The sequence below is a fragment of the Campylobacter anatolicus genome (assembly GCF_018145655.1).
In the GTDB taxonomy this organism is placed as follows: domain Bacteria; phylum Campylobacterota; class Campylobacteria; order Campylobacterales; family Campylobacteraceae; genus Campylobacter_A; species Campylobacter_A anatolicus.
Genome location: NZ_JAGSSY010000003.1, coordinates 57,672 through 115,342, shown reverse-complemented (window position 1 = coordinate 115,342; position 57,671 = coordinate 57,672). Strand labels below are relative to the sequence as shown.

Annotated in this window: 59 protein-coding genes and 2 tRNA genes (2 of these 61 cut by a window edge); 19 read left to right on the top strand and 42 right to left on the bottom strand. The window is 35.8% G+C overall.

What is annotated here, in order from left to right:
• From KDE13_RS05915 to murI, 3 genes are all read right to left on the bottom strand, one after another.
• Window positions 1-881, bottom strand: the 5' portion of a protein-coding gene (locus tag KDE13_RS05915) for a MacB family efflux pump subunit (protein ID WP_212143107.1). It extends 1,045 nt beyond the left edge of the window; only the first 881 of its 1,926 coding nucleotides appear in the window; its start codon is at window positions 879-881; its stop codon lies beyond the left edge, outside the window.
• Window positions 878-2,074, bottom strand: coding sequence for an efflux RND transporter periplasmic adaptor subunit (locus KDE13_RS05910; RefSeq protein ID WP_212143106.1), 1,197 nt, complete (start codon window positions 2,072-2,074; stop codon window positions 878-880). Before KDE13_RS05910 ends, KDE13_RS05915 begins: the two co-directional genes overlap by 4 nt.
• Before the next feature lie 64 nt (window positions 2,075-2,138).
• Complete coding sequence (gene murI / locus KDE13_RS05905; protein WP_212141176.1) at window positions 2,139-2,930, bottom strand: glutamate racemase; 792 nt, start codon at window positions 2,928-2,930, stop codon at window positions 2,139-2,141.
• Between the two features lie 91 nt (window positions 2,931-3,021).
• On the opposite strand from murI, the gene KDE13_RS05900 reads away from it, so the two are divergent.
• From KDE13_RS05900 to murG, 3 genes are all read left to right on the top strand, one after another.
• Window positions 3,022-4,083 (top strand): tyrosine-type recombinase/integrase, encoded by a 1,062-nt coding sequence (locus KDE13_RS05900; RefSeq protein WP_212141175.1) that lies wholly within the window; start codon window positions 3,022-3,024, stop codon window positions 4,081-4,083.
• Window positions 4,084-4,152: 69 nt separating this feature from the next.
• The gene (locus KDE13_RS05895; RefSeq protein WP_212141174.1) at window positions 4,153-5,313 is read left to right on the top strand and encodes an FtsW/RodA/SpoVE family cell cycle protein; all 1,161 of its coding nucleotides are present in this window, start codon (window positions 4,153-4,155) and stop codon (window positions 5,311-5,313) included.
• Entirely contained in the window at window positions 5,310-6,332 is a 1,023-nt protein-coding gene (gene murG, locus KDE13_RS05890) for an undecaprenyldiphospho-muramoylpentapeptide beta-N-acetylglucosaminyltransferase (protein WP_212143105.1), read from the top strand. The genes KDE13_RS05895 and murG overlap by 4 nt, the downstream gene beginning before the upstream one ends.
• On the opposite strand, the gene KDE13_RS05885 is transcribed toward murG, so the two are convergent.
• The 12 genes from KDE13_RS05885 to KDE13_RS05830 form a co-directional block, all read right to left on the bottom strand.
• On the bottom strand, window positions 6,324-7,064 hold the full coding sequence (locus KDE13_RS05885; protein ID WP_212141172.1) for a hypothetical protein: 741 nt from the start codon (window positions 7,062-7,064) through the stop codon (window positions 6,324-6,326). The genes murG and KDE13_RS05885 overlap by 9 nt on opposite strands.
• Window positions 7,065-7,148: 84 nt before the next feature.
• Complete coding sequence (locus tag KDE13_RS05880; protein WP_212141952.1) at window positions 7,149-7,730, bottom strand: NAD(P)H-dependent oxidoreductase; 582 nt, start codon at window positions 7,728-7,730, stop codon at window positions 7,149-7,151.
• Between the two features lie 49 nt (window positions 7,731-7,779).
• Window positions 7,780-8,484 carry a carboxy-S-adenosyl-L-methionine synthase CmoA gene (gene cmoA / locus KDE13_RS05875; protein ID WP_212141951.1) on the bottom strand — a complete coding sequence of 235 codons (705 nt, stop codon included), beginning with the start codon at window positions 8,482-8,484 and terminating at the stop codon, window positions 7,780-7,782.
• Complete coding sequence (locus KDE13_RS05870) at window positions 8,474-9,346, bottom strand: bifunctional riboflavin kinase/FAD synthetase (protein ID WP_212141950.1); 873 nt, start codon at window positions 9,344-9,346, stop codon at window positions 8,474-8,476. The genes cmoA and KDE13_RS05870 overlap by 11 nt, the downstream gene beginning before the upstream one ends.
• Window positions 9,312-10,019, bottom strand: coding sequence for a 23S rRNA (cytidine-2'-O)-methyltransferase TlyA (tlyA, locus tag KDE13_RS05865; RefSeq protein WP_212141949.1), 708 nt, complete (start codon window positions 10,017-10,019; stop codon window positions 9,312-9,314). Before tlyA ends, KDE13_RS05870 begins: the two co-directional genes overlap by 35 nt.
• On the bottom strand, window positions 10,009-11,970 hold the full coding sequence (ligA, locus tag KDE13_RS05860) for an NAD-dependent DNA ligase LigA (protein ID WP_212141167.1): 1,962 nt from the start codon (window positions 11,968-11,970) through the stop codon (window positions 10,009-10,011). The genes tlyA and ligA overlap by 11 nt, the downstream gene beginning before the upstream one ends.
• A gap of 10 nt (window positions 11,971-11,980) precedes the next feature.
• On the bottom strand, window positions 11,981-13,120 hold the full coding sequence (gene folP / locus KDE13_RS05855) for a dihydropteroate synthase (RefSeq protein ID WP_212141166.1): 1,140 nt from the start codon (window positions 13,118-13,120) through the stop codon (window positions 11,981-11,983).
• The gene (locus KDE13_RS05850; RefSeq protein WP_212143104.1) at window positions 13,117-13,737 is read right to left on the bottom strand and encodes a DNA polymerase III subunit delta'; all 621 of its coding nucleotides are present in this window, start codon (window positions 13,735-13,737) and stop codon (window positions 13,117-13,119) included. Before KDE13_RS05850 ends, folP begins: the two co-directional genes overlap by 4 nt.
• Window positions 13,738-14,280 (bottom strand): HobA family DNA replication regulator, encoded by a 543-nt coding sequence (locus tag KDE13_RS05845; RefSeq protein WP_212141164.1) that lies wholly within the window; start codon window positions 14,278-14,280, stop codon window positions 13,738-13,740.
• Complete coding sequence (locus KDE13_RS05840) at window positions 14,280-15,479, bottom strand: aspartate kinase (protein ID WP_212141163.1); 1,200 nt, start codon at window positions 15,477-15,479, stop codon at window positions 14,280-14,282. The genes KDE13_RS05845 and KDE13_RS05840 overlap by 1 nt, the downstream gene beginning before the upstream one ends.
• Window positions 15,479-15,949: an RNA pyrophosphohydrolase gene (locus KDE13_RS05835; protein WP_229203877.1), complete on the bottom strand. Its 471-nt coding sequence runs from the start codon at window positions 15,947-15,949 to the stop codon at window positions 15,479-15,481. Before KDE13_RS05835 ends, KDE13_RS05840 begins: the two co-directional genes overlap by 1 nt.
• A gap of 224 nt (window positions 15,950-16,173) precedes the next feature.
• Window positions 16,174-16,250, bottom strand: a tRNA-Arg gene (locus KDE13_RS05830).
• Between the two features lie 122 nt (window positions 16,251-16,372).
• On the opposite strand from KDE13_RS05830, the gene KDE13_RS05825 reads away from it, so the two are divergent.
• A complete protein-coding gene (locus KDE13_RS05825) occupies window positions 16,373-16,564 on the top strand; it encodes a hypothetical protein (RefSeq protein ID WP_212141161.1) in 192 nt (63 codons plus the stop codon).
• Between the two features lie 135 nt (window positions 16,565-16,699).
• On the top strand, window positions 16,700-17,854 hold the full coding sequence (gene tgt, locus KDE13_RS05820; protein ID WP_212143103.1) for a tRNA guanosine(34) transglycosylase Tgt: 1,155 nt from the start codon (window positions 16,700-16,702) through the stop codon (window positions 17,852-17,854).
• Between the two features lie 649 nt (window positions 17,855-18,503).
• Here tgt and lpxD read toward each other — a convergent pair.
• From lpxD to flgH, 4 genes are all read right to left on the bottom strand, one after another.
• Window positions 18,504-19,454, bottom strand: coding sequence for a UDP-3-O-(3-hydroxymyristoyl)glucosamine N-acyltransferase (gene lpxD, locus KDE13_RS05815; protein ID WP_212141159.1), 951 nt, complete (start codon window positions 19,452-19,454; stop codon window positions 18,504-18,506).
• 1 nt (window position 19,455) lies between these two features.
• Window positions 19,456-19,926 carry an acetolactate synthase small subunit gene (gene ilvN, locus KDE13_RS05810; RefSeq protein WP_212141158.1) on the bottom strand — a complete coding sequence of 157 codons (471 nt, stop codon included), beginning with the start codon at window positions 19,924-19,926 and terminating at the stop codon, window positions 19,456-19,458.
• The gene (locus KDE13_RS05805; protein ID WP_212143102.1) at window positions 19,923-21,617 is read right to left on the bottom strand and encodes an acetolactate synthase large subunit; all 1,695 of its coding nucleotides are present in this window, start codon (window positions 21,615-21,617) and stop codon (window positions 19,923-19,925) included. The genes ilvN and KDE13_RS05805 overlap by 4 nt, the downstream gene beginning before the upstream one ends.
• Before the next feature lie 168 nt (window positions 21,618-21,785).
• Window positions 21,786-22,490: a flagellar basal body L-ring protein FlgH gene (flgH, locus tag KDE13_RS05800; RefSeq protein WP_212141156.1), complete on the bottom strand. Its 705-nt coding sequence runs from the start codon at window positions 22,488-22,490 to the stop codon at window positions 21,786-21,788.
• 66 nt (window positions 22,491-22,556) lie between these two features.
• Between flgH and pta the strand changes: the two genes are divergently transcribed.
• Window positions 22,557-23,927 carry a phosphate acetyltransferase gene (gene pta, locus KDE13_RS05795; RefSeq protein ID WP_212143101.1) on the top strand — a complete coding sequence of 457 codons (1,371 nt, stop codon included), beginning with the start codon at window positions 22,557-22,559 and terminating at the stop codon, window positions 23,925-23,927.
• A 2-nt stretch (window positions 23,928-23,929) separates the two neighbouring features.
• A complete protein-coding gene (locus KDE13_RS05790) occupies window positions 23,930-25,123 on the top strand; it encodes an acetate kinase (RefSeq protein ID WP_212143100.1) in 1,194 nt (397 codons plus the stop codon).
• 555 nt (window positions 25,124-25,678) lie between these two features.
• Here the strand turns inward: KDE13_RS05790 and KDE13_RS05785 are convergent.
• The 7 genes from KDE13_RS05785 to KDE13_RS05755 all read right to left on the bottom strand — a co-directional run bounded on the left by KDE13_RS05785 (window position 25,679) and on the right by KDE13_RS05755 (window position 32,185).
• Complete coding sequence (locus KDE13_RS05785) at window positions 25,679-26,113, bottom strand: SEL1-like repeat protein (protein WP_212143099.1); 435 nt, start codon at window positions 26,111-26,113, stop codon at window positions 25,679-25,681.
• On the bottom strand, window positions 26,113-27,543 hold the full coding sequence (locus tag KDE13_RS05780; RefSeq protein WP_212143098.1) for a Mur ligase family protein: 1,431 nt from the start codon (window positions 27,541-27,543) through the stop codon (window positions 26,113-26,115). Before KDE13_RS05780 ends, KDE13_RS05785 begins: the two co-directional genes overlap by 1 nt.
• Window positions 27,540-28,349, bottom strand: a complete 810-nt coding sequence (locus KDE13_RS05775; protein ID WP_212143097.1) for an alpha/beta fold hydrolase — start codon at window positions 28,347-28,349, stop codon at window positions 27,540-27,542. The genes KDE13_RS05780 and KDE13_RS05775 overlap by 4 nt, the downstream gene beginning before the upstream one ends.
• A complete protein-coding gene (locus KDE13_RS05770) occupies window positions 28,339-28,569 on the bottom strand; it encodes a type II toxin-antitoxin system Phd/YefM family antitoxin (RefSeq protein ID WP_212141150.1) in 231 nt (76 codons plus the stop codon). The genes KDE13_RS05775 and KDE13_RS05770 overlap by 11 nt, the downstream gene beginning before the upstream one ends.
• Before the next feature lie 68 nt (window positions 28,570-28,637).
• Complete coding sequence (locus KDE13_RS05765; RefSeq protein WP_212141149.1) at window positions 28,638-29,684, bottom strand: D-alanine--D-alanine ligase; 1,047 nt, start codon at window positions 29,682-29,684, stop codon at window positions 28,638-28,640.
• 24 nt (window positions 29,685-29,708) lie between these two features.
• Window positions 29,709-30,263 carry a Holliday junction branch migration protein RuvA gene (ruvA, locus tag KDE13_RS05760; protein ID WP_212141148.1) on the bottom strand — a complete coding sequence of 185 codons (555 nt, stop codon included), beginning with the start codon at window positions 30,261-30,263 and terminating at the stop codon, window positions 29,709-29,711.
• Between the two features lie 14 nt (window positions 30,264-30,277).
• On the bottom strand, window positions 30,278-32,185 hold the full coding sequence (locus KDE13_RS05755; protein WP_212143096.1) for a flagellar assembly protein A: 1,908 nt from the start codon (window positions 32,183-32,185) through the stop codon (window positions 30,278-30,280).
• A gap of 143 nt (window positions 32,186-32,328) precedes the next feature.
• Between KDE13_RS05755 and murJ the strand changes: the two genes are divergently transcribed.
• From murJ to KDE13_RS05705, 10 genes are read left to right on the top strand one after another with little or no spacing between them, the layout of a single operon-like run.
• Entirely contained in the window at window positions 32,329-33,729 is a 1,401-nt protein-coding gene (gene murJ / locus KDE13_RS05750; RefSeq protein WP_212143095.1) for a murein biosynthesis integral membrane protein MurJ, read from the top strand.
• A complete protein-coding gene (gene cysS / locus KDE13_RS05745) occupies window positions 33,716-35,098 on the top strand; it encodes a cysteine--tRNA ligase (RefSeq protein ID WP_212143094.1) in 1,383 nt (460 codons plus the stop codon). Before murJ ends, cysS begins: the two co-directional genes overlap by 14 nt.
• Window positions 35,095-36,867 carry an ABC transporter ATP-binding protein gene (locus KDE13_RS05740; protein ID WP_212143199.1) on the top strand — a complete coding sequence of 591 codons (1,773 nt, stop codon included), beginning with the start codon at window positions 35,095-35,097 and terminating at the stop codon, window positions 36,865-36,867. Before cysS ends, KDE13_RS05740 begins: the two co-directional genes overlap by 4 nt.
• Before the next feature lie 53 nt (window positions 36,868-36,920).
• Window positions 36,921-37,991 carry a quinone-dependent dihydroorotate dehydrogenase gene (locus tag KDE13_RS05735; protein ID WP_212143093.1) on the top strand — a complete coding sequence of 357 codons (1,071 nt, stop codon included), beginning with the start codon at window positions 36,921-36,923 and terminating at the stop codon, window positions 37,989-37,991.
• A gap of 11 nt (window positions 37,992-38,002) precedes the next feature.
• Window positions 38,003-39,250 (top strand): M16 family metallopeptidase, encoded by a 1,248-nt coding sequence (locus KDE13_RS05730; protein WP_212141143.1) that lies wholly within the window; start codon window positions 38,003-38,005, stop codon window positions 39,248-39,250.
• Window positions 39,247-40,140, top strand: a complete 894-nt coding sequence (gene dapA, locus KDE13_RS05725) for a 4-hydroxy-tetrahydrodipicolinate synthase (protein ID WP_212143092.1) — start codon at window positions 39,247-39,249, stop codon at window positions 40,138-40,140. Before KDE13_RS05730 ends, dapA begins: the two co-directional genes overlap by 4 nt.
• Window positions 40,140-40,925 carry an enoyl-ACP reductase gene (locus KDE13_RS05720; RefSeq protein WP_212141141.1) on the top strand — a complete coding sequence of 262 codons (786 nt, stop codon included), beginning with the start codon at window positions 40,140-40,142 and terminating at the stop codon, window positions 40,923-40,925. The genes dapA and KDE13_RS05720 overlap by 1 nt, the downstream gene beginning before the upstream one ends.
• Window positions 40,925-41,464: a CDP-diacylglycerol--glycerol-3-phosphate 3-phosphatidyltransferase gene (gene pgsA / locus KDE13_RS05715; RefSeq protein WP_338083721.1), complete on the top strand. Its 540-nt coding sequence runs from the start codon at window positions 40,925-40,927 to the stop codon at window positions 41,462-41,464. Before KDE13_RS05720 ends, pgsA begins: the two co-directional genes overlap by 1 nt.
• Window positions 41,465-41,466: 2 nt before the next feature.
• A complete protein-coding gene (gene rseP / locus KDE13_RS05710) occupies window positions 41,467-42,579 on the top strand; it encodes an RIP metalloprotease RseP (protein ID WP_212143091.1) in 1,113 nt (370 codons plus the stop codon).
• A complete protein-coding gene (locus tag KDE13_RS05705; RefSeq protein WP_212143090.1) occupies window positions 42,576-43,211 on the top strand; it encodes a YggS family pyridoxal phosphate-dependent enzyme in 636 nt (211 codons plus the stop codon). The genes rseP and KDE13_RS05705 overlap by 4 nt, the downstream gene beginning before the upstream one ends.
• On the opposite strand, the gene KDE13_RS05700 is transcribed toward KDE13_RS05705, so the two are convergent.
• Both KDE13_RS05700 and KDE13_RS05695 read right to left on the bottom strand, forming a co-directional pair.
• A tRNA-Leu gene (locus tag KDE13_RS05700) sits at window positions 43,212-43,298 on the bottom strand.
• A gap of 40 nt (window positions 43,299-43,338) precedes the next feature.
• A complete protein-coding gene (locus tag KDE13_RS05695) occupies window positions 43,339-43,641 on the bottom strand; it encodes an HU family DNA-binding protein (protein ID WP_212141137.1) in 303 nt (100 codons plus the stop codon).
• An 831-nt stretch (window positions 43,642-44,472) separates the two neighbouring features.
• Here KDE13_RS05695 and KDE13_RS09765 point away from each other — a divergent pair.
• Entirely contained in the window at window positions 44,473-44,640 is a 168-nt protein-coding gene (locus KDE13_RS09765; protein WP_338083720.1) for a DUF3237 family protein, read from the top strand.
• Window positions 44,641-44,674: 34 nt separating this feature from the next.
• Window positions 44,675-44,824: a DUF3237 domain-containing protein gene (locus KDE13_RS09565; protein WP_229204375.1), complete on the top strand. Its 150-nt coding sequence runs from the start codon at window positions 44,675-44,677 to the stop codon at window positions 44,822-44,824.
• Between the two features lie 73 nt (window positions 44,825-44,897).
• On the opposite strand, the gene hypA is transcribed toward KDE13_RS09565, so the two are convergent.
• The 14 genes from hypA to KDE13_RS05620 form a co-directional block, all read right to left on the bottom strand.
• Complete coding sequence (hypA, locus tag KDE13_RS05685; protein ID WP_212143089.1) at window positions 44,898-45,239, bottom strand: hydrogenase maturation nickel metallochaperone HypA; 342 nt, start codon at window positions 45,237-45,239, stop codon at window positions 44,898-44,900.
• A gap of 22 nt (window positions 45,240-45,261) precedes the next feature.
• Window positions 45,262-46,242 carry a hydrogenase expression/formation protein HypE gene (gene hypE / locus KDE13_RS05680; protein ID WP_212143198.1) on the bottom strand — a complete coding sequence of 327 codons (981 nt, stop codon included), beginning with the start codon at window positions 46,240-46,242 and terminating at the stop codon, window positions 45,262-45,264.
• Between the two features lie 5 nt (window positions 46,243-46,247).
• On the bottom strand, window positions 46,248-47,345 hold the full coding sequence (hypD, locus tag KDE13_RS05675) for a hydrogenase formation protein HypD (RefSeq protein WP_212143088.1): 1,098 nt from the start codon (window positions 47,343-47,345) through the stop codon (window positions 46,248-46,250).
• Window positions 47,335-47,655, bottom strand: a complete 321-nt coding sequence (locus KDE13_RS05670) for a HypC/HybG/HupF family hydrogenase formation chaperone (protein ID WP_212143087.1) — start codon at window positions 47,653-47,655, stop codon at window positions 47,335-47,337. Before KDE13_RS05670 ends, hypD begins: the two co-directional genes overlap by 11 nt.
• On the bottom strand, window positions 47,655-48,464 hold the full coding sequence (gene hypB / locus KDE13_RS05665) for a hydrogenase nickel incorporation protein HypB (RefSeq protein ID WP_212143086.1): 810 nt from the start codon (window positions 48,462-48,464) through the stop codon (window positions 47,655-47,657). Before hypB ends, KDE13_RS05670 begins: the two co-directional genes overlap by 1 nt.
• A 230-nt stretch (window positions 48,465-48,694) precedes the next feature.
• Window positions 48,695-49,222 carry a GDYXXLXY domain-containing protein gene (locus KDE13_RS05660; protein WP_212143085.1) on the bottom strand — a complete coding sequence of 176 codons (528 nt, stop codon included), beginning with the start codon at window positions 49,220-49,222 and terminating at the stop codon, window positions 48,695-48,697.
• The gene (locus tag KDE13_RS05655) at window positions 49,219-50,463 is read right to left on the bottom strand and encodes a DUF2157 domain-containing protein (RefSeq protein WP_212143084.1); all 1,245 of its coding nucleotides are present in this window, start codon (window positions 50,461-50,463) and stop codon (window positions 49,219-49,221) included. Before KDE13_RS05655 ends, KDE13_RS05660 begins: the two co-directional genes overlap by 4 nt.
• Before the next feature lie 39 nt (window positions 50,464-50,502).
• Complete coding sequence (nhaA, locus tag KDE13_RS05650; protein WP_212141982.1) at window positions 50,503-51,687, bottom strand: Na+/H+ antiporter NhaA; 1,185 nt, start codon at window positions 51,685-51,687, stop codon at window positions 50,503-50,505.
• 51 nt (window positions 51,688-51,738) lie between these two features.
• The gene (gene nikR / locus KDE13_RS05645; RefSeq protein WP_212143083.1) at window positions 51,739-52,152 is read right to left on the bottom strand and encodes a nickel-responsive transcriptional regulator NikR; all 414 of its coding nucleotides are present in this window, start codon (window positions 52,150-52,152) and stop codon (window positions 51,739-51,741) included.
• Window positions 52,153-52,154: 2 nt separating this feature from the next.
• Window positions 52,155-54,482, bottom strand: coding sequence for a carbamoyltransferase HypF (gene hypF / locus KDE13_RS05640; protein WP_212143082.1), 2,328 nt, complete (start codon window positions 54,480-54,482; stop codon window positions 52,155-52,157).
• Window positions 54,466-56,082 carry a hypothetical protein gene (locus KDE13_RS05635; RefSeq protein ID WP_212143081.1) on the bottom strand — a complete coding sequence of 539 codons (1,617 nt, stop codon included), beginning with the start codon at window positions 56,080-56,082 and terminating at the stop codon, window positions 54,466-54,468. The genes hypF and KDE13_RS05635 overlap by 17 nt, the downstream gene beginning before the upstream one ends.
• Window positions 56,003-56,557, bottom strand: a complete 555-nt coding sequence (locus KDE13_RS05630) for a HyaD/HybD family hydrogenase maturation endopeptidase (protein ID WP_212143080.1) — start codon at window positions 56,555-56,557, stop codon at window positions 56,003-56,005. The genes KDE13_RS05635 and KDE13_RS05630 overlap by 80 nt, the downstream gene beginning before the upstream one ends.
• Window positions 56,557-57,237 (bottom strand): Ni/Fe-hydrogenase, b-type cytochrome subunit, encoded by a 681-nt coding sequence (gene cybH / locus KDE13_RS05625; RefSeq protein ID WP_212143079.1) that lies wholly within the window; start codon window positions 57,235-57,237, stop codon window positions 56,557-56,559. Before cybH ends, KDE13_RS05630 begins: the two co-directional genes overlap by 1 nt.
• 9 nt (window positions 57,238-57,246) lie before the next feature.
• On the bottom strand, window positions 57,247-57,671 hold the 3' portion of the coding sequence (locus KDE13_RS05620) for a nickel-dependent hydrogenase large subunit (protein WP_212141218.1). It continues 1,294 nt past the right edge of the window; the window shows 425 of its 1,719 coding nt (coding positions 1,295-1,719); its start codon lies beyond the right edge, outside the window; its stop codon occupies window positions 57,247-57,249.

The following is a 57,671-nucleotide window of genomic DNA, read 5'->3' as shown; positions in this document are numbered from 1 at the left end:
TGCTCTTGCGAACCTTGTCCAAGTGCTACGACACTGATAACAGATGTGATACCGATAATGATACCAAGCATCGTTAAAAGTGAACGAAGTTTATGGGATAGCATCGCACTTATAGACATTTTAAAGCTTTCTATTAGCTGATCTTTATAGTATATTAATGCACTTTTTTGCACTACCTTTTGCTTTTCTAATCTATAAATTTCACTGCTTTTTATCGTGTCACTTATGATATTACCATCTTTTATCTCGATAACACGATTTGCATACTCGGCGATCTTTGGATCGTGCGTTACTACAATAATAGTATGCCCTTGTTTATGAAGCGACACAAGTATATCCATTACCATAATGCCACTTTTACTATCAAGTGCACCCGTTGGTTCATCGGCCAATATAATCTCACCACCATTTATAAGAGCACGAGCGATACTTACACGTTGTTGCTGACCACCGCTTAGTTTATTTGGCAAACTTAAAGCCTTATCATCAAGATTAAGCGATGTTAAAATTTGATGAGCTTTTTGCTCTCTATCTTTTTTATTTATACCTGCATAGACGCTTGGTAGAGCTACATTTTCAAGAGCACTCATCGACATAAGTAAGTTGTATCTTTGAAATATAAAACCAAATTTTTCACGCCTAAGAGCTGCAAACTCATCAGAGCTTAAATTTGATATATCACGTCCATCAAGCTCATACCTACCATCACTTGGACTATCAAGACAACCTAAAATATTCATAAGTGTTGATTTCCCAGAGCCTGACTGACCGATGATGGCGATAAACTCGCCCTTTTTTATCTCTAAATTTATGCCATGCAAAATTTCAACATCGCTATCGCCGACTTTGAAATTTTTACGTATATCTTTTAGGTTTATCACCTTATGCCTCTACTCTCTTTTTGGACCATTCTGGCGATCTCGCTTGAACTACTTTGAGATGTGATAATATCATCATTTTCATTTATACCACTGATGATTTGGGTGTCTAGATTATCGCTTATACCTAGTATAACTTCTGTTTTAACCGCTTTATTACCATCTTTAAGCACATAGACATAGTTCTTGCCCTGCTCTTTTTTGATAGCTATAGTTGGAATTATGATGGCGTCTTTTACTTCGTTTATTAGAAGTGTATTTTGTGTCGTCATGCCTATACGAAGTAGTCCAGCACTATTGTCAACTATGCTTTGTGCGTAGTAATAAACAGCTGAGCTGCTGGAGCTTGAGCTACTTGGGCTATTACTTGATTTTGACAAATATGAACCATCGCTAAGCGTAGTAAGAGCTGGATCGATTGAGCTTATAGTAGTTTTAAATTTAGTTGTTGGTTCTGAGAGTATTGAGTATTCTACCGATGTGCCGACGCCAACTTTTGTTATATCGCCTTCAGCGATTTGCATTTTAAGTTTTACGCGACTTAAATCAGCGATATTTACGATAGTTGGAGTAGTTTGAGCTGAATTTACAGTCTGTCCTTCTTCTACTTGAACAGAAACTATAACGCCATCTTTTGGTGCGACGATACGGGTGTAGCCAAGGTCTATTTTAGCAGTGCTTAGCTCTATTTTAGCTTGATTTATCTTTGATGTTATCTCTTTTAGATTTGCCACACTTGAAGCATAGTTGTTTTTAGCGTCTTCATAGTCTGCTTTTGAAGTCGCATTTTTAGCTAAAAGTGCCTTCTCGCGTTCAAATTTTGTCTTGGCTATATCAAGTACTACCTTTGCACTCTCAAGCTGTGCTTCATAAATTTCAAGCTGTGCTTGTTTGTTATTAACCGTATTTTGCTGCGTTGAGCTATCGATCTCAGCGATGAGATCACCTTGCTTTACGCTATCACCAAGCTTTATATATAGCTTTTTTATCTGCCCACTTACTTGGGCACCAACATCAATAAGCTCTGTAGCAAAAATCTCGCCATTAGCTATGATCTTTTTACTGAAATCTCCTTTTTGAGCCTTTTTAGTAATAAACTCAATATGCTCAACCGGTTTAAAATAACTATCATATACAAAATAACCGGCAACTGCCAATACAGCTAAAAAACATATAAATTTTATAAACTTCTTCATTATCTCACTCTTATTGATTTTTGCAATTTTAATTTAAAAAGGTGAATGATATGTTAAATATGATTTAGCATATCTTAATCATCTCTTCAAGCCTAGCTAAATACCGTTTTATACGAGCCAATTCACTCTGCTTTTCTACCTTTTTACCTGAATAAAAGAATTCTATATTTTGACTATTTTGTATATCATTTTTTTCTAAATTTAAATGATTTGTCTCACTTATAAGACGATTTATTGTGCCGTCAATACCATCAAGCAAAGCAACTTTTAGTGGTAAAATTTGACGTAGAGTGTCCTTAAAATAGTTAAAATGAGTGCAGCCAAGCACAAGCGATGAGTATTGCGAAAAATCAAATTTTTCTAGTCTACTTTGCAGATAATCACACACTTTTCGCCCATTAAACTCCTCATTTTCGGCAAATTTTACAAGCTCCGGTAACGCGATAACATCTGTAAGGTGATCTGTGTCTATTCGACGCAAAAGTCCTTTTAACTTCTCGCCATTTGCCGTTACTGGAGTAGCGATAACAAGTGTTCTGGCATTTGAGTTTAGATCTATCGCACGTTTAACGGCTGGCTCCATACCGATAATAGGCAGATCAAATTTAGCACGCAGATCATTTATTGCTACGCTAGTTGCAGTATTGCAAGCAATGACAATAGCATCTACATCCTGCTGTATTAAAAAGTTCACTGCATCACTTGTAAATTTTAAAATTTCATCTCTACTTTTTAGCCCATAAGGGACATTTTCTACATCAGCATAATATAAAAACTCAATCTCTTTTAGCCTTTTTATAGTAGCGTGAAGCACACTAAGACCGCCGATACCAGAGTCAAAAAATGCTACTTTCATATAAATTTTCCTTTTTTAAAAACGTAATTATAACGCAATTAAGCGTATTTTGTATATAATTTTCAAAATTTAAATCTAACTAGGAAAGCTCTTGAAATACGCACTTGATTGTAAAGATAGTTTTGAAAAGTCTATGCTTTTTTGGCTATCTCGTTATATAAAATTTAAGCTTAGCTCACTCTCAAATAAAGAGCTACGAGATCCAAAATCTTTAACAAATGTAAATTTTGCACTCAACAAACAGATGGCAAATATCGATGAGCTTGATGGTTTAGTTAAAATGGCACGAAACGCTGGATTAACCGGCATAAATACCTACTTTAATCCGCTGAAAAAAATTTATGAAGCACTCTGTTTTTATGGGCTTGAAAGTTTAAAACAAATAGATGAAGAGCTTTTAAGTGAAGTTTTAGCAAGCGTTACAGGTGGACTGAGTGATGCGAGTAAAAAAAATTACCGAATTTCAGTGATAAATTTTTTCTCATTTTTAGATAGACAAAACGAAGAAAATGGTAACGCTCACGTCTTTGATATAGCTCTTAAAAACTGGGGTGGCATAAGCGGAGCAAGGGGACAGAAGCTACCTGAGTTTATGAGCGAGGATGAGGTCAAAAAATTTTTAATAGCTATCGATGAAGTAGATTTTAAAGCAAATACAAATCGAAACCGACTAATCATCAAAATTATCATTTTTACGGGTATGCGTGTCAGTGAAGCTCTAAATATAAAACGTAAAGATATAACAGAAGAAGGCGATCTATATGTTATCAGAATTCGTGGTAAAGGTAATAAATATCGTATCGTAATGATAAAAAAAGAACTCATTGTTAAGCTACTTGATACCATTGCGATAAACTATATCAACAAAGAAGGTTATCTTTTTATCAATAAAAAAGGCAATCGCTTAACCCAAGCTTATGTAAGCCGTATAGTTGAGCAAATTCTTTTTCGTGCAGGAATCCGCAAAGAGAAAAATGGAGCACATATGCTTCGCCATACTTTCGCAACGCTACTTTACAAAAAGCAAAAAGACCTGGTGCTAGTACAAGAAGCCTTAGGACACTCAAGTCTAAACACATCACGAATTTATACACACTTTGATAGCGACAAACTAAAACTAGCCGCCCAAGTAGCCCAAGATCTAAGCAAATAAAGGCAAAAAACAAGGAATTCATAAGTGAAATTTTATTATAATCGCCTTTTAAATTTAGAGGTGAATTTTTTGACAACTGATAAGATTATATTTTACATATGTGCGACGCTAATTACAATTAGCATTATCTTTTCATTGTCTTTACCAGTTTTTACAGTTTTGTATTTTGATTATAGCGAATACCACTTTTTTATCCGGCAATTCGCAGTCGGCTTTCTTGGGATATTTCTAATGTGGATAATCTCGCAGCTTAATCCAGACAAGGCATTAATATGGCTGGGGTTTGGGCTTTTTGGATTTTGCATAGTTGCTATGGGACTTATGTATGTGCTACCAAGCTCTATGGTTACAGATGCCGGTGGTGCTAAACGCTGGATAAGACTTCCTGGATTTTCACTAGCACCAGTTGAGTTTTTTAAGATCGGTTTTGTATATTTTTTAGCGTGGAGCTTTGCACGCAAGATTGACGAGAGTAAAAAAAGTCTTAAAGAAGAGCTCAAACTACTTTTGCCATATATGTTTGTCTTTCTCATCGTGGTTTACCTTATCGCTGTGCTTCAAAATGACTTAGGACAAGTTGTAGTTTTAGCACTTACACTCATTATGATGGCACTTTTTGCTGGGACAAGTATGAAAATTTTTAGTATAGGTTTTTTAGTGGCAACATTTTTGGCAGTCATCGCCATTATCAGCTCAGAACACCGGATTTTACGTATAAAGTCATGGTGGGGAACGATACAAGGTATGGTTTTGTCTATATTGCCAGAAAGTGTAGCTGACGTGCTTCGTGTAGCTGACGCACCAGAGCCATATCAAATTTCACATTCACTAAATGCTATAAAACACGGTGGATTTTTTGGTGAAGGGCTTGGAGCTGGTGTTTTTAAACTTGGATTTTTAAGCGAAGTGCATACAGATTTTGTATTGGCTGGTATCGCAGAAGAGATCGGTGTAGTTGGTATTTTATGCATAGTAACGTTGATACTTATGCTTCTTTATAGAATTTTTAGAGTTTCAGCGAGGAGTGAAAACAAGGTCTATCATCTATTCTCACTCGGTGTCGGGCTACTTATATCATTTTCATTTTTAATGAATAGCTACGGTATCACATCCATAACTCCCATAAAAGGTATCGCAGTGCCATTTCTAAGCTACGGTGGAAGCTCAATCTTAGCTCTTTGTATCGGCATTGGTATGGTTTTAATGGTTAGCAAAAAGGCAAAATTATGATAGTTGTTAGCGGTGGTGGAACTGGTGGACATCTAGCTATAGCTAGAAGTTTGACTGAAGAGTTAAACTCACGAGGCATAAAGCCCATATTTATCGGCTCAACGCAGGGACAAGATAAAGAGTGGTTTGAAAACTCAGAAATTTTTAGCAAAAAATTTTTCCTACAAAGTAGTGGCGTTGTAAATAAACGAGGGCTAGAAAAGGTAAAATCGCTTTTAAAAATTATAAGTTTATCTTTAAAATGTTGTAAAATTTTTAAACAAAATAACGTAACTAAGGTCATAAGTGTAGGTGGCTACTCTGCTGCACCTGCTGCATTTGCTGCCCTACTTTCTCGCACCCCACTTTTTATCCACGAGCAAAATGCCATTACTGGTAAGCTTAATCAAATTTTAAAACCATTTGCAAAAGGATTTTTTAGCTCTTATGATGAGTTTTTGCCATATGATTATCCAGTAAGTGAAAAATTTTTTAAGAGTGCTAGAGTACGAAATGAGCTTAAAACTATACTTTTTTTAGGCGGTTCACAAGGAGCAAAAGCTATAAACGAACTAGCTATAAATTTAGCTTTAAATCTCAAGCAAAAAGGGATAAAAATAATCCATCAATGTGGTAAAAATGCATTTAATGAATTAAAACAACGATATGCATTACTTGGCTTAGATGATAATGATGTCGAGCTTTTTGACTTTAGCAAAGAGATAGAACAAAAAATGAGTGTTGCAGATCTTTGTATCAGTCGTGCTGGGGCTAGCTCACTTTGGGAGCTTTGTGCAAATGCATTACCCACAATATTTGTGCCATTTCCATATGCAGCTGGTAATCACCAATATCACAATGCTAAATTTCTACTTAATAAAAACATCGCTAAAATTTGTCTACAAAATGGTGATAATATAGAAAAAGACGAGATATTTAGCTTAATATCAAATTTTGATATAGCTTCAAGTTCAAATATACTTAAAACTATCATAAGCCAAAACGGCACAAGCAATATAGTAGATAAAATTTTAAGCTAGTCTTTCACCTATCGCATTAGCCTTGATCTCGCGTAGCTCATAGATAAGATAGTGGTAGATAAGTTCATTTACTTTTAAGCTTTTTTTATTACTAAAAACCGGTATTATCATACTCATTATTTTATCTGTTATACCTGCGATCTCAACAAGCAAAAGCTCATCTTGACGACTTTTAGCAACTATTATACAGTTTGAAAAAAATGTAAATATCATTTTAAATTCCTTTAAAATAACATTTGCAACAATCTTAGAATCAAAATGTATAATCTTTTGCACTCTATTTTTTATAGCCACCAACTCGTTTAAAAGCGTTCTAATCTTAACTCTTTGACTAGAATTTGTAGAAAATATGCTATTTTTATCTTTTTTTGTTAAAAATTGATACTCAACCACGAGAATTTCTATGATATTTTCTATCATTTCTATGCTCTGGTGCAAATTTTTATTCGCCTCAAGACTAACGCCCTCTTTTTCTATTTTATGGTATATACTCATTTTTGTTTGATTTAGATATGAGCTGATATTTTCATAATACTCATCATTATTAAATGTATTTTTGAAAAAATCACCTTCACGTCTAGCTTTTTGTACCTTTTGGCGTAATATTTCAGCAGTTTTATTAAACTCTATTGGGTCCGTACTCGGCTTGATCTCATCTATATTTACATTATCATATATGCTAAGATCATCCTTTATGCGTTCGATTTGTTTTTTTAAAAGTTCATAATCCATCAAATATCTCTTTAATTTTCTAGTAATTATACTATAATTTAGTAAGTTTTAAAAATGAAGACTTAAAGACTAAACCTCTAAAAATTAATTAAAAATTTTAATTAAATGTGCTTTATAATCACAGATATATTTTTTAACTTGCGGATTTTTAATAACATCATTGCAGATAAATGTCGGTAATGCACTCATACCGATAAACTCGTGAGCTTTATGTAAGTGCATATAAACGCCATCCACACCAACACCGCCGAAAAACTCATTTTCCCAAGTAAATGCCTCAATCGGTGCATTCCAAGTAAGAGAGAACATATATTTTTTGCCTTTTAGCAAACCGCCCTTGCCATAATTGATCGCAGGATTTACATGGCTTCTGCCATCGCTTTTTATAAATTTAAGTCCACCAGCACTAAAAACATCATCAATGTATTTTTTAACTATCCAAGGCTCACCCATCCACCATCCTGGCATCTGCCATATCACAACGTCCGCAGATAGCCACTTTTCCACCTCTTTGTCATTATCATAACCCTTATCTATAATGGTTTCACTTACCTCTTTGTCAAGCCCTAAAAGTGTCTCTTTCGCAACTTCACAAAGCGTATCGCTAAGTTTACCTCCAGATGTCCAAAACGCTTTACCACCATTTATAAGTAAAATTTTATTCATTTTTACCCTTTATAAATTTCTCGTATTATACATTAAATGACGCAAAATTTTATTTAAACGCTACAAAGCTCATAAAATTTCCCCACTTAAACACGCTCTCCACTCGTCTAAATCCAGCCTCAAGGACTAAAGTGCGATTTTCATTTTCGGTATAAGGGATAAGGACATTTTCAAGTGCTTCACGTTTTTGAGCGATCTCGTAGCGTGTGTAGCCCTGCTCGGCTTTATAATTTTCATAAATTTCTATTATATCTTTAGCAAATTTTTTATCTTCATAAATTATCTTTTCGCTAAAAACAAATAATCCGTTTTCATTAAGTGCATTATAAATTTTATTTACTAGCTCGGCTCTACGTATAGGGCGGATAAACTGAAGAGTGTAGTTCATCATAACAGCATCAAAATCATGTAACTCGCACTCTAAAATATCACCAACTTTAAAATTTATCTTCGCTCCATATGCAGCGGATTTTTTACGTGCATTTTCGATCATCGCCTCTGAGCTATCCACGCCAAAAAGCTTAAGATCTCTACGTAGCCCAAAAAGTAAAAGTAAACTTGTAGCAGTGGAGCAACCAAGATCTATCACGCGTGCATTTTGATGTAAAAATTTTGCTAAAATTTGTGCTATAAGCTTACCGCTAACATCATAAAATGGCACGCTCCGCCCTATCATATCATCAAAGACACTAACAACGAAATCATCAAATTCAAAATGCTTTTTTATAGGCTCTTTAAAAATTTCATCTCTCATTTTTTGCACCATCTACAAAAAGCTGACAAACTAGTGTCTTACCTGCTACATCTTTTATATCTCGCTCTATCTGTATTTTAAGCTCAGCAAGACTGTTAAATTTTATATTATCACGCATTCTAGCGATAAAACATACTGCGATATGGCGTGGTGTGATCTTTATGTCCTCGTTTATTAGGTGTGTTTCAATGCTATATTTGCCATCTGTGCTAAGGCGATTGCCTATGAAACTAACGGATGCATAAGTTTTATAGCCAATGCGTGTTCGCGTAGCATAAACACCAGGTTTTGGCACTATATAACAATCAACTGCCAAATTTAACGTCGGTACGAGCTCTTTTGAACCAAGCCCTTGACCGCTAATAACATCGCCTTCCATTGAGTATTCGCGTCCTAAAAGTGCATTAGCCTCTTGCATTTCGCCATTTTTTATATATTCACGTATAGCAGAGCTATGCACTCCTTTACCGTTGAAACAAAACTCATCAACTACTACAATCTCTCCGTCAAATATCCGGGCTAAATCGTGCTTATCCCACGCCCTATTTCGCCCAAAACGAAAATCATATCCAACGACTATCTTTTTTAAATTTTTAAAATCCCGTTTAAGTAAGTCGATAAATTCCTCACCACTAAGTGATTTTATACTTTCAAAATCATACAAAAAACAGGGATAGTTTGAATACTCTGCACGTTTTAGCTTTGGTGTGATATTTGCCTTATTTTTATCTATCACAACCAGCCCACCGAACTCGCCAAGCCGTTTAAGTAGCTGTTTATGTCCACGATGAACACCGTCAAAATGCCCTATCGCAATGGCAGTTATATTATCCTTTGTTAAAAGCGTAAAAAAACTCGGCATTACCTTCTTTTCCTTTTATCTCACACTCCGCTTGTGCGATCCTAATCCATTTTAGTGAACTTACCGCAATCTCAAATCTACGTATAGCCGCGGCGATAGCATTTTTATCCGTTACAACGCCTTTTTTGCTACGTTTTGCATCTTTGCCAACCTCAAACTGTGGCTTAAAAAGTATGATAATAGTTGCGTTTTTATCGGCATTTGTATCTATTGCGTTTAAAATTTCAACTACCGATATAAAAGAGACATCGCAAGTTATAAGCTCAAATTTAAACTCATTTTCAAAGGCTCTAATATCGGTATTTTCGTAAATTTTTACTCGCTCATCAGCTCTTAGACTATCGTCAAGCTGATGCTCTCCGACGTCTACGCCGACTACACTTTTAACACCTTGTCGTAATAAAATTTGTATAAAACCACCAGTTGAGCTACCTATATCAAGAACCGTTTTGTCCTTAAGATCAAAATTAAAAGCATCTAAAAATGCCCTAAGTTTCAATGCTCCACGCCCAACAAACACCTCATCAAGCAGTGCTATCTCGCCACTCTCACACTCAAAGCTAGGCTTATTGCAAATTTGTGAGTTTAGCATAACTTTACTCGATTTTATCAGCTCACTAGCCTTATTTCTGCTGATATTTAACCGCTGTGCAACAAAGTTATCAAATCTCATCTTTACTATCTAACACCTTTAATCTCTCATACTCGCTCTCATCTATCACACGAACACCAAGCTCATTTGCTTTTTCTAGCTTACTTCCAGCCTCTGTGCCAGCTAAAACAAAGTCCGTCTTTTTAGAAACTGAGCCGACAACTTTGGCTCCATAGCTTTCAAGCTCAACTTTAATCTCATCTCGTGGGCGACTTAGAGTACCGGTGATAACAAAGCTCTTACCACTCAATGCATTTTGTATTGTTTGAATCTTTTTTGCCACTGGTTTTACGATAGCTAATAAATTTAAGATGCTATTACGATTAACATCTTTAAACTCAACAAAGCTTTTCACCATTTCTTCGCCGAATCCATCTAAACTTATAAGCTCGTTATAACTTACATCAAGCCACTCATCACCAAAATTTTCAGCTATTTTTTTAGCCGCTACTTCACCGATATGTTCACACCCTAGGCCAGTGATAAATCGTGATAGTTCACAACCTTTACTCATTTGTATTGCATTTAATAAATTTGAAATTTTTTTATCTTTAAAGCCTTCAAGTCCTAAAAAATCTTCAAATTTAAGCAAATAAATGTCTATAATACGAGTTATCAGCCTCTTTTCATAGAGTAAATTTATAATCGCATCACCCAAACCATCGATATTTAGGCACTTTTTAGATGCATAGTGAATGATAGATGCGACAACTCGTGCCTTACAGTCAAGATTTTGACATTTGATAAACACACCCTCATCAAGCAGATGTGAACCACACTCAGGGCAAAACTTCGGTCGCTCGATAATTTGCTCAGTGCCATCCCTGCGATCTTTAAATACATTTGTAATTTTTGGTATCACATCGCCTGAACGAATAACTGAAACGTAGTCGTTTTTCATCACACCAAGTCGTGCAATCTCATCAAAATTATGTAGTGTTGCGGAACGCACTCTAGCCCCATCTATCATAACTTCATCAAGTATGCCAACAGGCGTAACGACACCACTCCGTCCTACTTGTAAAGCAATATCTACCAAACGCGTAACTTTTTCGATCGCTGGAAATTTAAAAGCGACCATAAATTTAGGAAACTTAACTGTATATCCAAGCTCTTCACAGTCTTTTATATCATCAACGCGAATTACCATACCATCAAGCATAACCGCCTTGCTATCGCGTTTTAGTAAAAGCTCATTGTATGCATTTTCTATCTCATCTGCACTTATAACTTTGAAAAACTCATCACGCTTAAAACCAAGAGAACGTACAAAGCCCATTATCTCACTATGTCGTGTAAATTTTAGACTATGCTCACCCACCCCCCAAGGGATAAATAGTAGCTTTCGCTTTGATGTCACACTACTATCTAGCTGACGCAAGCTTCCGGCTGCGGCATTTCTAGGATTTGAAAGCACCACTTCGCCATTTTTAACTCGCTCTTCATTTATTGCGTCAAAGTCGCTCTTTTTTATCACGACCTCGCCACGGATCTCTATACGCTCGTTGTATGAAATTTTAAGTGGTATGGATTTTATCGTCTTAGCATTTATCGTTACATCTTCACCAACTAGTCCATCTCCACGCGTGATAGCTCGTACTAAAATGCCATTTTCATAGAGTAAATTTAAGCTAGCTCCATCAAATTTAGGTTCAACAACAAATTTTCGCCCCCATTTTTCACCGCGTTTTAGCCAAGCATTTAGCTCATCAATATTAAAAATATCCTCCATACTCCACATTTGCTTTATGTGCGAGGCCTTACTAAATCCATCACTCACAGCTCCGCCGATACGCAATGTAGGTGAAAATAGCGAGATCTCTTCTGGATATTTCTCTTCAAATTCTACCACCCAACGATACAGAGCATCATACTCTTCATCACTCGCAATAGGCGTATCATTTTCATAATACGCCTTCGCCCATTCGTTTAGCGTTTCTACTGCCTTTTCATACTCATATCGTTTAGTCATACCAGCTCTTTTACCACAAATTTGTATCTCTCATCGCACAATCAAGTGCAAACATCTGTGCGTGTTCGCTAACATCATGTGTTCTAATGATCTTAGCACCATTTTCAAAGGATTTTAAGTGCAGATACAAGCTACCTGGCAATCTCTCGCTTACTTCACTTGGTGCGTAAAAATTTATAACTGACTTACGACTAGCTCCTACTAAAAGAGGATAGCCAAAATGCAAAAAATGCTCCAAGTGTTTAATAAGCAACATATTATGCTTAGCAGTTTTACCAAAGCCAATCCCTACATCAAGCACAAGCTTTTTAGCTCCCAAGGCCGTTACCTGTTGAATCTTTTGATCGAAAAATTCATCCATCTCACCAATTAAATCATCATAATGTGGTGCATTTTGCATATTTTGCGGATCGCCTTGCATATGCATCATACAAAATTCTGCGTCATATCTTGCCGCAAGGATAGCCAAATTTGTATTTGCTGTTATATCATTTATCATAGCAAATCCATGATTTAGCACGTATTCAAGGCAGTATTCATCAAAACTATCGAGACTAAATTTTGCCTTTTGGTGCAAATTTAGACGATAAATTTCATCTACGATATCCTTAATCCGCCTAAACTCCTCTTCTCGACCGCAATAGACACTGCCAGGTCGTGAGCTAACACCGCCAAGATCGATGTAGCTAGCACCCTGCTCGATCATAGCTTCGATACGCTTAATACCATTTGAATTATTTATACGACTCTTTGCATTAAAGCTATCTTCATTTATATTTACAACGCCCATTATTTGAGGCTTTGTAGGCTTTTTAAAGTTTTTAGACAAAAAATTTGCTAAATTTTTAAGCCCAAAGTCCTGCACTTTTTCTTTTTTTGCCAATGCCTCAAGCTGAGCGTCAGTCCCCATCAAAAGTGCATTTGAACATAGATCATGTGCTAAAATAGTATCATTATGAGTTACTAACTCCGCACCAACGCTTAAAGCATCTTGTTTTAAGATATTTGCCGCTGGAGAGCTTATATTGTCAATAAAAATAAAATTTATACAGCTCTTTTTTGCCATCAAATTTGCTCCAGCCATGCTAGGCTTGATACACTCACAAATGGCATTAAAGTCACTGTCTTTGTTAATCTTATAAAATTTCATACACGTCCTTTTTCAAGTATAATAAGCAAAAGTGGAGTTAAAAGTGCGTGGCATTTTGTATTTAGATCGGCTAGGCTTATTAGCTTATAAAAATACTCGAACTCATCTTGACTAAATTTAAAGCCACTTTCTAATGCTTTAGTCATAATGCAAGACAAAAGGGCTTTTAACTCGTTTTTGCCAAATTTGTCAGCTCGTTCATTTTCTACGCATTCATCTATAAATTTATAAATTTCTTTTAAACTTAGAGCTTTTAAATTTAAATTAAGCTGGTTTTTTTCAATCTTTTGTATTCTGTTTTCTACGATCAAACGCGATCTGATCGTAGGCAATAGCATATTTTTACTATTTATGGCAATTAAAAATTTGATATTTCTCGGTGGCTCTTCGATAATTTTTAATAGTGCATTTTGTGCTTCAGTGCGATAGCTTTTAGTCATTATTACAAGCATCTTTTCACTTACTTCGGCGATATAAGCTTCGTTTATAACATCATGAGCGTTTTCTATTAAAAACTCATCGCTTATAAAAAATCTCAAATTTTTAGAACCAAACTCACTTTCAAGCTGTGTTTTTAGCCCATCAAAATCGCTTGTGATTATGATCTTGCTAATCATCTACAAAATAACCTTTGCAAAAAGTACAGCGTCGATACTTTTATCAAAAAGCTTAAAAAGTGATATTAACTTTATATCTAAATTTTCATCACTTGAATTTAGATAGAAGCTATTTTGTGCCTGTTCGTCAAATAACCACATATAGCTATCATCAGCACCTTTTGCGATCTGAGCACGTTTATCGATACTTTTGCCTATATAAAAATAGACATAGCCATTCGGAAATGCGATACTCAGCATATCTTGTAAAAGTAAAATTTGTTCCTTTGAGTTTATCTCATCAAGTGATGGATAGATCGCACGTAAACTCACAAATGGCAATAATGGACGAGCATTTGCAGGGCTATTGATCTTTTTAAGCAGATATGTCTCAAACCATGTTCGATCATCGTCAGTGATAACAATAAATGTGCGTCCTTGTAGTAAAAATTTGAGTCTCGAAGCAAGAAGTGGCGTCCACTCCACGCGACGCTCTTCCATCCAACTCATAGACGCACTTTCTTTTCTGATCGCGTCAAGCGTCCATTTTATCAGATCTTGCATTATTTATCTAATTTATACGCTTCGTGCAACACACGAACAGCTAATTCGCCATATTTTTGATCGACTATCATTGAAATTTTTATCTCGCTAGTTGAGATCATTTGGATATTTATCCCTTCTTTTGCAAGCGTTTCAAATGCCAAACAAGCAACACCACTATGGCTCTTCATACCCACACCCACGACTGAGACTTTAACTATAGCATCGTCGTATTCGATATTATTAGTTACAGCCAACTCTCTCATAGTCTCTTTTGCGATGTCTAGCTCATTTTGTGGAACAGTAAAGCCTAAATTTGTTGTCCCATCGTATCCTACATTTTGTATTATCATATCTACATTTATATTTTTGTGTGCAAGTGCTGTAAAAATTTCAGCTGCAATACCTGGCTTATCTATTATTTTACGCAATGTTACTCTTGCTTGATTTTTATCCAATGCTATACCACTTACTAAAACTGCTTCCATACTATCCTCCTGTGTTATGAGTGTTCCTTCATTATGATTAAAACTACTTCTTGTTACTAGCTTAACATTTAGTTTTTTTGCCATCTCTACAGAGCGATTCTGTAGAACTTTTGCACCAGCACTTGCAAGTTCAAGCATCTCATCATAACTTATTTTTTCAAGTTTTTTTGCCTTTTTTTCTATCCGTGGATCCGTTGTATATACGCCATCAACATCTGTAAAAATTTCACACAAATCAGCACGTAGTGCTCCAGCTATGGCAACCGCACTCAAATCGCTTCCGCCGCGTCCAAGTGTAGTTATATCGCCGTGTTCATCAATGCCTTGAAATCCAGCCACCACAACTATACGCCCAGCACTAAGTTCATCTTTCATACGCTTTATATCTATCTTTTCGATACGTGCTTTTGTATGAATATCATCGGTTATTATACCTGCCATCGCACCTGTTAGGCCGACACACTCATATCCTTTGGCGTTTAAAGCGATAGTTAAAAGTGCTGTTGTTACCTGCTCTCCGGAGCTAAGTAGCATATCCATAGCTACGCCATTTGGATGCTTACAGAAGTGTTCGCCGTATTCGACAAGCTGATTTGTAACACCGCTCATCGCAGAGACGACCACAACGACATCTGCACCGGATCGTTTAGTCTCTATTACGCGATCTGCAACCGCCTCTATACGCTCAAGTGTCCCAACACTTGTGCCGCCAAATTTTTGAACGATTAGCATTAAAAAAATCCTTTCTCTTTAAAATAAGTTAAAACCTTGCTATAAATCGGCTTTTTAAAGTGATTTATATCGTTTAAAACATCACGTACATTAATAAATTTGTATTCACTAAACTCAGGATGTTTTGTATCCAAACTAATGTTTGCATCGTTTTTTAAACGTACTAGAAAATATCTCTGTGTCTGTCCATCATAAGGATACATTTTTTTACTTGCATTACTTGGAAAGTCATAGCTAAGCCATTCTGGATACTCATCAAGTATTTGCACCATATCTGTGCCTATCTCCTCTTTAAGCTCTCTTAAAAGTGCCTGTTTTGGACTCTCACCCTTGTCTATGCCACCTTGTGGAAACTGCCAAACATCTCGTAAATCGACTCTACGTGCAATAAATATTTCACATTTAAAAGGATATGAACTAGACAGAATGACTGCTGCGACATTTAGTCTATAGTTTTTAGACATTATCATTTACCTAATTATTTAAATTTTTGGTATTGATTTTACCCTATTTTGTTTTATATTCGGCTTTAAATTTATTTTGGTTGCGATAATAAAAATAAAAAAGAGAAAATTTGTTACTTTAGTATTGCATTAAATCATATTTAAAGCAAAAAGACACAGACTAGAAATACAAACAAAGCATTATTTAAGATATTTATTATAAAGAATAAGGCGATAAATAAAAAGATAAATGGTGCGCCCTAGAGAATTCGAATCTCTGACCTTTTGAACCGCAATCAAATGCTCTATCCAGCTGAGCTAAGAGCGCACATTTAAAATAAAGTGTGATTATATTCAAAGTTTCCTTAAATTTTGCATATATTTTTAAATTTATACAAAATTTAGCTTAAAATAGATACCCTTTGCATAAAATTTGACAAGGAAAACGCAATGAATGACTTTTTTGATAGTTTAAAAGAGATAAAAAAAGAGCTCACAAAAGAGCAAAATATAAAAAATACAAAACAAAAGAGTCAAAATGCCACTACATTCAGCAAAGAAGACGCTATTGCTCAAAAGCAAGAGAGGCTAAAAGATGAATTTCTATCCTATATCAAAGATAGCGATATAAGAAAAATTTAATAATTTAGTAATATATCGATATAAAGTCCATTTTGAGTAAATTATTATCCTTTAAATTTTATATATTTACTCAAAAATATAAATTTAAAACAAACTATTTTTTTAATAAAACAATAGTTTTTCAAAAGGTAAAATATGAAATTTCAGATACAAAAAACGGACGGTTCGGCTCGTGCTGGCAAGATAACAACTGCTCATAGCGAGATTTTAACACCTGTTTTTATGCCTGTTGGTACTGTTGGTGCAGTAAAAAGTCTAGAAGCAACTGATATGAGCGAGATACTTGATGCTAAAATCATCTTAGCAAATACTTATCATATGTATCTACGTCCTGGTAGTAAAGTTGTGCGTGAGTTTGGCGGACTACACGGATTTTCTAAATTTAACCGTTCATTTTTGACTGACAGTGGTGGCTTTCAGGCGTTTTCGCTACGTGCAAACACTAAAAATGATGAAAGCGGTATAAAATTTAAAAGCCATATAGATGGCTCAACACACTATTTCACGCCAAGATCAGTACTAGATACGCAGTATGACCTAGGCTCTGACATAATGATGGTACTTGACGATCTAGTAGAGCTACCACGCCACCCTGATGAGCTAAGCACTGATGAGAAGGCACGGCTACAAAAACGTATAGAGCTAAGTATCAAACGTACGATAAATTGGGCTAAACAAAGCATTGAGTATCATAGATCAAACCAAATCAAAGGTATCGGTATAAACCAAAATATCTTTGGCATTATCCAGGGTGGAACAGACTACACTGCACGGAAAGCGTGTGCACAGGCACTTTGTGAGATGGAATTTGATGGACTTGCGATCGGCGGACTGAGCGTAGGAGAGACAAATGAGCAAATGTATGACACAGTTGAAGCAGTAATGCCATTTATCGATGAGAGCAGACCACGTTACTTAATGGGTGTGGGAACACCTGAAGATTTAGTCGAAAACGTCGAGCGTGGTGTAGATATGTTTGACTGCGTTATGCCAACACGAAACGCACGAAACGGCACTCTTTTTACAAGCTTTGGCAAGATAAATATAAAATCAGCTAGATTTATAAACGATCACGATCCGATTGATAGCGAGTGCAACTGTCATACCTGCCAACATTACTCGCGTGGCTATCTTAATCACCTTTTTAAAGCACGTGAGCTTACATTTTTTCGACTTGCAAGTTTGCATAATCTTCATTATTATCTAAATTTAATGAAGCAAATTCGTGAAGCGATAATACATAAAGAATTTGCTAAATTTAAGAGAAATTTTTACGCAAAACGAAGTTAAGCATAACAAAATATAGCTCACAGCCGAGTATTTTGTTTAGAATCTACATTTTGTAACAGATTGTAAATATCGTATTAAGATACTAAAAATCAAGCCAAATTAGAAAGCTATGAATAAGCACTAAAGATTACTCTAAATTTATCAGTAGACATAGTTAATTAAATTTCAAAATAAAATTTTACACTTTTATGAAGAGAACAAGCAAACTTAAAAACCACATCTACAAAGTAAGAATATTTAAACATATAGTAAACAAATATACAGATACCTACAATAACGAAAGACGATAAAATCAACCACAATATCTACCTCCTCGCGATGATTCCCACTGTACTTTTTCCTTTAAATTTTTATCAATTGAGTGCTATAAAGATGCGATATATCGTATCAATGATAATGTGTAGCGTAAAAAGAGATTAAATTCTCAACTAAAATATAAATAAAACTATTAGAGTGTCTTTATCCCTAAAATACAGACTTTTTAATGAGTATGATATTTTCCATATTGGCTAAAATGTTTAATGTTTGGCACACTTTTGATACAAAATCATAAAGAGATAGTGAAATATGTGGAGTTATTTAAAATTGTATATTTACTTCAAATGATAATTTTAAAGCACCACAAATTTAACTGCGGTGCGATATAGTTTCAATTTTTCTTAAAAAATCTAGCGATTTTAGCTTGAAACTTAAAAAACTCTCCAAGCTCTTGAAGCGGATATCCAGCGTATTTTTTACCGCCATCTATATCCTTACTCACACCGCCACGTGCTGCAATCTGTGCGAAGTCGCCAATGCGTAGGTGCCCGGCAGTGCCACTTTGTCCGCCCATAACGACGTTGCGTCCTAGAACACTTGATCCAGCCAAGCCAGTTTGCGAGACGATGAGACACCCCTGCCCCAACTCACAGTTATGTCCAACTTGCACGAGATTATCTATCTTTGTAAAATTTGCTATCTTTGTGCTTTCAAATACACCACGATCTATAGTCGTACAAGCTCCAATCTCGACAAAATCACCAAGCACCACGTTACCATTATGATAAATTTTAACATGTTCGCCAGTTTTTGTATGTGCGTAGCCAAAACCATCTGAGCCGATAACACAGTTTGCGAGTAAATGACACTCATCGCCAACTATGCAATCGTTATAGATGACTACATTTGGGTGTATTATGCAGTTTTTACCAATCTTAACATTATCACCAAGATAGGCTCCAGCCATCACGATAGTGTTTTCGCCCACACTGACATTTGAGCCGATATAGACATTTGGCATTATTGTTGCACTACTAGCGATATTTGATGGTTTTTGCTCACAAAATATCGGCTTAGCGTAATCTTTGCTAAGTATCGCAAATGCCAAATGTGGGTTCTCACATACGACTGCACTCATCGTCTCTGGAACAAACTCAAGTAAATTTTGAGATACCAATATCGCCCCTGCATTTGAATCTTTTATGAATTTAGCATTTTTCTCGCCATCGCAATATGTCAGCTCTGCCTTATTTGCATTTTTAAGCGAATTTATAGCAAAAATTTCAATATCTTCGCCACTAAAACTTGCTCCTGTTTTTTGTGCTATTTCACTTAATTTCATCTTAAATATCCATTAAAATCGAGCCGCCACGTACGATATCGACAGGATTAAATTTCTTAATAGCCTTTAAAAAATTATCCACCCTACTCGCATCATCTGAGACCATTACGATTATGTAGTTTTCATTTGTGTTTGCAACACTGCCGTTATAAGCTTTTAATATCGCATCAAGTCCCGAGAAATTCTCACTTAAATTGATCTTTACTAAAGCCATCTCTTTTTCGACAAACTCACCACTTTCGATAACTTTATATGTCGGTATCAGTTTGTGAAGCTGCTTTACTATCTGCTCCAAAACTCGCTCGTCTCCACTCGTAACTATACTAAGACGTGAGAATTTACTCTCTGGTATCGGTGCGACCGTAAGACTATCTATGTTGTACCCACGCCCTGCAAAAAGTCCAGAAATACGTGCTAAAACGCCGTGTTCGTTTAAAACTATGACTGATATTACTCTTCTTGTCACACTCATTTTTGACCCTTATCTTCAAGTATCATATTATATATCGCTGCACCTGCTGGAACCATTGGTAAGACGTTTTCAAAGCGATCTATCACGACATCTATGAGTGAAATTTTATCGCTATTTAGTGCAGTATCTAGTGCTGCTCTAAACTCATTCTTATTTGTTACTCTAAAACCGATACCGCCGAAGCTCTCAGCAAGTTTAACAAAATCAGGTTGCAAACTTAGATCGGTATTTGAGTAACGTTGCTCATAAAAAAATGTCTGCCACTGACGCACCATACCTAAAAAGTTGTTATTTAATATAATATTTATGATCGGTCTTTTACTCACAACTGATGTCATTAGCTCTTGGATATTCATAAGTATTGAGCCATCTCCTGTGAAATTTATAACCGACTTTTCGCCTACAGCCCACTTCGCACCCAGTGCTGCAGGAAGTCCAAACCCCATTGTGCCCTGTCCGCCACTTGTTATGAGCTGACGCGGTTTATTTAATGGATAAAACTGAGCTACCCACATCTGATGCTGTCCGACATCTGTTGTGATAACGGCATCTTTTCCGACTATATTTGCCGTCTCTTGTATGACCCACTGCGGTTTTAATATATCATCGCTGTCTGTAAATTTAAGCGGGTAAAGTGAGTTATAACGTGCCAAAATTTCACGCCAAGTGGCAAATCTATCGTCATTTATTTTCACACGTTCATAAAGCTCTTCGACGACACCTTTTAGATCACCAACGATCGGAAAATGTGCATTTATAATCTTTGATATAGAGCTTGGATCGATATCTATGTGAATTATCTTTGCATTTTTAGCAAATTCGCTTAGTTTGCCCGTTATTCGGTCGTCGAATCTTGCTCCAAGTGCAATCAATAAATCGCTTTCAGAGATCGCCATATTTGCCGCATAACTTCCGTGCATACCAGCCATACCTAAGTTTAGCTCATCTGCACTATCCATTACACCAAGCCCCATCAAAGTACTGATAGCTGGTATGCCGGTCTTTTTAGCAAATTTTCTGATTATCTCACTTGCACCTGAGCTTATTGCACCACCACCTATATAAAGAAGTGGTCGTTTGCTGTTTTCTATCGTCTCAGTGGCTTTTTTTATCTGTTTTGTATTGCCCTTATATGTTGGCTTATACGTTGGTATGTTTATCTCATTTGGATACTCAAATTTAGCCACAGCTGCAGTAATATCCTTTGGTATATCGATATGCACGGGTCCTGGCCTACCGGTTCGTGCTATATAAAAGGCCTCTTTTAAAATTTTAGGTAACTCATCAATGCTTTTTACTAGATAATTATGTTTTACACAAGAGCGTGAGATGCCAACCGCATCAATCTCTTGGAATGCGTCCGTTCCTATCAGCGATGTCGCGACCTGTCCACTTATAAGCACTAACGGAATGCTATCAGAATAAGCTGTAGCTAATCCAGTTACGGCATTTGTAAAACCAGGTCCAGACGTAACAAAAGCCACGCCTACTTTACCACTAGCACGTGCATATCCATCCGCAGCATGAACTGCTGCTTGTTCGTGTCGTGTTAAAATGTGTGTAAAATAATCCTGCTTAAAAGTCTCATCGTAGATATTTAATGCTGCACCACCGGGATAGCCAAAAACCACATCTACGCCTTCTATTTTAAGTGCCTCGCTTATCATTTGCGAGCCATTTAACTCTTTCATAATACCTCTTATTTTGATAAATTTTGTTTGTATTATATCTTTAAAATTTTTAAAAGCAGATGATTTATACTATTTTATTGCCAAATTTAAAATGTATGTTAACTTTTTCAAATTTAGATTTAAAGATAAATTTATAAAGTAAAAATTATGAAATATCATGAGATATTTTTAAAATGGCCAAATTGCCTCCATTATACGCGTTCCCCACGGCTTTTTAGTAGATTTATCCACATCGCCCTCTGTCTTGTATAAAATTTTTGCGTCTGCGATATATTTTGAATCAATCTCATTCGTTTGTGAGATGTCGTAAGGACGTATGACACCACTTACTTGCATTATCTGTTTTTCACCATTTATTAGTAGCTCACGGTTACCCTCGATGAAGTAGTTACCATTATTTAAAATTTTAATTATTCTAGCTGATATAGTCGCAGTAAATCGCTCATTTCGCGTTGTTGTGCCACTTCCGCTAAATTTGTTTGATCCACCAGCACTAAAACCAATATCACCATATTTATTTAGTTGATTTGCGATAGTCGAAAATGGTGCTCCACCAGCTGTAAATACTCCACCGCCGAGTGAAGTTGTGCTATCTTTGCTCGTTGTTTTACTTCCTGTTGAATTTTGTGTCGCATTTTCTGAAATGACGATAGTTACGATATCATTGACGTTCATAGCTTTTCTATCTGAAAATAATGGATTGCTACCACGTCCATAAAGGCTTCCTGAATTACTAGTAGCATTTCCGTTGTTTTTAGACGGAAGCTGTTCTACATAAACAGGTGGTTTCATATCTATATGCGGATCAACACTTGGGGTGCAACCTGTGTAAAATATCGTAAAAACAAGAGACAAATAATATATAAATTTCATTGCAAACCTTAAAAATGTTTTGTCTTTATGGTAGAATTAAGCAAATAAAGTTCCAAAGGTGCAAAAATGAACGCTTGTTACATACTAAATGACAAAAATTTACCATTTTTAAAAGAGATTATATCAACAAAATTTAAAAAAGTAGCTATTTTTGATATAAATTTTAGCCAAATTGAGATAAATAAATTTATAAATGGCGATGAAAAGGCGGTTTTACTTGAATTAATAGATAATTTTGAAGAGATAAAAGCAAATTCTGACTTTGTTATAGTCGTTGGTTGCTGTGGCTTTAGCCTCTTTGGAGAGGGCGAATTAAACTTAAAAATAGCTAAAAATTTAAACTGTCCTATCTATGAAAATGAAAATTTAAAAGCACTAAAGACGATAAATAGGCACTCAAAACTTCTTATAACCAGCGATATAAATGAAATTTTATCAGTGAATCAAAATATCATAACGCCATATAAATTTGAGCGTTTACTTATCAATCGTGCTGCAAAAAACAAAAAAACTATCATCCTGCCTGAGAGCGATGATGAGCGAGTATTAAAAGCAACCGAGATATTACTCGCACAAGGTGCTGTGAATTTGGTACTTCTGGGCGTTAAAAATGAAATAGAAGATAAGGCTAGAAAACTTGGATTAAATTTAGACGGCATAAAGGTATTAGACCCCAAAAATAGCGAATATATAGATAAATTTGCCAAACAAATTTATGAGCTTAGAAAGCATAAGGGCTTAACTCAAAAAATAGCTGATAAACTAGCATATGATAAAATTTATTTTGCAACGATGATGATACACAATGGATATGCAGACGCGATGGTGAGTGGTGCGACTATGAGTACGGCAGATACGATACGTCCTGCACTTCAGATCATAAAAACAAAGCCAAATACAAAGATCGTTTCAGGGCTATTTTTTATAGCGTTAGATGAAGAAATTTTACTCTACGCTGACTGTGCCATAACGCCAAACCCAACCGCCGATGAGCTTGCAAGTATCGCTATAACGAGTGCCCAGACAGCAAAAGCCTTTGGTATCGAGCCACATGTAGCAATGCTAAGCTACTCAACCGCAGATAGCGGAAGCGGTATCGATGTAGATCTAATAAAATTAGCTGCCACAAAGGTGTGCGAGATTGACCCTAAGCTAAAAATAGCTGCTCCGATACAATACGACGCAGCAGTAGATCTAAGCGTAGCTACAAAAAAGATGCCAAACTCTGATGTTGCGGGAGTGGCAAATGTCTTTATATTCCCAAATTTAAACTGCGGAAATATCTGCTACAAAGCTGTCCAACGCAGTGCAAATGCCCTAGCAATAGGACCTGTGCTACAAGGACTTAATAAACCTATAAATGACTTAAGCAGAGGCTGCTTAGTCAGCGATATAGTAAATACTGCACTCATAAGTGCAATACAAGCAGGAGAGTAAATATGAAGATTTTAGTCTTAAACTCTGGAAGTAGCTCGATAAAATTTCAATTGTTTTTGATGGAGGAAAAAAAAAGTATAGCTAATGGTATAATCGAGCAAATCGGTGGCACAAAACCACGTGCTATGCTAAAAGCAAATGATAAAATTTATGAAAAAGCACAGGACATAAAAGATCATCACGATGGACTTGATGTGATGAATGAGTTGCTACGTGAGGCCGATATGATACATAATCTGAGCGAATTAGATGGTATTGGACACCGAGTCGTGCACGGCGGAGATAGCTTTTTTCACTCGATGATAGTCGATGAAAGCGTTATTAAAAAGATCGAGCAGATAAGTCCACTCGCACCACTTCATAATCCAGGCCACATTGCAGGTATGAAAAATGCAATGTCTAGTAGTGGCAATGTGCCACATGTAGTTGTTTTTGATACTGTTTTTCATCAAACTATGCCAGAATACGCTTATCGTTATGCATTACCTTACGATATATGCAACCAACATCATATAAGAAAATACGGCTTTCACGGCACTTCGCACAGATATGTTTGTAAACGTGCTGCGACACTTATGGATATAGAGTTTGATAAATTTAACGCCATTTCGCTACATCTTGGCAATGGTGCAAGTGTTTGTGCTGTACAAAATGGCAAAAGCATAGATACATCTATGGGCTTTAGTCCACTTGAAGGGCTAATAATGGGAACTAGAAGTGGTGACATGGATCCAGCTATTCTTGTTTATCTGCTAAATATCGGTGTTTTAAAATGGGATGAGATAGATACATTTTTAAATAAAAAGAGCGGACTATACGGTATTTGCGATTCAAGTGATATGCGTGATGTCGTCGCAAAAATGGCGAATGATGAACGTGCAAAACTAGCTTTTGATATGTTTTGTTACCGCGTTAAAAAATATATCGGCTCATATTATGCAGTGCTTAAACATGTTGATGCACTCATTTTTACAGGTGGTATCGGCGAAAATGCACCAAATACAAGGCAGAGAATTTGCGATGAATTAACACACCTTGGCATAAATATAAATCACGAACTAAATTTTAACAAAGATCGAAATGAACGATGTTTAGATGATAATAATGCACAGATAAAGACATTTGTAATACCAACAAATGAAGAGCTTGAGATAGCTCTTGAAACTCAACGTGTCATACAAGAGCAAAAAAGATAAAAAATTAATTAATTTAAATAGCTCTTTGATAGCGATAAAAGCATTGGTCTTTTATCGCTGATATATTAAAAAACGACAAATTCCACTCTAAGCGAGTGTTTTCTTAAGACTAGTGATTTTGCCTACTTTTTGCATATGAACTAGGTAGTTATACACGGTATATTAAAGATATTAACCAACAAGCTTTACACGTTACTAGACATAAATTACAAGTATGTTACTAAACACTTAAACAAAAGACCAGCTTTAGTGCAAAATATGCTAGAGCATTAAGATTTGCTGATGATTTCATATCATGCCCATTTTTTAGCAAATGGGCATGATAAAGCTTGTCAGAAAATGATTTTAATATTTCTGGTTTACAGCTTTGAAGTATTTTTGATATACTAAAAAAACTAAAATAAAGACTTGAAATATAGTATGTAGTATGTTTCAATTTTAAAGAAAATAAAAATCGCTTCAGTAAAATTTTTAATATTTGCAAAATATCTAAATAAGTAAAAATAAAATAATAAAGACGATACAAAACTACGATAAAATCACATAATTGTAGCTTTACTCGCTTTGCGTTGCGTTATGCTCCACATTTTTAAGCTCAGATGTTAGCTCGTTATAACGCAAAAGAGCGTTTTCATACACACCTACGCTTAGTTCATAGCCAGCCTCTTTTTTGAGTATATCACGTAGATCGACCACGTCAGAACAAGCATTTGCGTAGCCTAAATCACAGCTTTTCATAAGATAGTTTATACCTACATCAAAGTGAGATGCCTTAGTCGTATCCATCTCATCGCTAACTTGTCCATTTATATACATAAGACCCAATTCTTCGCAAGATAACTCATCTCTAGCCTCGCATCCTACCTCAAATATCTCATACGCAGCTTTAAAATTTTCAGAGCTTAGTGCGTCCACACCCTTATCAAAATCATCTATATCAAAGCTAAAAGTAGCTATACAAGTCGTTATAAAAAGTATAAATTTTCTCATCACATAAAGCTCGGTGCGTCATTTGAAAATAGTACAACATCTCCTGAGCGAGTGTGTAAGGCTAATATCTCTTGCATTTTTGTCTTATCCTTTAGTATCAAAACTTGTGGCTTTTTAATAAATTTTAAAAGTGCTTCTAAATTTAGTGAGCTGGTGATTATGACGATATCAAAGATCTCATTGATAACCTTACCGAGATTTTCATTTTCACTTGGCACACTCTCAACGATACCTGGAGTTACAAGCACCTTGCGACCACTATATGTAGCAACTAGCTCATAACTTGCACTCATTCCAGCAAAGTTGCCATTAAAGCTATCATCAATAATAAGCTTACCCATTGCCTCTATCTTTTGCAATCTATGCTCCACATTTTCTAGCCTTGCGAGTGAGCGTTTTATACTCTCATCGCTCACGCCTAAAAGTTTTGCCACTTTTATGCAAACAGCTAAATTTTCAGCATTAAATTTACCCAAAAGTGGTGAGTGGTAGCTAACGCCATCAAGCTCAAAGCTAAGTCCATCTAAATTTGCATTGATATTTTTTAAATTTGTATTATAAATTTGTATTTTTTCGCCCTGCTCTTTTAATGTCGTGCTATGCAAAAATGCCATTTCAAGACGATCTGAGCTTAGAGCTTCAAGCTTTGTGGCTCGTATATTTTCAATCGTTTTAAAATACTCAAGATGCTGAGCCCCTATCTCTCCAACGATAGCTATATGCGGTCTTAAAAACGCTGTGATCTCGGCTATATCGCCCTTTAATCTAGCCCCTGCTTCTGCGATATAGATTTGTGTTTGATTGTTTATATTTTCATTTATATCTTTGATGAGACCGACTAAAGTATTTACGCTACGTGGCGTTTTATGGCAGTTAAACTCATCTTTAAGTAGCTCATAAAGGAAGTTTTTAATACTAGTTTTACCAAAACTAGCTGTTATCATTACAATCTTAAGCTCATTTAAATTTACTAGTTTTTTCTCTGCTTTTAGCTTAAATTTTATCGCATTTAGTTTCTCATAAAGATGGCTAACAAAGAGTGAAACAACAATGACAACGAAAACATTTAAGCTTAAAATATTACTAATTTTAAAAGAAAATATAATCCCAAACAAAATCGCCAAGCTTAAAAATAAAAAATATCGTTTCACACGTGCGGTAAATACGAGCTTTTTATCAAGTTTTTTATGCCATAAAAACAAAGACGGCAGATAAGCAAAGTAAAAATATATAAAAAACCAGTATGATGTCGTGTAGTAAAGTACAAGTGGGACTATAAAGAAAAATACATGCCACGCAGGTCGTGTAAAGTGAAACAGTACACGTTTGATTTTGTATGAAAACCACTGAAAGCAAGTAATCGTATAAAAGGCGAGCGTGTAAGCAAATAGCACCGAACTAAGAGCAAAAAGTAGCTCGTTTAAATTCATCTTGCATCCTTAGTGTAGTCTAAACTTACACTATCTTTCAAAATGCAAACGCCATTTACGCTACTATCGTCACTTAAATCTTGACTTTGAAAAATGCTCTGCTCTATCATATCACTTATAAATTTAGCATGAAGTAAAAAGAAAAAATGATCGCCTTTAAGCGGATAAAATTTGCTATTTTTTATCATTTTATGAATGTTCTCGCCGCTTTTTAGTGGCGTAGCTCTGTCGCCATCACCCCAAAAAATAAGAGCATTACCAAAGAAGTTATAAAATTTATCGCTAAAATCCTCATCAACAACATTTTTAAGTGTTTCATACATCGTTTGGCTCATTCCAGCAACGTCTTTTGTCGCAAAAAGCTTATAAAATTTACCAAACCCCAAAGCCTTTAATGCCTTAAAAATGGCGATTTTAATACGTACGCTAAGCCGCTTTTTAGGCACAATGCCAGCTGTGCTTAAAAGAACTAAATTCTTAGGATTTAAAAGTGTTGCTACTTTACCACCAAAACTATGACCTATAATGATACTTGGGGGATTTTTAAGAGAATTTATAAAAATTTGCATTATATTAGCGTAATCATTTGTGTGAAGCGACTTATCAATGCTACTAGCACCAAATCCTGGCATATCAACATATATGTGAGCAAACTTGCTTAAATGTGAACTAAAAGCCTTTTTCATTAGCTCCTTATTTGCTCCCCAGCCGTGTAGAAAAAGCACAGCAATATCAGAGTTTGCGTTTAACATCTCGTAGCTTATGTTATACTCAAAGCCATTATAATTTATAAGCTTACTCGCCATTACTATCTCGCTTTTTAGCGGTATAAATCGCCTCTAAAACACCCACTGCTTCACACAAACGCTCATACTCTGACATGTTTAAAAGCACGGCTTCAAATTTGTTATTTTTAACTATAACCGCACGTTTTGACTCTGCTTTGCTTATCTTTCCAAGTATAGCACTAAAGTTACGCACAACCTCGGTCGCGGTATAAATTTCATCTTTACTAAATGTAGTCATCTTGCTTCTTTACATAAAATTTTATGTAAAATTATCATAATTTTGTTTATATTTGGCTAAAATTTATTTTAACCTTTGATTTTAGCACCACCCTTGATACTTGTAATAGAGTTTATAAATTTATAATCTATCTTTATATCTCTCTGTCTTGGTAATGAGTGAGCAAGTGTATCTAAGGCTACCGCAAAATCCTCAAATAGGTAGTTTGCAAGGCTACCTGGATTTGGATTGATCTCGTTTAGATAAACTTCATCATCTATCACGAAAAAATCACATCTTATCAAAGCTCCATCAAATCCACAAGCATAAATTTGCTCAAAAGAATTTTTAAGTTTTATCTCAAGCTGCTCTGAAATTTCAGCCTTTGCGACCTTATTTTCGTTTGAAAAGCTAAGATATTTTTGCTCATAGTCTAAAAATTCTCTTTTCTTTGGCTCTTCAATCATAGAAAATTTAATACTGCCATTTATCGCATATCCTGCAAGGTTGTATTCCTTTACGCCCTGAATAAATGGTTCAACAAGCACTTCATTGTCAAACTCAAAAGCCACATCTTGAGCGTATTCTAGCTCACTCTCATCTTTAACAACACCCACGCCTATGGAGCTACCAAGCCTAACTGGCTTTAGTATTATAGGGTATTTTAGCGTTGGTAAAACTCCACGTTTTATAATCTCATACTCTAGTGTCTTTACTCCTGCTTTTTGAGCTAAAAGCTTAGTTAGCTCTTTATTATAGCTCATTACACTAGCCTCAAGGCGAGGTCCTATGTAGCTAATGTCATAAAAATCAAAAAGTGCTGCCATCTTGCCATCTTCGCCATCTGCTCCGTGTATTAAATTTATAAATACACTAACATCAAGCTTTTTATTCCCAAATATACCACTAGTGTAAAATCCACCATTTGCAAGGCTTAGTTTTTTACTCTTTTTATATTTACCCGAACTAAAAAAATTTACCCGCATATCACTCTTATCAATGAGATAAAACTCACGCTCTTTATCGCAAAATATATAAGCCATATCATGATTTAACACGTTTTTTAGCACTATGGCACTCACTATACTTATCTCATGTTCAAAGCTCTTTGCTCCAAAAACTATACCAAATTTCATATTTTTACCTTTTAAATTTATAAATTAAACAAGCTTCTTAAGTGCTTCTTTGACTAGCTCACTTGTGTTTGTACTTTTGCACTCTGATAGCACTTTACCTATCTTATCACGTTTAAATCCAAGTGCTTCAAGTGCAAGAAGTGCTTCATTTTGGTAACTTGGCACACTCTCATCGGTTATTAACTTAGCATCGCTTAGCTCTGCGATTATACGTCTTGCTGTTTTTATGCCGATACCTGGCACACTCTTTAATACGTCTGCATCACCGTTTAAGATAGCACTTGTAAAAGCGTTTGGCAAAAGGCTTGAACATATAGCCATCGCTGTACTTGCCCCTATACCATTTAGCTTTATAAGCATCTCAAACATCCGCTGTTCGCTAACATCTAAAAAGCCGTATAATAAATTTGCATCTTCTCGTATGATCTGCGTTGTGTTTAGCTCTACTTTCTCGCCAATACTAAGTTTAGCCGAGCAAAAAAGCGAGATGCTAAGTCCATAGCTAACGCCACCAGCAGTTTTTAGCACGACAAATGCTGGCTCTTTCTTAGTTATTACACCTTCTATCGCTTTTATCATTAAAATTTCCTGATTTATATATCTAGATCATCAAATTTATTTGATTTTTTGACCCTATATTCAAAGTTTCCATCACGTTTTTCGATCTTATTAAGGCTTATGACGTGAGCCAATTCATTCTGTTTTGTCAGATACGTGATATTTTGTGGCGGATCAACTAGAACAAATTTTATCTCATTTAGATCAAGCCACGCACCACGATTTACTACTTTGGCAGAGAAAATTCCATTTTGCATTACGCCAAGTTCAACACGCAAATCTAACAAACGTCTTTTTTTATCTTTAAATTCGTTTAAGAGTGCATTATATTCATTGACTAGTTCTTGATACTCTTTGAGCTTTTTTAAAAACGTTACAGGAGGTATAACCTTGGCTTGTTTTAACTCTTCGATCTTCTCTTTTATCGTGTATATTGAGTTTTTGTTTTCATCGATGATTATCTTTTTGCTCTCTATAAGCTTTGGAATTCGTTTTATTTCCTCTCTTAACTCATCGATCTTTGTTATTTGATTATCTATATCGCAAGATCTATCTTTCATCTTACTAGCATCGATGATAAAGCGGTTACTAGTTCCTTTTAACATCCTTACATCGATAAGATGAGCAGCGGTTAAAGTGCAGTTTGAGCCGAGTGTATCGATATGTATATTTTCAGCAGTGATTGAGCCCCCAACTACGCTTTTTATCTTTACACTTTTTGCTAAAACACTTCCACCTTCAAGTCTATCTATCGTTACATCATCAGCTTCAACGTATCCAATATGTATGGCGATATCAGCATTTTTAGCATAAATTTTAGCCTTTGCGTGAGTTTGACCACCTATCACTACTTTATTGGCTCTAATAACCGCATTTGGTCCGATGATACCACGCACTTGGACTTCATCAGCCTCCACCACTACACCTGCACCAACTGCATCCTTGATAAAGTCAGTTTCTTTTACAACAAGCGTTACATTTGTATCTGTTCCAGCCTGTATCGACCCGGTAGTCTTAAAATTTACCTCATCTACCTCAAGTCTTTCAGCTATATCATAAACACCACCATTTTCTACGACATAGCCAGCTTTAAGGGCTATAAATTTTACACCGTATTCATCCTCAATGCGATTTATATTTTCGCTTATCACAATCTCTGGTGCGTCATTTTGACTAGGTTCATTAACCTGTATAAATTTCCCCCTTACATCGCGTCCGTTACGTCCTTCTTTTGGATTTATCTGCTCGATGATAATCTCATTTGCCGCAACGCCAAGTAAAAACCCACGAGAAGCGTAGTCTATACGATTGCTATCACTAAAACCATCAAGTTTGCTTTTATAATGATAAATTGTCTTTGCATCTATAGGCTTTACTGGTGCAACTGCTCCAACTATCATAAATGTATAGTCATCATCTATCTCATCTTTTAGTCTAAGTCTGGTTGTGATTTTTGTCAGCTCTTCCTTTGTATCACCCATTCTTATACCGATTAAAATTTGTGCTTTCATAAGCTGTTTGGCTATATATTCAAACATAAACTGCTCATAGTTTGGCACATATTTGCACTCTTTGCTTTTATGTACTGTTGCGATGACTTTTGTTAGTGAGTTGTTTATACCTATGCTTATTTTAGGGAGTTTTGGCATTTTATTTAGCCTGGTGTCATAAAACTCCACGTGATAACTCTGCTCTATTTTAAGCTCCGGATCTAGGTAAAACTCATTGTCATAAAATATATCAAGATCACTTTGCCTGACAAACACTGGCTCGGTATTTTTAGCATTTGTATATGTCGTAAGGATATTTTGTATCCTAAAATCGATAAATTCTCTTTCCACACCATACTGTTGCGAAAGCTCTTTTATGTTTGCGTATGGGACATTTGTATCCATCTGTATTGGTGCTAAATATCCATCTTGTATCTGTATTGTATCACTCAAATTTAATCCAAAAATTTTAAAATTTATTCGCTATTATCTCAAAAAATATATTAAATTTCGGTTATGTGTTATTTAAACCTTTTTTTGTTAATATTTGCAGATTTAAATTTATATTAAAAATTTAAATTTATTTAGGTAGGTTTATGTTTATAAAAGGATTTTTTTCAAACTCAGTTGGTATACTCATTTCTCGTATTTTTGGGCTTATGCGTGACCTACTCACTGCAACCGTGCTTGGTGCTGGAGTATTTAGTGATATATTTTTCATAGCCTTTAAGATACCAAATTTATTCAGGCGTATCTTTGGCGAAGGAGCTTTTACACAAGCATTTTTACCAAATTTTACAAAGACAGCTAAAAAGGCTGTTTTTAGTGCTGACATTTTTTTGAAATTTCTACTTTTTATTGGTATTTTAACACTTTTAATAAATTTATTTACACCTCAGTTTATCCGCATAATCGCAAGTGGTTTGGATGATACGGCGATTGCAAACGCTACACCTTTGGTGCAGATAAATTTTTACTACCTAGCACTCATTTATATTGTTACATTTTTAGGCTCACTGCTTCAATACCGCGGACATTTTGCAACAACGGCGTTTTCAACCGCTTTACTAAATTTAGCCATGATACTCGCTCTGCTCCTTGCACGTGGCAAAGATGAGCAAACGGTGGCGTATTATCTTAGTTTTGGCGTTGTAATGGGTGGCATTTTGCAAGTTTTAGCTCACATTATCGCTTTAAAATTTAATAACTTAAATAGGCTATTTTACGGCGGTTTAAACGGCTATATAAAAGGTAAAAGAACAAATTTAAAAGGTTTTTTTACAAATTTTTATCACGGACTGCTAGGCAGTTCAGCTATGCAAATCTCAGCCTTTATAGACACGTGGTTGGCTAGTTTTTTAGTAAGTGGAAGCATAAGTTATATGTTTTATGCAAACCGCATATCTCAGCTCCCACTTGCGATATTTGCTATTGCTCTCTCTCAAGCACTCTTTCCTAAAATCACACGACTTTTAAAAGCAAATGATGAAGTAAACGCCTTAGTCTGGACTAAAAAGAGCTTTTATATACTACTTACTGCTTTGCTTGGTGCAACGGCTGGTGGCATAATTTTAGCTGAGCCTATCATATGGTTGCTATTTGAGCGTGGAAATTTTGACAGAGCTGATACATTAGAGTGTGCCAAAGTATTAATCGCTTATATGATAGGATTAGTGCCATTTGGATTGGCTAAAATTTTCTCACTTTGGCTATATGCAAAAATGCAGCAAAAAATGGCTGCACGTATCTCGCTGATATGTTTAGGAATAAATTTAATTCTCGCAATTATACTTATGCAGCCATTTGGTGCATCTGGACTTGCATTAGCTAGTTCGCTTGGTGGCTTTTTGCAACTCGTCCTTTATATAAAAGCTTTTGGCTTTGGGCGATTTTTAGGTATAATTGAAGCTAAAAAATTTATTATTATCACGTTCGCATTGGCTATTTTGTGCGGTATTTTGATATATTTAAAGGATATTTTATATGCAAATTTATGATAGTGTAAAAAAGCAAAAGCTTACATTTGAACCAATTGTGCCGGGCCAAGTCAGCATATATCTTTGCGGACCGACAGTCTATGATGATGCACATTTAGGGCACGCAAAGTCAGCCATCAGCTTTGATATGTTTCGCCGTGTCTTTGTAGAGCTTGGATATAAGGTTAAATTTGTTAGAAACTATACAGATATTGATGATAAAATTTTAAAAAAGATGGAAGAGACAGGAAAAACACTAATTGAGATAACACAACAATATATCGAAAGTTATGAGCGTGATATGAGTGCTTTAAACGTGCTTGATCCAGATATAAAACCAAAGGCGACTGAGTGTATAGATGCTATAATTGAGTATATTTTAAGTCTTAAAAAACAGGGCGTAGTATATGATACAAATGATGGAATTTATTTTGATACAAGCAAAGATAGCAAGTATCTAAGTTTAAGTGGCAAAAGCCAGAGTGACGAAAATATCGCTCGTGTGCAAAGTAGCGATGAGAAGCGAAATGAAAAGGATTTTGTGCTATGGAAATTTGATAAGAAGTGGTATGATAGTCCATTTGGCAAGGGGCGACCGGGTTGGCATACAGAGTGCGTTGCTATGATAAAGAAACACTTTTTAAATAGTGATAAATTTAAGATAGACATACACGCAGGAGGTATTGACCTACTCTTTCCACACCATGAAAATGAAGCGGCACAATGCAGGTGTGCTGAGGGGAAGATGTTAGCAAAATATTGGCTACACAACGGCTTTATAAAAGTAAATAACGAAAAGATGAGTAAAAGTCTTGGTAATAGTTTTTTTATCAAAGATGCACTAAACTCGGTGCAAGGCGAAGTTTTGCGATTTTATCTGTTAAGTAGCCATTATAGAGCCCATTTTAACTACTCCGATGAAGATCTAGCAGTGGCAAAAAGACGACTTGATAAGTTTTACCGCCTCAAAAAACGTCTTTTGGATGTGAAAGAGAGTATAGCAGATAATAAATTTAAAAACGAATTACTTGAAGCATTAAGCGATGATTTAAATACCTCAAAAGCCCTAGCCGTGCTTGATGAGTTTATCAAAAATGCAAATGAAAGCCTTGATGCAAACGCTAAAGACAAGGCATTAAAACAGAGCATTGTCGCTGGATTAAATCTCGCTTCAAGGCTCTTTGGGGTGGGTGAATATGATAGCTTCGAGTATTTTCAGTTTGGTGTAGATGAAGTACAAAAAACCAAAATTCAAGCACTTTTAGACGAACGAAGCGAGGCTAAAAAACAGAAAAATTTCGCTAAAGCAGATCAGATACGCACTACTTTAAATACACAAGGAATTGAGATAATGGATACACCAAACGGCACGATGTGGGAGAAGTTATGAGCGAATATCCGCAAATTAAAAACGATAAGATAGGCCTAAAAACTCAAAATTTAGGCTTAAAGGGCGTTTTAAAGCGATTTGTCCCATTTTTTAAAGACTATATACCACAATTTATTATAGTTATAATCGGTATGCTTTTAGCTAGTGGTGGGACAGCTGGGACGGCGTATCTAGTTGAGCCGGTGTTAAATAAAATTTTCGTTGAGAAAAACGAGACGCTTTTATATATTTTGCCTTACGCTATCGTTATAATATACGTTTTAAAGGGGCTTGGCACGTTTTTACAGGCGTACTTTACAGCATACATTGGACAGGATACGATCAGGCGATTTCGTGAAGATATGCTTAAAAATTTACTGAATTTAGATATGAAATTTTTCAATGAATTTCGCACAGGTGAGCTGATAAGTCGTAGCATAAATGACATAGAACGCATTCGTTCAATTGTCTCAAATATGATACCAGAACTAGTGCGTGAAGCGATAACTATTGTAGCATTACTAGGCGTTGTCATATACCAAAGTCCAAAACTCGCATTTTTCGCACTTGTTATCATGCCAATAGCTATTTATCCAATCTCGCGACTTGCCAAAAAAATAAAAAAAATTTCACGTCAATCACAAGAAAAAACGTCCGATATAACATCTGTTTTGAGTGAAATTTTTACAAATATTGAGATAATAAAGGCAAATAATGCCCAGCAATACGAGCACGAACGCTTTGTTGGAGAAAATAATAAATTTTTTAGGCTAAATTTAAAAAATACAAAAATAGAACAACTCATAAGCCCTTTAATGGAGAGTATCGGCTCACTCGGAGTAGCAGCGGTTATCATTATAGGTGGCAAAGAGGTTATTGATGACAGTATGAGTATGGGGGCGTTTTTCTCATTTTTAACGGCACTCTTTATGCTCTACACTCCACTAAAACGAGTCGTAAATATATACAGTCGTATGCAAGATGCGGTAGCAGCAAGTGAGCGGACATTTGCAATAATGGATATGCAAAGTGAGATAATAAGCGGTAAAAATGAGTTAAAAGAGACAATAGATTTAATAGAATTTAAAAATGTTAGATTAAATTACGATGATAAAAAAGATGTATTAAAGGGGGTAAATTTAAAAGCTCACAAATCCCAGCTTATCGCACTTGTAGGCTCAAGCGGTGGTGGCAAAAGCTCAATGATGAATTTGCTTATGAGATTTTACGATGTTAGTGATGGTAAAATAGAGATAAATGGCATAAATTTAAAAGACTTTACGCTTAGTTCTTTACGCCAAAACATCGGACTTGTAACGCAACGAGTTTATATATTTAACGATACAATCGCCAAAAACGTAGCCTATGGGCGTGAATATAGTGAAGAAGCGGTCATAAAAGCCTTAAAAATGGCAAATGGCTATGAGTTTATAACTTCTCTTAAATACGGTATAAATAGTGTTTTAAACGAGTTTGGTACAAATCTTTCAGGCGGACAAAGGCAACGCATAGCCATCGCTAGAGCATTATACTCAGACCCACAAATTTTAATCTTTGATGAAGCGACATCAGCACTTGATAATGAGAGCGAGAAGCAGATCTCACAAGCGATTGAGAGTCTTCGCAAAGATAAGATCATATTTGTCATCGCTCACCGCCTAAGCACCGTACAAAATGCTGATAAAATAGCGGTTTTAAGCGGTGGAGAGATAGTTGGATTTGACAGTGACGAAAATCTTGAAAAAAATTGTGAAATTTATGCAAAGCTTAAAGGTAAAGCATTAGTTTAAGGCGATTTTTGATACAATTACGCAAAATTTTATATACAAAAAAGGGTTTATTAATGTTTGATTATGAGACGCTAAAAAAGATATTTTTTAAGTTTGACCCTGAAACAGCACATAAAATCGCAGAGATTGGTATGGCTGGAATTAATAAAATAATGCCAGGCAGTCTCAGCTTTGTCGCAAACAAATGCGTGATAAACGATGCGAAACTTCAGCAAAATATCCTTGGTGGAATATATAACAACCCAGTTGGCATAGGTGGCGGCTTTGATAAAAATGCTACAATGATACCATTTATGACCGCTTTGGGCTTTGGGCACCTTGAGTTTGGGACTTTTACGCCAAAACCACAAAATGGTAACGAAAAGCCACGACTTTTTAGACTCATTGACGAAGAAAGCATCCAAAATGCGATGGGGTTTAACAACGAAGGTAGCGTAAAAATCAAATCTCGCGTGAGTAAAATCTATCCATATGTCGTGCCACTTTGGGCAAATATCGGCAAAAATAAGCTCACTCCAAATGAGAACGCTATAGATGATTACGAAAGTTTAGTGCGTGATTTTAGCGATATTTGTGATGTATTTGTAATAAATTTATCATCGCCAAACACGCCAAATTTAAGAGATCTACAACAAAACGAGTTTATAACTGAACTTTTTGGGCGAATAAAACCGCTTACAAAAAAACCTATTTTGCTTAAAATTGCTCCTGATATGTCACATAAAAATGCCATAGAAATTTGCTCTTGTGCCATAAATAGTGGAGCTAGTGGCGTGATAGTTAATAATACAAGTGTTGATTACTCACTATCTCACTCATCAAATTTGCAAAGCTTTGGTGGGCTAAGTGGCAATGTCATAAAACAAAGATCACGTGAACTATTTAAGGCAGTAGCAGATGAGCTATACGGCAAGACAGTACTTGTAACTTGTGGCGGTATAAATAGTGGAGAAGAGGCGTATGAGCGTATAAAAATGGGTGCAAATTTGGTGCAAATTTTTACGAGCTTTATATTCAAAGGACCAGGTATCACACGTGATATAAATTTAAAAATTTTAGAGCTTATGCAACGTGATGGATACACAAATATCAGTGAAGCAATTGGTGCAAACATAAAAAAATAAAAGGCAAAAAGTTGATAAAATTTAATAAAACTAAACTTAAAAATGGGCTTGAAATTTATCATATACCAGTAAATAAAGGCTCAAAAGTCATTAGCGTTGATGTATTTTATAAAGTCGGTTCACGTAATGAGACGATGGGCAAAAGTGGAATCGCACATATGCTAGAACATCTAAATTTTAAATCAAGCAAAAACTTAAAAGCTGGTGAGTTTGATAGGATAACAAAGGGCTTTGGTGGACTAAATAACGCAAGTACAGGCTTTGACTATACTCATTATTTCATAAAATGTTCTAATAAAAATTTAGAAAAATCGCTCGAGCTTTTTGCTGAGCTTATGGCAAATTTAAGTTTAAAAGATAAGGAATTTCAGCCTGAACGAGACGTAGTGTATGAGGAGCGTAGATGGCGGACAGATAACAATCCAATGGGGTATTTGTATTTTAGGCTTTACAACCATGCATTTATCTATCATCCATATCATTGGACGCCAATTGGTTTTACAAAGGACATTGAAAATTGGAGTATTGAGGATATTAAAGAGTTCCATGCCAGTTTTTATCAACCACAAAATGCTATTTTGATAATCAGTGGCGATGTCAGTAAAAAAGAGGCATTTGAACTAGCAAAAGATAAATTTAAAGAGATAAAAAATAGCAAGAAAGTGCCTAAACCGCATTGCATTGAGCCAAAACAAGACGGTGAAAAAAGAGTTATCATAAACAAAGATAGCCAAACACAGATGGTAGCCATAGCATATAAAATTCCGCCATTTGATCACGATGACCAAGTAGGACTAAATGCATTAAGCGAGTATCTAGCAAATGGCAAAAGCTCTATTTTGCAACAAGTTTTGATAGATAAATTACAACTTGTTAGTCAAATTTATGCTTATAACATGCCAAGCATTGATGAAAATTTATTTATCTTTTTGGCAGAGTGCAACCCTGGTGTGGCAGCAGAAGATGTTGAAAAGCAAATACATAAGATAATAGATAGTATAAAAAGTGAGCCAATTAGCGATGATGACATAACAAAGGTTAAAAATTTAATAAAAACTGACTTTATTTACTCATTTGATAGTGCCTCACGTGTAGCAAATTTATATGGTAGCTATCTTGCACGTGGTAGCATAGAGCCACTATTTAAATTTGAGAAAAATATAGATACAATAGACGCAAAAATGCTTCAAAAAATGGCTAAAAAATACTTTATAAAAGCTCATCAAACAACAATCATACTAAGAAAGGAAGAGGCTTGAAAACGATAATGCAAGGTGCGATGACAGCACTCATTACACCGATAAAAAATAATAAGCTTGATGAAACAACATTTCAAAAACTAATAAAAAGACAGATAAAAAATGGTATAGACGTAGTAATACCAGTAGGCACGACTGGCGAGAGTGCGACACTAACACACGATGAGCATAGAGTATGCATAGAAATAGCTGTGGATACTTGCAAAGGCACAGGCGTAAAAGTAGTCGCAGGAGCTGGTAGCAATGCTACTCACGAGGCTATTGGTCTTGCTAAATTTGCCGAGGCAAACGGAGCTGATGGTATATTATCAGTCGCACCATATTATAATAAACCAACGCAAGAAGGATTGTATCAGCACTACAAGGCGATTTCAGAGAGTGTCAATATCCCGGTGATACTTTATAATGTCCCAGGCCGCACAAGCTCAGATATACTGCCTACCACAGTTTTTAGACTTTTTAAGGATTGCAAAAACATCATAGGTATTAAAGAAGCAACTGGCAATATAGACCGTTGTGTAGATCTACTCGCTCACGAGCCCAATCTAATCGTCATAAGTGGTGAAGATGCGATAAACTATCCTATACTTTCAAATGGCGGTAAAGGCGTAATATCTGTCACATCAAATTTACTGCCTGATAAAATAGCCAAGCTAACACACCTTGCTCTAAAAAATGAATTTATAAAAGCAAAGGCGATAAACGATGAGCTTTATGCGATAAATAAAATTCTCTTTTGCGAGAGCAATCCAATACCCATAAAAGCGGCGATGCATATTGCGGGACTGTTACCAACTCTTGAGTATCGACTACCACTATGCAACCCAAGTAACGAGAATTTAACAAAGATAGAACAAACTATGAAATTATACGAAATAAAAGGATTTTAATGGATAAAAACAACGAATTTTTAGGTAAAACTTTAGTCATAAGTGGTGGCACACGTGGCATAGGTCGTGCCATAGTCGAGGAGTTTGCAACAGCCGGTGCAAATATAGCTTTCACATATAATTCAAATGAGGAGCTTGCAAAGGCTCAAGCAGCAGAATTAGAGATTAAATTTAATATAAAAGCAAGAGCTTATGCACTAAATATCCTTGAACCAGAAAATTATAAAGAGCTTTTTTTACAGATTGACGCAGATTTTGACAGAGTTGATTTTTTCATCTCAAATGCTATAATCTCAGGTCGTGCAGTTGCTGGTGGATACACTAAATTTATGAAGCTAAAACCACGTGGCATAAATAATATATTTACCGCAACTGTAAATGCTTTCGTAGTCGGCTCACAAGAGGCAGCTAAACGTATGGAAAAAGTCGGTGGTGGCTCTATCATCTCACTTAGCTCAACTGGCAACCTTGTTTATATAGAAAACTATGCTGGGCACGGAACAGCAAAAGCAGCTGTTGAGGCGATGGTAAGATATGCGGCCACCGAACTTGGTGAGAAAAACATCCGCGTCAATGTCGTAAGTGGTGGACCGATAGATACAGATGCTCTAAGGGCATTTACAAACTATGAAGAGGTACGTAATATGACAGCAAAGCTAAGTCCACTTAACCGCATGGGACAACCCGCAGACTTAGCCGGAGCATGTCTATTTCTATGTTCTAGTAAGGCATCTTGGGTTACAGGACACTCATTTATAATAGACGGCGGAACAACATTTAAATGATAAATTTACCAAATGCCTTAGCATTTTTTAGAATTTTACTAGCACCGCTTATGTTTTATGTGCTTATAAATGCACATACACACCTTGTAAGCGTCCATATAAGCTGGATAAACTACTTTGCAGGGCTGATTTTTGTTATCGCAAGCGTAACTGATTTTTTTGATGGATACATTGCAAGAACTTGGAATCAAAAGACAAAATTAGGTGAGATACTTGACCCACTAGCCGATAAGATGCTAATATTAGCAGCATTTTTAGGGCTTATGATGATAAATAGGGCTAATCCTTGGGCTGTGTATCTTATCCTTGTACGTGAGTTTTTTATAACTGGTTTTCGTGTAGTTATCGCAAGTGAGGGGTTAAATTTAAGTGCCTCTATGGCTGGTAAAGTAAAAACTGTATTTCAGATGATAGCCATCGGTTGGCTTATAATGCAGTGGATGTGGGCAGATCTTTTACTTTGGATAGCAGTTATACTTACGCTGTATTCGGGATTTGAGTATATCTATGCATTTATTAAAAAACAAGCAAAGGGTTAAGCGTGAAAGGATTGCTTTTTACTATTGCTCTACTCTTGCTTGGACTTTGGGCTTATTCATTTTACTTTTTAGCAACCATTTTTGCGATTAGCTTTTTAATATTTTTTCACGAGTTAGGACATTTTTTAGTAGCTCGTTTATTTGGCGTAGCTGTCAATACATTTAGTATAGGTTTTGGCGAAAAAATTTATAAAAAGCGTATCGGAGCGACTGAGTACTGCCTAAGTGCCATACCACTTGGCGGATACGTACAACTAAAAGGACAAGATGATGCTGATCCAAGTGAAAAAAACTACGATAAAGATAGCTACAATACAATTAAACCACTTGGGCGGATATTTATACTATTTGCTGGCCCATTTTTTAACTTTATATTGGCATTTTTACTCTACATTACGCTTGGTTTTATAGGCGTTGATAAACTAGCACCAAATGTAGGGCGAGTGGCTGAAAATTCAGCAGGAGCGATAGCAGGGATAATCAAAGATGATAAAATTTTAAGCATAAATGGCAAGAGTATTAGACAATGGGATGAGATAAGCAAATGTGTAAGCACTGAGCCACTTACTCTAGAGATAGAGCGAGACGGCAAAGTCTTAACACTAACACTTACCCCACTCATTGGCACAACTCGTAACATCTTTAACGAAGAGATTAGTCGCCCACTCATAGGTATATCACCAAGCGGTAAGACAATAAAGCTTACCTACAATGGTTTTGATACTTTTAAATTTGCTTGGGATGAAACAGTGGAGGCTTCAAGGCTGATATTTAAAAGCTTTTCAAAACTCATAAATGGCTCGGTACCACTCAAAGATGTTGGTGGTATCGTGCAAATGGCTGATATAACATCAAAGGCAGCTCAGGTAAGCCTACCGGTATTGCTCATCATAGTCGCACTCATATCTGTAAATTTAGGTGTTTTAAATTTATTACCTATACCTGCACTTGATGGCGGACACATATTATTTAATCTTTATGAGCTAATGTCTGGCCGCAAGATCAATGAACGTGTATATGTAGGTCTGACATATTGTGGCTGGGTGATACTACTTGGGCTAATGGGTCTTGGGCTATACAACGATGTTGTGAGACTTAGTGGAGTGACTCAGTGATAAATTTGGCTAAATTTTTAGATGAAATTTATAAGTTAAATAGTGATATAGTACTAGTTGCCGTCAGCAAATATGTCTCAAGCGATGATGTGCGTTTCCTACATTCCCAAGGTCAACTCATATATGGCGAAAATAGAGTGCAAGAGATAGCCAAAAAGCAAATTGAGCTATCTGATATCACTGATATAAAGTGGCATATGATAGGACGGCTTCAGAGCAATAAGATAAATCAGCTCATTAGCCTACGCCCTACTCTGTGGCAGAGTTGCGATAGTTTTGAGCGAGCATATGAAGTAAATAAAAGGCTTGATTACAAACTCGATACCCTGCTTCAAATTAACTCAGCCAATGAAGATAGCAAACAAGGTGTTTCACCGCAAAATGCAGTCGAAATTTACGAACTTATTCAAAACGAGTGTAAAAATATAAATTTAAAAGGCATAATGAGTATAGGAGCTCACAGTGATGATATGCGTGAAGTGCAAAAAAGTTTTGAGCTAAGCTACAAAATTTATGAAACGCTAAAACCACAAGGTGCGAGTATCTGCTCTATGGGTATGAGTAGCGACTATAAACTAGCTATAAAATGTGGTTCAAATATGATACGAATTGGAAGTTTATTATTTAAGTAATGGTGCCCGAAGTCGGACTTGAACCGACACAAGGTTACCCTTACTAGATTTTGAGTCTAGCGCGTCTACCAGTTTCACCACTCGGGCATTAAATTTATATAAAAAGCCCTTATATAAGGGCTTAGGATTATTTCTTCTTACTTTTTTTAGTTGCTGAAGTAGCTACTGCGTCTTTAAGTTTTTTACCAACTTTAAATTTAACAGCTTTACTTGCTGGAACATCGATAACTTTCTTAGTTCCTGGAACTCTTGCTTTTCTAGCAGCACGATCAGCTGTGCTGAATGTGCCAAATCCTATAAAGCTTACTGAATCACCCTTCTCTAATAGAGTAGTGATAGCTTCTAAAGTAGCATCAACAGCCTTTAAAGTATCTTTTTTTGAAAGACCAGCCTTGTCGGCAACAGCCTGAATAAATTCAGCTTTTTTCATAGTTCATCCTTTTAAGAAGTTGTAATATCGCAATTTTACAATCTTTTTTCAAAAAAAACAATAGTTTTAAGCCTAAAATTCGAACTTTTTAAAATTTTTTTTGCAAAAAAGTGCGATTTTTTAGCCTTTTTAGTCATAAATTTCAAATAAAAGCTCGTTTTTTACACTATCTTTTTATATTTATAAGCTTCAAATTTTTAAGATCAAGTCTTATAAACTTATTTTTAACTTTTATATCATTTATTTTTATTTGTCTTAAGCATTACTACGACAAGCTTTAAAAAATAACAAAAAGTGGCAAATTTATGCTGGAAAACGAACTCTTATAACCATTAAAATAAGCTAAACCATAAAAGGAGAGAAAAATGGCAATAACTTCAACGGGGTATCAAGCCCCTGCAACAAAAAAGAGTGGAGTTAAAACTCTTAATATATGATAATAGGGCCAGATGAGACCATTTTGCTTAGCTTACTTCAATGTAAAGAGCTATAGCACTCTTGGCTAACTGATACACTTGCAGCATCAAAGAAAAACGCACAGCTTGAAATAAATGATTTTGATGATACTCAAAAAAGCCACAAAACATACTAAATTTAGATAGTGTTGCTCTGTGTATCGATTGTAATAAAATACATAATCTATATAAAAATTTAAAAATTAAATTTATGAAAACTTATATCTTACTCTTATGATTTTAGAAAGGAGCTATAATGAAAAAACTAATTTTTACATTAGTTTCACTTATTTCATTTGACTTACTTAGCCTAAATGAAGTTGATATTTCGGTAAAGATATCAAACAACCCAAGCTATAACTAACCTTTATGATAAATAGTAGGCAAAGACGATGATTGCGGACTACGCAAACTTATCTACATCAAAGGTGGAAAAGTCAGCGATAAACTAAACGGCGAGGTGCTACCATATGGCATAAATAGCCAAGTAATTCGCCCAGATGGGTTAACTGAGCTAACTTGCACGATACGCTATAAAGCTTGATGATAGTGCTCAAATTTATATAAAAAACAGCGGTATGAGACATATCAGCGATCCAGATATAGCAAAAGAGGCAGCTAAAGGCAAGATCGTCGATCCAAAATACGTATATTTCGCAACAGTTACTAAATTTGAAACCTACAATCCAAGGTGCAAATGGATGGAGAGCAATATTTGTCTGCTATGAGACAAGGCTCCCTGATAAAGTTTTATTAAATTTCTACGAAGTTAAATAAATTTAAAATTTGACAGAATAGCTATTAGCTCATCTCAAGTCGCATAAGCATCATATCTTCGCCATCTATTACCACAAGATCGCTACTACCACACTTCGGACAGATAAACTCATTTTTATTTAGCTCGTTTTGCTTACCGCATTCGTTGCATTTTATAACTATATTTTGCACTTCAATGATTAGCTCTGACTCCTCACAAATACTCTCAGCCTTACAAACATCAAAGGCATTTTGCAAATAGTGTGCTTCAACACCACTTAGTCGCCCTATTTTGATGAAAATTTTACTTATTTTACTCGCATTTTGCTTTTTAGCGTTATCTTCGCAAAGTGTTAGTAGACTTTGAGCGATGCTTAACTCGTGCATGCTAGCCTTTCCATTTATAAATTTAGCAAATTCGTGGGAGCAACTCGCCCTTTGGTGGCTCTAAAAATCGCTTTGAACCGTAGGCATTTTGTATTATCACTCGCCCTCTTTTCTCGCTCATAACTTCGCCTATCACAGCTGCATTTGTATCAAATTTATGCAAAATTTCAAGTGCTTTTACCTCATCAGCTTCATCAACTGCAAGAACGAAAGTGCCTTCATTTGCTAGTTCATATGGTTCAAATCCAAACAGTTCACATACACCCAGAACTTCGTCGCTGACTTTGATGTTCTCTTCCCTTACAAATATATTAAGCCCACTAAACTTAGCCCACTCATTGAGCACAGCACTTAATCCGCCACGTGTTGCATCACGCATACACTGTGGCTTTATATTACTTTTAATAAGAGCTTCTACGACGTATTTTAGGCTTTTGCAGTCGCTTTGCAAGGTGCTATTTAGCTTTAGCTCCTCTCTGTTTGCTAGTATTACTGCTCCGTGTCTGCCTATATCACCCGATAGTAGTATTTTCGCACCTGCTTTTAAATTTGAAAGCTTGATATCATCAGCTATTATCTCGCCGATACCTGATGTGTTGATAAAAATTTTATCGCATTTGCCCTTTGGCACGACCTTTGTATCACCGCAAACGACTTTTACGTCATTATCGCGGCATATCTTAGCAAGCGAATCAAGCACCGCCTTAAGTTCACTAAGCTCTAAACCCTCTTCAATGATTAAGGCACAACTTAGATATTTAGCTTTTGCTCCAACCATCGCAAGGTCATTGATAGTACCACAAGCAGCGATCTTTCCTATGTCGCCACCGCTGAAAAATATCGGCGTTACAACGAAGCTATCTGTGCTAAATGCAAGTTTATTTTGCATTTTTAACACCGCAGAGTCATTACTCTCACGCAAAATGTCATTATTAAAAATCTTAAATATCGTTTCATTTATAAGTGAGTTCATCTCCTCACCGCCACCACCGTGGCTTAGCATTACTCTCACACGACTTCCTTTGCATATTTAAAATACGCCGCACACGCACCTTCGCTTGACACCATACATGAGCCAACCGGACTTTTTGGAGTGCAAGCTTTGGCAAAAATTTTGCAGTCAAACGGCTTTGCACGACCGCGTAAAATTTCACCACAGATACAGGCCTTACTCTCACTTTTACTAACAACAGAGCAGTCAAAGACAAGCCTTGCGTCAAGATAGGCAAACTCATCACGCAGTTTTAAGCCACTTTGTGCAATAAGTCCAAGCCCACGCCACTCAAAGTCACACGGCTCAAAATACCGCTGTATAAGCGCTTTTGCCTTTAAATTTCCATCTTTTGTAACCACACGAGCATATTCATTATATACTTTATGTGTTCCTGCGTTTTGCTGACGAACTAAATTTAGCACACTATCCATTATGTCAAGTGGTTCAAATCCGCTCACGGCGATAGGTTTTTTATATCTATTTGCAATGCTTTCATATATGCCATATCCTGTAATGACGCTAACGTGACTAGGTCCTAAAAATGCGTCAATATTGACATTTTCATCATTCATTATTGCACAGATCGGCTGAGGAACTACGATGTGATTTATGTGAAAAAATAAGTTTTTTAAATTTAGTTCCACTGTCTTTTGCACTACATTTGCACTCATCGGCGTTGTCGTCTCAAAGCCTATGGCAAAAAATATTACTTTTTTATCTGGATTTTCTTGTGCGATTTTTAAGCAGTCAAGTGGCGTGTAAAGTGCACGTATATCAGCACCTTCACCGCGTAATCTTTGCAGACTTGTATGTGAACCAGGCACTCTTAGCATATCGGCCAAAGTACAAAGGATAACGTCTTTTATAGAGGCTAGTTTTATAGCCTCATCTATGCGAGATTTAGGCATCACGCAGACTGGACAGCCGGGTCCATGGATAAAGTTTATATACTCTCCAACAAGTTGTGGTAAAGCAAATTTCATAATACTATGAGTATGACCACCACAAATTTCCATAATATTTAGTGGCTTTATACTCTCTTTTTTAATAAGCTCACTCAAGGTTAAAATAAGCTTCTTATCACGAAACTCATTTATAAGATCAAGCTTCATTTTCACTCTTGCTAAGACTTAATATTTCACGCATTTGCATATCGCGTAGACCCATATCGCCATCATCTGCGTCTATTACACCATTTTTCATATCGTCAGCCATTTGGCGATAAATTTCAATGCTCTCTAAGGCATATTGAGTGTCAATTTTTTCCATTGCATAGCCCACATGGATAAGTACGTATTCACCAGCAACCACAGGTTCTGCGATAAGATCAAGGCTAATGCGTCTTTGCACTCCAAGCGTCTCAACGAGTGCAACGTTATTTTCATCAATTTCTATGACTTTTGAAGGTATTGAAAGGCACATTATCGTAACTCTTTTTTAAATTTAAGATAGTTTAGCCACCGCTCTACACCATCACCGCTCTTACTGTCAAGCTCTATAATGTCTACTTTTGGATTTAGTTTTCTGGCGTCGTCTTTAACCTTTGCCATATCAAAGTCAAAGTGCGGTAAAAGTGATGTTTTAGTGATAATAATGAGATCGGCTGCACGAAACATAACTGGGTATTTACTCACCTTATCGCTACCCTCTGGAACGGATAGAAGCACTACATTAAAGTGTGCTCCCACATCGTAACTAGCAGGACAGACTAGGTTGCCGACATTTTCGACAAATACTAAATCAAGCTCATTTAGTGGTAAGTGATGAAGTCCACTATGCACCATAAATGCATCCAGATGACACGCCTGACCTGTGCTTATTTGATAAGCAACAGCCCCTGCTTTGATAATACGGTCAGCGTCTTGATTAGTCTCGAGATCACCCTCAACAACACCTATCTTAAATTTACCACTTTTTATAGTGGCTTCTAAAAGCGTTGTCTTACCGGCACCTGGGCTACTCATAAGATTAATACACATTATGCCGTGCTGTTCTAAATGCTTTCTATTATGTGTTGCTTCTGCGTCATTTTGAGATAAAATTTTAGTTATAACTTCAACCGTTTTACTCTCATTTAGCACAGGATGAGCGTGGCTTTCATGAGTATGGTCGCGTGAGTCAGCACCCATATATTCGCTAAGATGATTATGCACATGTGCGTGATTAGCATCATCAGCATGAGTATGTATGTGTGAGTGTCCATTCAAAGAACATCCGCAGTCTTTACACATTTGAGGTTCCTTAAATTTAAATTTTTAATTGATTATAATCCTGAAAAGATAAAATATACCTTATTTTATGATAAATTTATAATTTTTATTTCACATTAAAATACATTTTTACGGCAAAGTCGTATTTGTTTCTAAAATCAACCCCTCATTATTGTCTTTATTTTGTGTAACATTTTGCTCAATCTTAGCCATAGTTAATGCTGTAGTTTTATCAATGTTTATATTTGCTTTTATGGGCTAATCAAATTTTGTGCATCAGGGCGTGGTTGATTGCTCGGAAAAAGCTCCTTTATGCGTGCATTGCCATTTTTGCTTACCATCAAAATAGCATAACCGCCGTATTTACGCATATCACTCTCCATCTTCTTGGCAGCTTGTGGCGACATAAAAAATGTTTCTGTGCCAAATTTATAATAATAACCATCAAACCGCCCAACGACGAAGGACTCGGCATTTTTAGGCTTTTCAAAGCTATATCCATCACGCACAAATGTACCATTTTCGTCTTTTTTAAATGTGATATAAATTTTAGTGCCATATCTTACTGAGGTGTTTTTGTCTATATATTTTGGCAGATTATTTGCAAAGTCATAGGTGATTTTAACGTAATTACCTCGCAAAAAATCACGTGGATCATACAGATTAACACCAACTTTCATCTCCTTGCCAAAATAAAGCGGTGCATAGGCGTATCCTAACATACCAAGCAGGGCTAAAATTTGAAACAAAATAGCAAAAATGATAAATTTAGCTCTCATTTTACAGCCCCTTGCTTAGCCTTGATGCTACGCTTTTTAGATACCACTAATAAAATGATCGCAAATAATAAAAAAAGCATACTCGCACCAATATAATCGCCAAGTAGGTCAATATATCGGATAAGTGCAACTATAAATATAACACAAAGCCCTTGCGTTATATAGCATTTTTTAATTAAGAAAACACCTACTAATACACTAAGAAGCGAGTAAAGCTCTTGTGAATAGTCACTAAGCAAGTATATAACGTAAGGCAAGACAAGTAAAATCGCTCCAATCCATAGCAAAATTTCTCGCTTTAGTTTAATCGCTACAACTACAGTTAACGCGATAAAAGCAAGATGTAAAAGCCCAAGCCAGTTTTTATAAAATATAATTTTAGTCTGCATATCACCATAAAAATCTAAATTTGCAAAAAGTAATATTGCGATACCGCAAAGTAGTGAGAGTTTTAACAAAAACTCCGCATCTTTATAGCGTTTAAAATGTGAGAGCAAATAAGCCGTTGCAACGCCAAGTAGCGAATATGACATAGATAAAAACACTACGCTGCCACCAAAAAAGAAATAATAATGATATCTATCAAAGCTTATGTGACTTAAAATAGTTATAATGTATGCGTAAATGCTGATAAATATAGCAAATATGAGAAGTCTTGAGCTTTCTTTAAACAAAGCAAATATGCTAAATGCAATAAATATGCCAAACTCATACCTAAGTGAATTAAAGTCAAGCTCCATATTAAACCAAATAAAAGATAAAATAAGGCTTTGTGCTACTAGCACCGACTTAGTAGTGGCTAATGAAAGCACAAACGCTCCGACCGCCCAAAGTAAGACGCCATTTGGCATATGTTCGCCAAGATTATAAATTTGAGCTATGAGTGCTATGGCAGCTCCATAGCATAGGTTACCTAAGAAAAATAGTCCAGTTGCAGCAGTTTTATTACCTTTTTTAAGATTAAAATATCCACCAAAATTTACAAGCCCAACCATACTAAGAACAAGAAGTAGCCGTGCTCCACGTGGTATCTCTTCCCAGTTTGCACCTATTAATGTGATAAAAGATAGAGCTAAAAATAGATATGCTACGAGCTTTAAGATAAAATTTGAGCTACTACTTTGTATAGTGTCTATGTCGTATTGTTTGGCGATACGATATGCAGTGTGCTCGTCAACTATGCCATTTTCTTGCCACTTAGAAAGCTCCGTAGCCAAGAAATTTTTATAAAATATATTCATAATCTTGCCTTTAAAGATTGCTGTTATGTTAAATATTTATCACTCTACACACTTCATAATACGGTGGCGACCAGCGTAGTAAAGCACGATGTAGCCTAATACTCCTGAGATTAGCGAGGCGATGAGAACAGCTAGTTTATCAGCATATGCAAACTGAGCGGTGTCGTGATATGCAAGAGAGTTTATAAAAAGACTCATTGTAAAGCCTATACCTGTAATCACACAAATTCCGTAAAATGACGCCCAAGTGCAATATTTTGGCAATCTTGCATATCCTAGCTTTATAGTTATGTAGCAAAGGCCAAAGACGCCTATTTGCTTACCTACAACAAGCCCTAGTATGATGCCTAATGAGACTGGGTGCGTGAGCTGTTCTAATCCTATGCCATTTAGTGAAATTCCGGCATTAACAAAGGCAAATACAGGCAGAACGAAATATGTAATGTAGCCGTGTATGTCGTGCTCTACTTCTTTTAAGAGTGAGCGATCTGAGTTTTTGCATTTTAGCGGTATGAAAAGAGCAGCAATGACGCCAGCAAGTGTGGCGTGGACACCTGATTTTAGCACACTAACCCAAAGAATTACGCCGAGCACAAAGTAAAAGGACTTTTTGTTGATGTTTAATAAATTTAATAAAAGCAATCCAAACATAGCAAGTCCTGCCACACCAAAAGATACAAATGAGAGATGTCCACTGTAAAATATCGCCATTATAAGGATCGCACAAACATCATCTATGATAGAAAGAGTAACTAAGAAAATTTTAAGACTTGCTGGAACGCGACGTCCTAAGATCATAATGATACCAAGTGCAAACGCTGTATCTGTCGCAGTTGGTATAGCCCAACCTTTAGCCGCAAAACTATCAGTGTGGTTAAATAGATAAAATACAAGTGCAGGGACAATAATGCCACCTATCGCAGCGACTAGCGGTAGGACTATCTGAGCTGGGTTTCGCATTTCTCCCTCTATAAGCTCACGTTTAAGCTCAAGTCCAAGCATGAAGAAAAAGATAGACATAAGTCCGTCATTGACCCATAAAATGAGTGGCTTTTGTATCAAAAGCTCACCAAATTTAAAGCCCACATCAATACGCAAAAATGAGTTATAAAAACTACTCAAAAAGCCATTTTGAAAGAGCATAGCAATGATAGCGGCAGCGATGAGAAGTATGCCACCGCTAGCCTCGCTTTGGATAAATTTTTTAAATAATATATTACGCATTTTGACTCTCAAATTTAAAATTTTTAAGAATCAATACTATCAAATTTTTGCTTAAAACTCAGGTACAGCGACTTTTGTCAGCTTTGAAAACTTTACACCTTTTAATCCAGCTATCTTATCCGAAAATTGCTCTATCTTTGCGGCCTCTCCACGCATAGTTATCGTCTCTAAGCAGTTGTGGTGATCGATATGGATATGATTTGTGCAGACGATAGTTATATCTGCGTCGTGTTCTATATCCATCATTTTATTGACTAGATTATTTTGATGATGTGTATAAATGAGCGTTAAAACTCCTATAAGTTGCTCTATTGCGTCATTCCAGCTATCGCTAACAATCTTGTCACGAATGAGATCACGTGTAAACTCGCTTCTTGACGCGTAGCCCTGCGTTCGCACCTTTTTATCAAGCTCGTCTAATAGTGGCTTTGGCAAAGATACACTAAATCTAATAATATCCTCCATATTCACTCCTTTATTAAATTTATTACAAACATAAGCTGACCAATCGCAACTGACGAGTCGTTTGTGGGAAAATCTTTATTTAAGTAATATTTTACACTATTTTGCTTAAATTTATTTATAATTTTTTCAACCAAAATTTTATTCTGGAAAACGCCACCTGAGAGTAAAATTTCTCTACTTTGCGTTGTTGCTATTTGAATTATAATATCACAAATTCCGTTGATAAATGCACTCGCAGCTGTTACCTTATCATCTTTAAAAGCTCCTATAAAAGCGTCTTTAAATAAAATTTTATTCTCAAAAATTTCAAATTTGTAACTTTTCTTTATATTTTTGTCATAAAGTGCTTCAAGCTCCATACCTACTTCGCCCTCGTAACTCACGCTATCAATGCCTAAAACAATGCTACCAAATGCATCAAATATCCGCCCAAGTGAGCTTGTAGTAACGCAGTTTAGCTCATGATCGTAGATAGTTTTTAAATTTATTAATTTTTTATCATCAAATTTAGCTAAAAACTCTGTGGCAACGCTTTTTAAGCCATATTTTAAGATAATTGAGTAGGCTATCTGCCATATATTTTTTATGCTACTCTCGCCACCTATTAGTAAAAACTCGTCAAAATAGTAGATTCTCTCGTAGTTTTTACTATTTACTATCATTACCTCTCCACCCCATATCGTGCCATCTGTTCCGTATCCTGTACCATCAAAGCAAAAGCCAAGATACTCTTTGCTTGAATCTAGCTCATTTTCAAATATTACGGAGAGTAAATGTGCATAATGGTGCTGAACCTGAATTAAATTTATATTTTTAAATTTTGGATTAAGACACAATTTTCTAAACGACAACAACGACTTAGATGAGCTGCTTTGATGATCGGTTTTGATCCACTTAAGGCTATTTTGTTCTATTTTATCCTTTGCCCATTTTAAATTTAAAAAATGTGGGTGCAAATCAGCAATTATAGCGTCAAATTTTAGCTCATAAGTACATTCAAACATCCTTATAAGTGAATCAAATCGCTCAAACGTTGCGATATTTTTAAGATCGCCTATATACGGGCTTATCATTACTTCACCATTTTTATAGATGGCAAACTGATTTTTAAGCTCTGCTCCAACGGCTAAAAATGTGCCTTGCTTTTTAAAATTTGTATGTATAAATTTAGGATTTACTCCGCGGCTTGTGCGTAAAAATACAGGCTTACTACCAAGCAAATAAACAATACTGTCATCATTAGGAGAGTAAATTTCTCTATCATTATCTAAATAATAATCAACTACACCGTCAAGTTTTTGTCGCAAATCGCTATCGTTATAGATTATAGGTTCGCCCGATATGTTTGCTGATGTGGCGATTATATCGCATTCTAGCCACTCAAAAAGTAATAGATGAATGCCAGTGTATGGTAAAAATATACCGATTTTATCTAAATTTGGAGCTAGGTTTGGTGGAAGTGGTGAATTTTGTCGTGAGTTAAGTATCACGATTGGTTTTAAATTTGAAGTTAGCAGTCGCTCCTCAGCAGTTGAAATTTCGGCATATTTTTTTGCATTATGCAAGTTTTTACACATTATAGCAAAGGGTTTCTTAAGACGATTTTTACGTATTCTTAGTCTATTTATCACACTCTCATCTTGTGCACTACAAACTAGATGAAAGCCCCCAAGTCCTTTAATGGCTAAAATATTACCACTATTTATCAGTTCCGCTGCCATTTTTACTGCTTCATTTTGTATATTTAAAATTTCACCATTCATATCTTTTAAAAATAGCATTGGTCCGCAGTTTGGGCACGAGACTGGCTGAGCGTGATAGCGACGATTTAATGGATTAGTATATCCGCTACCACAAAACTCACACATATTAAATTTATCCATCGTTGTATTTTTGCGGTCGTATGGCAAAGACTTTATGATGGAAAAACGTGGACCGCAGTTGGTACAATTTATAAATGCATAGTGATAGCGTGGGTCATTTGGATCATAAAATTCACGTTCACAGTCGCTACACAGAGCAAAGTCAGGTAAGATGGGGGCTTGTTTGGTAGCCGACTTTGAAACTATGATACTAAATTTATCAAATTTCTCATTACTTATTCGTTTTTTAAACTCATCAATGCGAGCCAAATTTGGTAACTCGGCAAACAAAGCCTTTTCAAATTTTTCTATATTTTCAAGCTCTCCAAAAAGAGCGAGTTTAACCCCCTCATCATCATTATAAACTTCGCCAAAAAGGTTAAATCTAAGAGCCAAAGTATAGACAAATGGGCGAAATCCAACGCCTTGAACTAATCCTGAAATCTCATATCTAAAACATCTCTTCAAGTGAAAACTCGCTACTAAATTTTACGTTCATATTAAGTTTAAGGTATTTTAATGTAAGGTTTGCAAGCGTCTTGCTCTCAAAGAGTGAGCCACTCAGTAAAACATCTTTAAGCTTAAAATTATCTTGCAAAGAATAACAAATATCACTTAAAAAATGAACGAATGACTCAACTATGCCATAGCTTAAAATTTTATTATCAACCCCAGCCAAACGAAAGCTCATAACACTTCTTATAAGTTTTATTGTATCAAACTCGCTTTTGCTAGACATCTTAAAATCTACTCTAACACCTTTTATGCCGTTAAAATCCATCGCATTTTCTATCAATCTTTCACCTGCTTTTTTAAAATCATTATCAAAATTAAGCAATACACCTATGATACAAAAAAGTGCGAAAAAGCTTTGTGGTGTATCTATGTCACCATTTGGCAAAGTAAAATTTTGAGAATAGTTGTTAAGCAGTCTGTCTCCACCATGCTCTTGTTCGATACTTCTAAAAAGCTTCTGAAATGACAGTGGTATATTTAAATTTATTACATCAAAATTGTCGTTTGAGCGATAAATTTTCATCTCATCATCTCTAAATTTAGATAAAAATATGCGAAAAATTCCACCTTTTTCATCTAGTTCTAGTTCTTTTTGTGCTAAGTAAAAGCTAGTTAAGTTTGGCTCTTTTGAATTATTTATCAACTTATATACACTATCTTTGTAAAACATTTGTGCGTTTTGTACTAGATAGCCGCTTTCTAAAACAACTGTCTTAAAAAGCGGTACTTGTGTCTTTAAAGCGATAAAATTAATACCATTTTGATAGATTTTTTCGCAAAGTGCGTAAGTAAATATTTCACGAGCTGTCACTACATCAAAAAAGTGCGGTGCATCTTTGTGGTTTTGTCTATAAATCGCATTAGTTTTCAGTCTGACGGCCGGTTTTTCATAGCTTGCAAGTGCGACTTGAATGTTTTCATCGGCTATAAAAATTTTGGGTAGATTCTTTAAATTTGTTGGTATTACAGCGGTAAAATCGTAACTTAACTCACTGAAATTTAATAACTCAAACTCACCCACATTATCTTTTAGTTTAATCACTCTATTTTGCTCTAAATTTAAAATGGCAAAACTTAAAAGCTCATAAAAATTACTCTCATTTACATTTATAAACTCATCGTTTACAAACACGCAAATATCGCTAAATACGCTATTTTCACAAGGGATTAGCTTACCATTTTTAAAGGCATTTATCACTCTTGGAGTTATATTTGCAAGGCTATTTTTAAATTCATATTCGCCTTTTTGCACTATTTCATCACTCGCAACTACATTTGAAATTGATAAAAACACAGAGTGTGGGACGGCTACTGCAAGTGTGTCTGCAAAGGCTAAAAGCTCATCTTCATCGCCACTTACACTTAGTATTATCTGCCTATTTTCACGCACAATGGTATACTCTAGTCCACTCTTTTGTGCATAAAAATTTAGAAAAAATACAAAGTTATCATTTGAGTTTAAATATGTAAAGCTAAATTTTAAAGTCATACAAACCTTTTGTCTTATACTCATTTGCCATATCACAAACGCTAAAATTCGCCACTCTTTCACACTCAAATCCAAACTCACAAAGGTGCGAAAGTAAAGCTTTTTCCATAGTTTTTACGCCTTTTTGTACAGCAGATGAAAGCTCAAAACTCATAGGCTCTATACGGCTTGGCACTATAGCTAAAATTTTAGTGAGTGGCATATCGCCATTTAGGCTCATAAGTTGTAAAGTTTGAAGCATTTCTACTTCGTGAGCGGAGCCATTCCAAGAAATTTTAGGAGGAATTTGTTCAAAATCAAAAAAATAGACATCTCCCACTTCGCCATCATCAGCATTAATACAATCAACTACGATAAGACGATCATACTCAGCGATTATCGGCGTAAGGGCGATGGCTAAAGTGCCACCGTCAATAAAGCTAATCTTGTGCAAATCTGAATGAAATTTAAAATCCCGCTCCATCATTTTAACAAAATGCACACCAACGCCCTCATCACCAAACATCACATTGCCAATACCAAGCACTAGCACTCTCATCAATGCTCTTTTTTAAATTTATAACCGCTTACGATCGCGTCCATTGCTCCGTCTTTGCTCTTAACCGCATTAAATACTGCCATATAAACGTGAATTGGCACAAATATCATAATAACCCACATACAAATTCTATGTATTGTCCTGACATTTGCAAGACCGCCTAAAATTTTCTCTATCTCTCTCATCGGTTGATAGATAAGTCCACCAAAACCATCGTGATATACGTGTGTATAAAGCACAAGACCTGTTAAACAGATGAGTATTAACACGGTGTAAAAGAATAGATAAGAGGCAAACTGCAAGGGGTTATAGACACCTTTTATCTTTGGGTGTTCTCCTAAAAATAGATAGTATTTAATCTGTTTTATCCACACAGATGGATTTAAAAAATCAACTACACTCATGACCTCTTTACGGCTATGTTTATCAAATATAAACAGATAAATTTTAAATATCGTAACTGCTATAAGCACAAAGCCTGCGATCTGATGAGCCATACGCCATTTTGCGTTCATAAAATTTACAGGTCCGCTAGCAATCTCTGGACTTATAAAAACGTAAGAGAGATAATATCCGCTCACGACCAGAAACGTTATGGATAAAAAGCGTATCCAGTGTGTAACTCGCACACCAATAGAGAACTCATACTCGCTAATGCGATCTGGTTTATGACCTAGCATAACTCCTCCTTATAAATTTGCGTTTATCTTATATTCGCCTAATTTTGTGCCATTTGCGTCCATAACATGCACTGCACATGCAATACATGGGTCATATGAGTGAATTTTGCGAATAATCTCAAGTGGCTGTGTAAGGTCTGCTATCTTTAAACCGATAAGACACTCTTCATACGAGCCACGTGCGTTTTTAGCATCTTTTGGAGATGCGTTCCAAGTGCTAGGAACAACCGCTTGATAATTTGCTATGACACCATTTTTGATCCTACACCAATGGCTTAAAGCACCGCGAGGAGCATTGCCTTGGAAGTTGCCTTTATACTCTTTATCTTTGTCTATGACATATTTCGCACAGGTCTCTTGATCTGTTTTTAAATTTTGCACAAGTGAGTTAAAAGCCTCAAGTCCGTGATCTGCAACAAGCTTTGCTTCAAGCA

Coding starts and splice junctions, on each gene's coding strand:
- KDE13_RS05765 (WP_212141149.1), bottom strand. CDS start 29,684: ATGAAATTTGGTATAGTTTTTGGAGCAAAGAGCTTTGAACATGAGATA.
- ligA (WP_212141167.1), bottom strand. CDS start 11,970: ATGACTAAACGATATGAGTATGAAAAGGCAGTAGAAACGCTAAACGAA.
- hypA (WP_212143089.1), bottom strand. CDS start 45,239: ATGCACGAGTTAAGCATCGCTCAAAGTCTACTAACACTTTGCGAAGAT.
- KDE13_RS05695 (WP_212141137.1), bottom strand. CDS start 43,641: ATGAAAAAAGCTGAATTTATTCAGGCTGTTGCCGACAAGGCTGGTCTT.
- nhaA (WP_212141982.1), bottom strand. CDS start 51,687: ATGCGTAATATATTATTTAAAAAATTTATCCAAAGCGAGGCTAGCGGT.
- KDE13_RS05770 (WP_212141150.1), bottom strand. CDS start 28,569: ATGACTACATTTAGTAAAGATGAAATTTATACCGCGACCGAGGTTGTG.
- cybH (WP_212143079.1), bottom strand. CDS start 57,237: ATGCTAGGTCATAAACCAGATCGCATTAGCGAGTATGAGTTCTCTATT.
- KDE13_RS05775 (WP_212143097.1), bottom strand. CDS start 28,349: ATGGCGAGTAAGCTTATAAATTATAATGGCTTTGAGTATAACATAAGC.
- KDE13_RS05735 (WP_212143093.1), top strand. CDS start 36,921: ATGTTTGATTATGAGACGCTAAAAAAGATATTTTTTAAGTTTGACCCT.
- hypE (WP_212143198.1), bottom strand. CDS start 46,242: ATGCTAAGCCACGGTGGTGGCGGTGAGGAGATGAACTCACTTATAAAT.
- hypD (WP_212143088.1), bottom strand. CDS start 47,345: ATGAAGCTTGATCTTATAAATGAGTTTCGTGATAAGAAGCTTATTTTA.
- nikR (WP_212143083.1), bottom strand. CDS start 52,152: ATGGAGGATATTATTAGATTTAGTGTATCTTTGCCAAAGCCACTATTA.
- KDE13_RS05655 (WP_212143084.1), bottom strand. CDS start 50,463: ATGAATATATTTTATAAAAATTTCTTGGCTACGGAGCTTTCTAAGTGG.
- KDE13_RS05785 (WP_212143099.1), bottom strand. CDS start 26,113: ATGAGAAAATTTATACTTTTTATAACGACTTGTATAGCTACTTTTAGC.
- ruvA (WP_212141148.1), bottom strand. CDS start 30,263: ATGATAAAAGCGATAGAAGGTGTAATAACTAAGAAAGAGCCAGCATTT.
- murI (WP_212141176.1), bottom strand. CDS start 2,930: ATGAAAGTAGCATTTTTTGACTCTGGTATCGGCGGTCTTAGTGTGCTT.
- flgH (WP_212141156.1), bottom strand. CDS start 22,490: ATGAAATTTATATATTATTTGTCTCTTGTTTTTACGATATTTTACACA.
- KDE13_RS05885 (WP_212141172.1), bottom strand. CDS start 7,064: ATGGATTATGAACTTTTAAAAAAACAAATCGAACGCATAAAGGATGAT.
- ilvN (WP_212141158.1), bottom strand. CDS start 19,926: ATGAGTGTGACAAGAAGAGTAATATCAGTCATAGTTTTAAACGAACAC.
- KDE13_RS05870 (WP_212141950.1), bottom strand. CDS start 9,346: ATGCCGAGTTTTTTTACGCTTTTAACAAAGGATAATATAACTGCCATT.
- KDE13_RS05840 (WP_212141163.1), bottom strand. CDS start 15,479: ATGCTAATCGTTCAAAAATTTGGCGGCACAAGTGTTGGGACACTTGAG.
- murJ (WP_212143095.1), top strand. CDS start 32,329: ATGTTTATAAAAGGATTTTTTTCAAACTCAGTTGGTATACTCATTTCT.
- KDE13_RS09565 (WP_229204375.1), top strand. CDS start 44,675: ATGAGACATATCAGCGATCCAGATATAGCAAAAGAGGCAGCTAAAGGC.
- KDE13_RS05835 (WP_229203877.1), bottom strand. CDS start 15,949: ATGATAATGTCTAAAAACTATAGACTAAATGTCGCAGCAGTCATTCTG.
- tgt (WP_212143103.1), top strand. CDS start 16,700: ATGAAATTTCAGATACAAAAAACGGACGGTTCGGCTCGTGCTGGCAAG.
- folP (WP_212141166.1), bottom strand. CDS start 13,120: ATGAAATTTTATAAGATTAACAAAGACAGTGACTTTAATGCCATTTGT.
- pta (WP_212143101.1), top strand. CDS start 22,557: ATGAACGCTTGTTACATACTAAATGACAAAAATTTACCATTTTTAAAA.
- KDE13_RS05670 (WP_212143087.1), bottom strand. CDS start 47,655: ATGTGCCTTTCAATACCTTCAAAAGTCATAGAAATTGATGAAAATAAC.
- KDE13_RS05805 (WP_212143102.1), bottom strand. CDS start 21,617: ATGAAAGAGTTAAATGGCTCGCAAATGATAAGCGAGGCACTTAAAATA.
- KDE13_RS05780 (WP_212143098.1), bottom strand. CDS start 27,543: ATGAATTTAAACGAGCTACTTTTTGCTCTTAGTTCGGTGCTATTTGCT.
- KDE13_RS05845 (WP_212141164.1), bottom strand. CDS start 14,280: ATGCAAGATCTGATAAAATGGACGCTTGACGCGATCAGAAAAGAAAGT.
- murG (WP_212143105.1), top strand. CDS start 5,310: ATGATAGTTGTTAGCGGTGGTGGAACTGGTGGACATCTAGCTATAGCT.
- KDE13_RS05720 (WP_212141141.1), top strand. CDS start 40,140: ATGGATAAAAACAACGAATTTTTAGGTAAAACTTTAGTCATAAGTGGT.
- KDE13_RS05790 (WP_212143100.1), top strand. CDS start 23,930: ATGAAGATTTTAGTCTTAAACTCTGGAAGTAGCTCGATAAAATTTCAA.
- KDE13_RS05850 (WP_212143104.1), bottom strand. CDS start 13,737: ATGATTAGCAAGATCATAATCACAAGCGATTTTGATGGGCTAAAAACA.
- hypB (WP_212143086.1), bottom strand. CDS start 48,464: ATGTGTAAAGACTGCGGATGTTCTTTGAATGGACACTCACACATACAT.
- cysS (WP_212143094.1), top strand. CDS start 33,716: ATGCAAATTTATGATAGTGTAAAAAAGCAAAAGCTTACATTTGAACCA.
- KDE13_RS05825 (WP_212141161.1), top strand. CDS start 16,373: ATGAATGACTTTTTTGATAGTTTAAAAGAGATAAAAAAAGAGCTCACA.
- KDE13_RS05740 (WP_212143199.1), top strand. CDS start 35,095: ATGAGCGAATATCCGCAAATTAAAAACGATAAGATAGGCCTAAAAACT.
- KDE13_RS05630 (WP_212143080.1), bottom strand. CDS start 56,557: ATGAGAGTGCTAGTGCTTGGTATTGGCAATGTGATGTTTGGTGATGAG.
- tlyA (WP_212141949.1), bottom strand. CDS start 10,019: ATGAGATTTGATAACTTTGTTGCACAGCGGTTAAATATCAGCAGAAAT.
- cmoA (WP_212141951.1), bottom strand. CDS start 8,484: ATGAGAGATGAAATTTTTAAAGAGCCTATAAAAAAGCATTTTGAATTT.
- KDE13_RS05910 (WP_212143106.1), bottom strand. CDS start 2,074: ATGAAGAAGTTTATAAAATTTATATGTTTTTTAGCTGTATTGGCAGTT.
- KDE13_RS05880 (WP_212141952.1), bottom strand. CDS start 7,730: ATGAATAAAATTTTACTTATAAATGGTGGTAAAGCGTTTTGGACATCT.
- KDE13_RS05660 (WP_212143085.1), bottom strand. CDS start 49,222: ATGAGAGCTAAATTTATCATTTTTGCTATTTTGTTTCAAATTTTAGCC.
- lpxD (WP_212141159.1), bottom strand. CDS start 19,454: ATGAAATTAAGTGAAATAGCACAAAAAACAGGAGCAAGTTTTAGTGGC.